This window comes from Amantichitinum ursilacus, assembly GCF_001294205.1.
Taxonomy (GTDB): domain Bacteria; phylum Pseudomonadota; class Gammaproteobacteria; order Burkholderiales; family Chitinibacteraceae; genus Amantichitinum; species Amantichitinum ursilacus.
Genome location: NZ_LAQT01000007.1, coordinates 227,575 through 285,245, shown reverse-complemented (window position 1 = coordinate 285,245; position 57,671 = coordinate 227,575). Strand labels below are relative to the sequence as shown.

Here is a 57,671-nt window from a genome sequence, read left to right as displayed (position 1 = left end):
CCCCGGCCGCAGCCAGATGCGCTTGTTCGTGCGCGCGCGTTTCCTTATCGATTTTGACCAGCTGATCGACTTCGGCTTGTTGCGATTTGCTCAGTGGATCGCCCGTGGGCGTTTTACCGGTGGTCGCGCTGCTGCCGTTGGCACTGGCCTTGTTGGTGTCGGATTGTGTCGAGCTGGTCGATTGGGTAGCGCTATTTGCGCCGGGCGGGGTTGAAGAGGCACTGCTTGTGGCGCTGCTTTGTTGCGCGCGCGCCGCCGCCACCGTGCTGGCTTGCTGCAGGCTGGTCATTTCGGACGGGTTGGCGGCGGCGGAAATCATGCTGCGATTTTAGTAAAAATTCACGCGTCTGAGTCGAGTTTGTCAGCGTGTTATCAGCTTTTGCGCTGCCGTGTGTCGTTTTGTAGCGATTGGCCGGCCGGTTTGGCGCGCTCTGACCGCGTTTCCGGCGTCAGACCTTAAGCAACATCTCGCGGCCGGGCAGCCAGCGGTCGAGGTGGGCAATGGCAACGGCGGGCTGGGTGGCCAGCAGGTGCTCGGCGGTTTCGCGCGCCACGTCCAGCAGATCGGCGTCTTTTTCCAGATCCGCAAAGCGCAGCATCGGCACGCCCGATTGCCGCACGCCTGCCAGCTCGCCGGGGCCACGCAACTCCATATCCTGGCGCGCAATTTCAAAGCCGTCGGTGTTCTCGTAAATAACGCGCAAGCGCGATTTGGCCAGCTCGCCCAGCGGCGTGCTGTACAGCAACACGCACAAAGACGCGTGCGCGCCCCGGCCCACGCGGCCACGCAACTGGTGCAATTGCGCCAGGCCCATGCGCTCGGCGTGTTCGATCACCATCAGGCTGGCGTTGGGCACATCCACGCCCACTTCAATCACAGTGGTGGCCACCAATACCTGGATTTCATTCTTGATAAAGCCATCCATCACGGCGGCTTTTTCATCGGGCTTCATGCGGCCATGGATCAGCCCCACCGCAATGCCATTTAATTCTTCAGTCAATTGCGCATGCGTATCGACGGCGGTCTGCAATTGCAGCGCTTCGGATTCCTCAATCAGCGGGCACACCCAATACACCTGGCGGCCTTCCTCCACCTTGGCGGCGATGCGCTCGGTGACTTCGTCGCGGCGCGCATCCGAAATCAGCTTGGTCACGATCGGCGTGCGGCCCGGCGGCAGTTCGTCGATGACGCTGACGTCCAGATCGGCATAAAAGCTCATCGCCAACGTGCGCGGAATCGGCGTGGCCGACATCATCAACTGATGCGGGCCATTGCCTTTTTCGCGCAATGCCAGCCGCTGCGCGACGCCAAAGCGATGCTGCTCATCAACGATGGCGAGGCCGAGGTTGGCAAATTCCACCTGGCTCTGAAACAACGCGTGCGTGCCGACAATCAACGGCGCGGTGCCTAGGGCGGCGTCTTCCAGCGCGGCGCGTTTGGCCTTGGCTTTAAGACTGCCCGCCAGCCACGCCACCCGGATATTCAGCGGCTCCAGCCACGTCGCCAGTTTGCGATAGTGCTGCTCGGCCAGAATTTCGGTCGGGGCCAGCAAGGCCACCTGGTAGCCGGCCTCAATGGCATGGCAGGCCGCCAACGCGGCGACGATGGTTTTGCCCGCGCCCACATCCCCTTGCAGCAAGCGCTGCATTGGGTGCGGTTGCGCCAGATCGTGTTCAATTTCGAGCAGCACGCGTTGCTGCGCACCGGTCAAGCCAAACGGCAAACTGGCCAACAATTTGCGCGCCAGTTCGCCTTTGGGTGCGATCTGCGGCGCGTTTTTTTCACGCCGCACCGCACGCGCCATGCGCAGGCTGAGCTGCTGCGCCAACAGTTCGTCAAACTTCAGCCGTTGCCACGCCGGGTGCGTGCGTTCGGTCAGCTGGATATTCGGGATGTCGGGCGTGGGGGCGTGCAGTAGTTTTACGCTGGGCGCAAACGCGGGCAGGTTTAACGGCTCAAGAATTTCGGGCGGCAGCGTATCGCGTAAGTCACTGGCGGCCAGCGCCTGGTGGATCAGCTTGGCAATCTGGTGCTGCGCCATCCCCGCAGTGGTGGGGTAAACCGGGCTAAGCGCTTCGCTAAGGCTATTGTTTTCGCCCACGGTCTTGATCTTGGGATGGACCATTTCGTCCCCCCAAAAGCCATGACGGATTTCGCCATACAAACGCACGCGGTTGCCCACGGTGAGTTGCTTGGCCTGGCTGGGATAAAAGTGGATCAGCCGCACAATCAACTTGCCGGTGTCATCGGCCACGCGCGCCACCAATTGGCGGCGCGGGCGGAATTGCACATCGCAACTCAGTACTTCGCCTTCCACCAAAGACGGCGCGCCAAACAGCGCGTCGCGCATCGACACCAGCTGCGTTTCGTCTTCATAACGCAGCGGCAGGTGCAACACCAGGTCGAACGGGCGCAGCAGGCCCAGTTTGGCCAGCCGCGAAGTTACCGCCGGAGTGAGTGTCGCAAAGTCCATATTGAGAACGGCCGTTCTATGTGGGCGCTAATGTACGGGCATTGCGCGCACGCTGCAAGCCGCGCGGCCCGCATTGGGCCACGGTTTGCAGCGCGCGGTTGGCCGCATCAGGGCTTGGCGGCCTGCTGTTTCTTCAGCAACTCCAGTCGTTTGGCTTCAACGGCTTTGCGGATTTCGGGCATCGCCGCCAGCGCAGCGCGCTCGCCTTCCATGATGGCTACGTTTTTCTGATCAAAATCGGTGGGGCCGATCTTGCCGACATTGGGGCGGATAATGACATCAGCGCGCGTCATTTCTTGCTGGCCCAAGGTCTGACCCATGATGGCGATGGATTGCGTAACGATATTGACCATGCCACCGGGCGCTTTGCCGTTGGCTTTGGCCGAGATGTCCACGGCCACTACAATGTCGGCGCCCAGTTCGCGCGCGGCATCCACCGGCACGGGGCTGACCACGCCGCCATCCACATAATGTTTGCCGTTAATGACCACGGGTTCGAACACGCCCGGAATGCTGCTGGATGCGCGCACGGCCTGGCCGGTATTGCCACGCACAAACACCGTGCGCTTGCCGGTTTCCAGCTCGGTGGCCACGGCTGCGAACGGCTTGTTCAATTTATCCAGCGGCCGGTTTTTAACCAGCTGGTTCACGTAATCCTGCAGCTTCTGGCCCTTGACCAGTCCACCCGACAGCAGGCTGACATCGCGGATTTGCGCTTCATCCAGCGCAAACGAGTTGGTCTGCAGTTCATACGGCCCCAGGCCACTGGCGTACAGGCTGCCCACCACGCTACCTGCGCTGGTGCCCGCCACGACGTCGGGTGTAAAGCCGCTGACTTCCAGCATCTTGATCACGCCGATATGGGCAAACCCTTTCGCCGCGCCGCCACCCAAGGCGAGGCCGATGCGCACCTTGATCGGCGGCGCCACAGTGGCTTGCGGGGGCGGGGTAACGGGCGCTTTCGGGGTGGTACACGCGGCCAGCAGCGCGGCCAGCAACACAAGCGCGCAGCGGCGGCGCGGAGCAAACAAGGTCATAACGAGTCCAGGGATTCAACAAAGGCACTTTGGCCGTCGCAGCGCCATTTAACGTCCAGCGTATACAGCCGGACGCCATAACGCCGCGCGGGGTCATCGGCATACGCGGGGCGCGGGTCTTGCGTCAACACGTCGACGATCAGTGCTCGTAATTCGGGATAACGGGTTTGATAGCGCTGGCATTGCTGCTCGGCCAGCTCACTAAAGACCACCTGCAAGCGCGCCGGTTCGCCCGACACAAAGCCACTGCGCGCATCCGGTTGGCTTTCGACGTACGGAATATACGGCTTGATATCGAGAATGGGCGTGCCGTCGACCAGATCAACGCCACTGAATGTCAGCACAACGCCCTCGTCGGTGCTGATTGAGCGCAATTGCACCAGCGACAAGCCCAGCGGATTGGGCCGGAACGGCGAGCGACAGGCAAACACGCCAATGCGCTGATTGCCACCCAGCCGCGGCGGGCGCACGGTCGGGCTCCACTGGCCCGCAGTCTGATGAAACACAAACGTCAGCCAGACATGACTGAATGCCTCCAGCCCGCGCACGGCTTCGGCGCGATCATAAGGCGGCAACAGCTTCAGCACGCCGGTGGCATGCGGGGCCAGTGTGGGTTGGCGCGGAATGCCAAACTTGTCGGCAAACGGCGTTTGCAGATAACCAATGGGCTGGAACGTAAAGCCAGTCGGGTCGGCGGCGGTCATCGGCGTTACGCGGTGGTCTGGTTGGCAATCACGGCGAGGAAATCATCGCCGTATTTCTCAAGCTTGCGATCCCCCACACCGGAGATGCGCGCCATTTCGTAATGATCGGCCGGGCGCAAGCGCACCATTTCTTTAAGTGTGGCGTCGCCAAAGATCACGTAAGCCGGCACGTTCTGCTCGTCGGCCAGTTCTTTGCGCCGCCGCCGCAGGGCGGCCCACAACATCTTGTCTTCGGGCTCAAGGAATTCGGTGCGGTCTTTTTCTTTGACGCGGAATTTTTCGGTACGCGCGCGCAACTGCAATTGCGCTTCGCCGCGCAAAAACGGCCGGGCCTGATCGGTGAGCGACAAACCACCAAAGCCATCGGCGCTGACTTGCAGCGCGCCTTGCGCCAGCAACTGGCGGTAAATGGCGCGCCAGGTGCTTTCGTCCACGTCTTTGCCGATGCCGAAAGTGGAAAGCTGATCGTGTTTCCAGTCCTGCACTTTGGCGTTGACCTTGCCTTGCAGCACGTCAATCAGATGGCCCACGCCAAAACGGTTGCCGGTGCGAAACACGCAAGACAGGGCTTTTTGCGCGGCCTCGGTCATATCGGTGAGCGCAGGCGGGTTCAGGCAGTTGTCACAATTGCCGCAAGGCTGGATTTGCTCGCCAAAATAACCCAGCAAGGTAACGCGACGGCACGTGGTGGTTTCGCACAAGCCCAGCATCGCGTCGAGTTTGCGCCGCTCCAGCTGCTTTTGTGTGTCGTCGCTGTTGCCTTGCTCGATCATGCCGGTAAGCATGATCACGTCATTAAGCCCGTACGCCATCCAGGCGCTGGCAGGCAAGCCATCGCGGCCGCCGCGGCCGGTTTCCTGATAATAATTTTCGATCGATTTGGGCAAATCCAGATGCGCCACAAAGCGTACGTCGGGCTTGTCGATGCCCATGCCAAACGCGATGGTCGCCACCATGACGATGCCTTCTTCACGCAAAAACAGCTGCTGGTGTTTGGTACGCGTGGCGGCATCCAGACCCGCGTGATAGGGCAGCGCGCGGATTTCTTTTTCGCGTAGCCAGTTGGCGGTGTCTTCCACCTTTTTGCGCGACATGCAGTACACGATGCCGGCATCGCCTTCGTGTTCGCGCCGCAAAAACGTCAGCAGCTGATCGCGCGCGTTTTTCTTTTCGACGATGGCGTAGCGCAGGTTAGGGCGGTCAAAACTGGTGACAAACTGGCGCGCGGTTTCCAGGCGCAAACGCGTGACGATTTCGCCGCGCGTGGCGTGGTCGGCCGTGGCGGTCAGCGCAATGCGCGGCACCCCCGGAAATTCATCGGCCAGCACCGACAGGCCCAGATATTCCGGGCGGAAATCATGGCCCCATTGCGAGACGCAATGCGCCTCATCAATGGCAAACAGCGAAATCTGCGCACGCGCCAGCAGGTTCTTGAACCACGAGGTGACCAGGCGCTCGGGCGCGACGTACAGCAGCTTCAGCTCGCCATTAACGAAGGCACGCTCCACGGCGCGGGCCTGTTCGTTATCCAGCGTCGAATTCAGAAAGGCTGCGGCCACGCCGAGTTCTTTGAGCGTATCCACCTGATCCTGCATCAGCGCAATCAGGGGCGAAACCACCACGGCGCAGCCGGGCCGGCACAGCGCGGGAATCTGATAACACAACGACTTGCCGCCCCCGGTGGGCATCAGCACCAGCGCATCGCCCCCATCGGTCAGATGCTGCACGATCTCGCCCTGCATGCCGCGGAACGCGCGGTAGCCAAAGACGTGTTCTAACTGTTCGAGGGGGGACATAAAGGGCGCATGAGGGGCACGGCGGGAAAGCGGTGATTGTACCTTGTGTTGGGGTGGGGCGGGGATCACGTCGGGCTATTGAAGGAGGGGGGCGCTGCGCGTGTGGATGGGTTGTTGTCTGGCTTTGCTGGACTCTGCCACTCTTAATGGCTTTAGCCTGCGGCGCAGGTTTTGATGTTCAGTTTGCGCTGAACAAACCCTTAACCGCTTAGCCTGCGGCGCATGTTTTGATACCCGGGGGTGCCCGGGAGCACGTCATTTTTCTTTGCTTCGCCAAAGAAGAAGTAACCAAAAGAAAGGCGACCCCACTCGCGAATCCTTCGCTCGCCAGGGGGCCCGTAGGTCAAAAGCCGCAACGGACCGTCTGTTACTTCGATGGCCCAGCTGCCGCTCCGCGGAACTTCGGTCGGACGGAGCCCCAAAAAACGGGTCTCCTTCCCCTCCCTCGACAGGTAATGGCTGCTGTCTGCCTGGCTTGCTGCCTCGTTGCTGCGCAACATCGGGTGGGCGTGGTTGCGACGGGTGACAATGAACATCCGCATCGCTTGCTTAACGCATTTATTCCGCATGGCCACCGCCGTCTAATTTGTCACCGTTCCCGCTACGAACCGCAAACCTCTCATAGGGTGGGTCAAGACCCACCACCCAAAGTGGTAAACAAGAACAACAGCGCCGAATCACACGCATGTTTGCCTCCTCACGGAGGCATGCAAAACGTAGGGTGCGTTACCCCGTCGGGGCAACGCACATTTTGGTTATGCCACCGAGGTGATCAAGTGCGTGAAATCCGGAAGGCGGCAAGGAATGACGGGCATGGCGTAATCGGGAAATGTGCGTTGTCCCCGCCAGCCAGGACAAGACCCCTTCGGGGTTCGAGCGGTCGTGAATTGGCGACTGATTGGAGTGATCGTTCTTGCGGGTGGCTTTGGGTGGTGGGTCTTGACCCACCGCATGAGACGTTGGTGGTTCGTGGCGAGAGCGGTGACAAGTTAGACGGCGGTGGCCGTGCGGGGTGGGTGCGTTAAGCGGGCGGTGCGGATGTTCATTGTTACCCGTCGCCACCACGCCCACCCGATGTTGCGGAGCAACGAGGCAGCAAGCCAGGCGGACAGCAGGCATTACCTGTCGAGGGAGGGGAAGGAGACCGGTAGTTCGGGCTCCGTCCGACCGAAGTTCCGCGGAGCGGCAGCTGAGAAATTGAAGTCCCAGACGGTCCGTTTCGGCTTTTGACCTGCGGGCCCCCTGGCGAGCGAAGGATTCGCGAGTGGGGTCGCCTTTCTTTTGGTTACTTTTTCTTTGGCGAAGCAAAGTTGCACGATAAGTCTTCACTGAAAACCAACGTGCTCCCGGGCACCCCCGGGTATCAAAACATGCGCCGCAGGCTAAGCGGTTAAAAGTCTATTCGGCACCAACCAAACATCAAACATACCCCCGTAGGCTCGAGCAGCTAAGGCTGCTCGGCGCAGGCCGAACTTGCGCTGTGGGCCAGGCGTCTCAACAGCCCTTCGTGCCAATCCGAACATCAAAACAAGCGCCGCAAGCCAACGCCTTCAAGCCCTTGCAAGCAAATGCGTTCAGGCCCCGCAACCCCGACACGCCACCCGCGCCGCAGGCTGAGCCCCCTCAATACCCCGCATCCACCAACATCTGCCGCGTCAGCAAAAATACAAACCCATCGCCGCTGCTGGTATCCAGCCACACAAACGGCAGCTCCGGATACGCTTCTTCCAGCACATCGCGGTTGTGGCCAATTTCCACCACCATCACGCCATGCGAGGTCAGCATCGTGGTGCCGGCTTCGATAATGCGGCGGGTCACGTCCAGGCCGTCTTCGCCGCTGCCCAGCGCCATTTCCGGCTCGTGCGTATATTCATGCGGCAGTTCTTCCATCGAATGCGCATCCACATACGGCGGGTTGGAGATAATCAGGTCGTAGGTTTCGCCCGCCAGTTCGGTAAACAGGTCGGAGTCGATCAGATGAATACGCGCGCCCAGGTCGTATTCCAGCACGTTGATTTCGGCCACATCCAGCGCGTCGGACGACAGATCGACCGCATCGATTTCCGCATCCGGAAAATAATCCGCCATCAAAATGGCCAGGCAGCCGCTGCCGGTACACAAATCCAGCGCACGATGCACCAGCTCGGGGTGCTCGATCCACGGTTCCAGCGCGTCTTCGCGCAGCAGTTCGGCGATAAACGAACGCGGCACGATGGTGCGTTCGTCCACGTAAAAACGGTATTCGCCCAGAAATGCTTCTTTAGTTAGATACGCGGCCGGGATGCGTTCTTCGGCGCGGCGCTGGATCACCGTCATTACTTTGTCGATTTCGGAAGGCAGCAAGCTGGCGTCCAGAAACGGCTCCAGCCGGTCGCGCGGCAGGCCCAGCGTGGCCAGCATCAAATACACCGCCTCGTCATAGGCGTTGTCGGTGCCGTGGCCGTAAAACAGTTTGGCGTCGTCAAAACGGGTGACGGCAAAGCGCAGGCAATCGCGCAGGGTGCGGAAATGGGTGCGGGCAACGTCGTACATGAGGGCCAACCTTCTGAAACCGTGAATGCCCGATAGTGTAGCAGGCTCGTCAAGCCCCTCAGGTTGCGCAAGTGTGGCAAAACCCGGGCGGCGGCGGCCAGGGTATCGTGATCCACTTAACGACTTTGCCAGAGGCTCTCGTCATGCTCGTACCACTAACCGTACAACACCATGGCCGCAGTCTGATCGGCAGCGCCGACCTGCCCGCCCGCCCCGCGCGTGAAGGCATCTTGTTGCTGCATGGCTTTACCGGCTCGCGCATCGAATACACCTATTTGTTTGTGCATCTGGCGCGGCTGCTGAATGCGCGCGGTATTGCGGTGTTCCGCTTTGACTTTGCCGGTTGCGGCGAAAGCGAGGGTGACTTTGCTGATTTGTCGATTGCCGACCAGGCGGAGCAAGCCGGCGCGATGCTTGATTGCGTCCAGGCCGACTATCCCGACCTGCGCTGGCATATTTTGGGCTTTAGCATGGGCGCGCTGGCGGCGACGCTGGCGGCCGCGCGCCGGTCTGAGCTGGCGTCGCTGCTGCTGCTGCTGGCCCCGGCGGGAAATATGGGCGGAAATCTCAAACCGTTGGCCTTGCAGCCGTCTGTAGCCGGTGGTTATGACTATCTGGGGCTGACGATCAGCGAGGCGTTGTTACAAGAGGCCGAGGCGTTTGATCTGGGCACGGCGGCCAGCCAGTTGCATCTGCCCACGCTGGTGTTGCATGGCGCAGACGATGTGGTGGTGCCCGCGCGGATCGGCGAGACGGTGGCGGCGCAGATTCCGGGCGGACGTTTTCAGGGCTTTGCGCAGGCTGATCACGTCTTCGCCCGGATTGCACATCGGCAGCAGCTGGCTACTGCCATCGCGGATTGGGTGGAGCAGCGCGCTTAAGCCGCACCTGCCATGAGTGCGCGCACTTCGGCCGTGGTGGGGGCATAAGCGCCGTGCTGGCGGCAGACCGTGGCGGCGGCGGCGCAGGCAAAGTCCAGATGCGCCTGCAAGCCTGCCTCGGGTTGCGTCAATACCGAACACATCCAGCCGCCCATGCTGGCGTCGCCCGCGCCCACGGTGTCGGCGACGTCCACCGCAAAGACAGGCCGATGCAGCGTTTCAGTCGGCGTCATTAGCGTCATACCGGCGCCACCTTGGGTGAGCAGGATATCGGCGGCGGGTGCCCAGCCACGCAAAATCGCGATGCCTTGTTCCAGCGTGGTGCCGGGGAACAGATGCGTCAGATCTTCATCCGACACCTTGATGAAATCGGCCAGCTCGCTCATGCGTTGCAGCGTGGCGGCATAAGCCGGGTCGGCCATGATCTTGCGATAGTTGGGATCAAAACAGATGCGTTTGCCTGCGGCCTTGATTTCGCCCGCCAACGCCACCAGCCGGCTGGCCAGCGGTTCGCGCACCAGGCTGATACAACCGAAGTGGGCAATCTGCACATCATCCATCCAGCCCGCCGGCAGTTTGGTGTGATCAAAATGCAGGTCGGCGCTGTCGTCGCCAATAAAGAAATATTGCGGCGGGTTTTTGGACGGCACCATGGCCAGGAAAGGCGCTTTATCCACGCGTTGCAAAAAGCGCTCGTCCAGACCCGCCTCCAGCGCCAGGCGCGCCAGATCGTTGCCAAAGTTGTCGGTGCTGACCGCGCCCGCGTAACCGGTCGGCAGCCCCAGCTTTGACGCTACGCGCGCCACGCTCCAGCAAGATCCGCCCGGCACCGCGCGCCACAAGCCGTCGCCTTCGGCAATAAAGTCAGTCAGGGCTTCGCCAAATACGACAAATTGCGGGTTCATGGTACGCGGTCATCCATAGCAGTTGAGTTGCAGGATTATGCAGTGAACACGTGTGCAAATGCATCGGGATTTCAATGTATCCCCTCGCGCAGGCATCACCGCACCGTGGCGGCTTATTGCGTAACCACCACTTGCAGATTATGGCTGCCCGTAATGCGTTCCGCTGCCGCCAGCGCCGCTTTGCGATCGGCAAATGGTCCGAGTTTGACGCGATGCAGATTGCCGGCGGATTGCACGGTGACGGTGGCGCCTTCGCCGTTCAGATCACGCGCCATATGGTCGCGGAAATTCTCGGCATTGGTTAGCGAGCCAAATGCGCCCAGTTGCAGATACACACCGCCGCCGCTGGCCACTGAAACCGGCACGCGTTCGGGTTTGGCCTCCGCCACCGGCGCGGCGGCCGGTGCGGCGGCCGTTACGCCTGCGCTGCTGGCGGGCAGGGTGGCGACGGGCGCATCGGCGGGCATCGGGTTGGCGGCGGCTTGCGCCACATTCACCGGCGGCGGGATCTCGCCCGGCGCCAGGCTTTCCACCACCACTTCGGCGCTGCCATTCATGGCGTAACCCAGGCGGCAGGCGGCCAGGAAAGACAGATCCATCACACGGCCGCGCTTGAACGGACCACGATCATTCACCCGCACAATCACGCTACGGCCGTTCTTGACGTTGGTGACGCGCGCATAGCTGGGCAGCGGCAGAATCGGCGAGGCGGCGGTCATGGTAAACATGTCGTAGACCTCGCCGGTGGAGGTCTTCTGGCCGTTGAATTTGCGGCCATACCATGACGCCATGCCTTGCTGGTTCAGCTTGCCTGCGGTGCGCAGCGGTGTGAAATTCTGGCCCAGCACCGTATAGGGGTTGTTGGCGAAGCGGTGCAGTGGTTCGGCTTTGGGCGTGGGCTCGGGCACAAAATCCAGCCATTCCGGCAGCGTTTCTTGCGGGCCGTCATCAAGATAGAAATTGCCGGTGCCTTTGGCCCCCGCCGTATATGCGCAATGGTACGGCGACGGCGTGGTGGCCAGTTGGGCCGGTGGCTGATTCAGTCCCTGCGTGGGCGCGCCGGAGGGAGTGGGCGTGGTGGGTGTGGCCGGGGCGGGCTGGCGGGGTGCGCTACCGCAAGCCACCAGCAGCGTGGTCAGTGCGACGGTGGCGCAGCGGCGCCAGGTGATCATCTCAGTCCATTTCTTCGCCACGCCTAACCGCCTCTTTAATCAGTTCTTCATCAGTTTGCGATCTTTCTGCACGCTCATCAGAATGCCGAACGCCGCCATCAGGGACACCATCGAGGTGCCGCCATAAGACACCAGCGGCAGCGGCACGCCCACCACCGGCAGAATGCCCGACACCATGCCCATATTGACGAAGGCATAGGTAAAGAAAGTCAGCGTTAATGCGCCTGCCAGCAAGCGGCCAAACAAGGTGGAACCATTGCTGGCGATATGCAAGCCGCGGCCAATCAGCATCAGATATAACAACAGCAAAACAATATTGCCGGCCAGGCCAAATTCTTCGCCAAATACGGCAAAAATAAAGTCAGTGGTGCGTTCCGGAATAAAGTCGAGGTGAGTCTGCGTGCCATTCAGCCAGCCTTTACCAAATGGCCCGCCCGAGCCAATGGCAATGGTGCCCTGAATAATGTGATAGCCCGCGCCCAAAGGGTCCTGCATCGGGTCGAGCATGGTGGCCACGCGTTGGCATTGGTATTCGCGCAAGATATGAATACACAAATTCCAGTGCGTCACCACATAGGCCAGGCCACCGCCGGCCAATACCAATGCGCCAATCAGATACCACGATAATCCGGCAAAAAACATCACATAAAAACCGGAAGACGCAATCAGTAATGCGGTGCCCAGATCGGGCTGTTTCAGAATCAGCCCCATTGGAATAACCAGCAAAATCATCGCCACCAGAAAATGCTTCCAGTTAAGCGTGGCTTCGTAATGATGGAAATACCAGGCCAGCATCATTGGCAAGCCCAGTTTCATTAATTCGGAAGGCTGGATGGTGACGCCGATATTCAGCCAACGCCGCGCGCCATGGCTGACCGAGCCAAATAGCGCCACGCAAATCAATAGCACCACGCCGACCAGATAGATCGGCAGCGCCAGCCGCATCAATACTTGCTGCGGCATATTGGCCATCACCCACAGCACGCACAACGCCACACCCATAAAGGTGAACTTGTCATTGAGCTTGCCCATGTCCTGATTGGAGGCCGAATACAGCACAATCGAAGACAGGATGAATAACAACACCAGAAAAACCAGCAGCCATGGATCAATTGGCCGCACAAAGCGATCCCAGAGCACTTTAATCACTGTCGCTGCTCTCCACCTCAGAAGCCGGTTGGTTCGGCTGTTTGCCGGTCAGGTAATAATCGAGCACCTGCCGCGCAATCGGCGCCGCCGCTGCCGCGCCCCAACCACCGTTTTCTACCAATACCGCCAAGGCAATTTTCGGGTCTTCGGCCGGGGCATAAGCAATAAACCAGGCGTGATCGCGCAAATGCGCTTTGGTACCGCTTTCGCTGTATTTGGCGCCCTTCAGGCTATACACCTGCGCCGTACCGGTTTTGCCCGCCGCCGTATAAGCCGCGCCTGCAAACGCTTTCGCGCCCGTGCCTTCTTTAATTACGCCGGCCATCGCACGTTTGACGATGTCGACGTTGGATTGCTTCCAGTTCATGATTTTTTCGGGCGTCGGCTCAACCACGGTACGCGCGCCGGTTTTGCCATCGACCAGATACGCCACCATATGCGGACGATATTCCCGGCCGTCATTGGCCAGCGTGGCTGTCGCATGCGCCATCTGCAGCGGTGTATAGGCGTTGTAGCCCTGGCCAATACCAATCGAAATGGTCTCGCCCGCAAACCACTTTTGTTGTGCCGGATTACGGAAGCGTTTCTTTTTCCATTCCTGCGACGGCAATACGCCTGGCTGTTCGCCATTGATATCCACGCCGGTGGGTTTGCCGAAATCCATGCTGCCCATAAAGCGCGAAATGGCGTCGATGCCCATTACATTGGCCAGCGAGTAGTAATACACATCGCAAGACACCACGATGGAACGATACATATCCACCATGCCGTGGCCGCCCACCTTGTCGTCATGGAAGGTATGGCCGCCAAAATTGAATACGCCAGTATCGGCAATCGCTTGATTGGGCGACCGGAAATTACCTTCCAGCGCGCCTAATGCCATAAATGGCTTGAAGGTAGAGCCGGGCGGATAAGTGCCGCGCAATGCACGGTTATTCAGCGGTTTATCCGGGCTGGTGTTCAAATCATTCCAGCTTTGCGGATCAATGCCATCCACAAACAGATTGGGATCAAAGCCTGGCTTGGAAACAAAAGCCAATACACCGCCATTTTTTGGATCGATGGCGACCAATGCGCCTTTGCGATCACCAAATGCATTTTCGGCAATCTGCTGCAATTTGATATCGACGGACAGAATCAGATTTTTGCCCGGCTGGGGTGGCGTGCGGCGCAAAGTGCGAATCGCGCGGCCACCCGCATCAATTTCGACCTCTTCAAAGCCGGTGGTGCCGTGCAAATACTGTTCGTAGCTTTCTTCAATGCCCACTTTACCGATATGGTCGGTGCCACGGTAATTGGCCAGTTCGCCTTTATCGTCCAGATCATCCAGATCTTTTTCGTTAATCCGGCCGATATAACCAATCAAATGCGAAGCCACTTCGCCTTGTGGATATTGGCGGAACAAGCGCGCTTTGACTTCAACGCCGGGGAACTGATAACTGTTAGCGGCAAATTTGGCCACTTCTTCATCGGTTAACCGGGTTTTAATCGGCAGCGATTCAAAGTCCTTGGTATCTTCCATCAGCTTTTTAAAGCGACGGCGATCCTTGGGCGTAATCTCGATAATCTTGTTCAGCCGATCAATACAGTCTTCCAGCACCCCCACGCGCGATGGCGTAATTTCCAGCGTATAGGCCGAAAAGTTATGCGCCAGCACCACGCCATTGCGGTCATAGATAATGCCGCGCGGTGGCGCGATGGGCACCAGCGAAATGCGGTTCTGCTCGGCCAGGGTCTGGTACTTGTCGTGCTGCATCACCTGCAGCCAGCTAAAGCGCGTGGCCAACAGGCCAAACAGCACCAGCACCAGCAAAGCGGCTGCGACGATGCGGATCTGAAACGCGTAGCGCTCGGACTGTTGATTTTTAAGCTCGTTGCGACTCATAGCGCTTCAGATTTCGGCTTGCGCTGGTACATCAGCAACAGGTTGGAAAGCGGCGTCCAGATGATGGCGGCCAGTACGCTGCCGGCAAAATAGCCCCAGCCTACAAACGACGCGCCCAGCAGCAGACGGATGATGACCATCAGCGCCTGCGACAGCCACAACATGCCCAGCGTCACCAGCGCCTGCTGCCAGAACGGGAAAACATTCAGCAGCCGTTGGCGCGACAGCGTCAGATACGCGATCACGGCATAGGCAAACGCATGCTGGCCCAGCACGTTGCCGTCGCCCACATCCATCAGCACGCCCAGCATAAAGGCCACGCCCACACCCACGCGGCGCGGCTGGTTGAGCGTCCAGTACACGATAAACAGGGCAACAAAGTCAGGCGTGAAGTTGGCGACTTCGGCTTGCCACGGCAGCAGGTTGATCACCAGCGCGACAATAAAAGTAAAAGTGATAAACGCGCCCCCGACGGGACGCAGCAGCTGGCTGGATACCGGCATTAACGGCCTCGTTTCTTTTTGTCTGGGGTGGGCGTTGGGGTAACAGGGTAGGGCGGCAGCACGCGCGCGGTGTTCAGCACCAGCAAAAAGCGATGCTGGTCCACATCCGCCAGCGGCGCACACACGATGCGGGCAAACGCACTGCTGGCTGAGCGATCAATGCGCAGCACGCGCGCCACCGCCAGACCCGCCGGATAAATACCATCAATGCCCGACGTTACCAGGCGGTCGCCTTCCTTGATGTCGACATTGGGCGCCATATTGCGCACTTCCAACGGTTGATTGCGGCCCATGCCATAGATAACGGTGCGCAGCTGGTTACGTTCCACCATCACCGGCACCATCTGGTCGCGGTCGGTAATCATGCGGACTTCGGAGGTCAGCGGCTGGATGCGGATAATCTGGCCCACCACGCCCACCGTATCGATCACAGCCTGGCCCGGCGCAATACCGGCGCGCTCGCCACGATCGACGATCAGGCGCGCGGTAAAGGGGTCACGGCCGTTGTAGAGGATTTCGACCAGTTGCGAGGGCGAGCCAAACGAGGCCTGGCGCTCGTCCAGTTGGCGCAGGCGCAGGTTTTCGGCTTCCAGCGCCTTCATCTTCATCGCTTGCGCCTGGGCCACCAGTTGCGCGTCGTTAAGGCGACGGTTTTCGGCCAGCAGTTCGGCCTGGCGGCTGAAGAATTGCGTCGTGGTGCGGGCGATCTCGAACGGTTCGGTGGCCAGCCATTGCAGCGGGTACAGCACCACCGAGACTTTCTCGCGTACGCGATCAAGCATCTTGAAATGCGCGTCGCCGACGATCATCGCCAGCGAGATCACTGAAAATATCAAAAGCCGCGTGAGCGGCTTGGGGCCTTGTCTGAAAAAGGCGGGTTGCGTCGCTTGCATGGTTCACCTGTGGCTGTGGCCGCCGCCGCGTGGTAATCCGGTCGACCGGACCGGATGGCGTAGACCAGGTTGCGCCCTGCCTGATTGCACCGCGGCCGCACCACCACAAAGGGCGGAGCGGCCGGGGCAGGGGCACGCATCGGTCTGGCGCTTGCGCGCTCAGGGCCGGAGCCGGCAATCAGTCGTTGGTGAAAATCGCCACGCCGCCCTTGTCCAGCTTCTCGAGCGCTTTGCCGGAACCGCGCACGACGCAGGTCAGCGGGTCTTCGGCCACGATGACGGGCAGGCCGGTTTCTTCCATCAGCAGACGGTCCAGATCGCGCAGCAACGCGCCGCCACCGGTCAGCACCATGCCTTTTTCGGCAATATCGGCGCCCAGTTCCGGCGGGGTTTGTTCCAGCGCTTGTTTGACTGCGGACACGATCTGGTTCAGCGGTTCGGTCAGTGCTTCCAGGATTTCGTTGGAAGAAATGGTAAACGAACGCGGAATGCCTTCGGCCAGGTTGCGGCCTTTGACTTCCATCTCGCGCACTTCAGCGCCCGGAAATGCCGAGCCAATGCGCTTCTTGATTTCTTCGGCGGTGGTTTCACCAATCAACATGCCGTAGTTACGACGGATGTAGTTGATGATCGATTCGTCAAACTTGTCGCCGCCCACGCGTACGCTGCTGGCGTAAACAATACCGCCCAGCGAGATCACGCCCACTTCGGTGGTGCCGCCACCGATATCCACCACCATCGAGCCGGTGGCTTCTTCTACCGGCAGATCGGCGCCAATGGCCGCGGCCATCGGTTCTTCGATCAGCTCAACCTTGCGCGCGCCCGCGCCCAGTGCGGATTCCTTGATGGCGCGGCGTTCCACCTGGGTGGAACCGCAGGGTACGCAAATCACGATACGCGGAGGGCTGCTGAACAAACGGCTGGGGTTCACCTTTTTGATGAACTGCTTGAGCATCTGTTCGGTGATGGTGAAATCGGCAATCACGCCGTCTTTCATCGGGCGGATGGCGGTAATGCTGCCGGGCGTGCGGCCCAGCATTTTTTTGGCTTCGGCGCCGACGGCCAGAATGGTTTTTTTGCCGGAGGGGCCGCCTTCTTGTTGAATGGCGACCACCGAAGGTTCGTCCAGCACAATTCCTTTGCCTTGCATGTAGATCAGGGTGTTGGCAGTGCCAAGGTCGATGGCAATGTCGTTGGCAAAATAGCCGGAGAGAAGACCAAACATCGTGTACTCACAGTCGGATTCGGGTTTCGACAAAACAACACAGGCGTTGCATGAGCCTGTGCCGCGAAATGGATGATGCAAATCCGCAATCTGGTCCTGTAGAAACACCGCAGAAGCCCAGTGGGACTGGCATGGCGTACAAGGCCCGCCGGGCCCGCCGTGGCGGCGGCTGGCATCGGGTGCGGATGCTGGCCACGCTTCGGCGAATCAAGGGCGGTATGATACCCTATCCCGTTGATGTTAATGAAGGCAAAACCATGTCCCTTTCGCTTGATGATGTGAAGCGCATCGCGCGCCTCGCGCGCATCGCCGTCACCGATGAGGAAGTGGCGGCCAGCCAGGCCCAGTTGAACGGGCTGTTCGGCCTCATCGAAGAGATGCAATCCATTGATACCAAAGGTATCGAGCCCATGGCGCACGTCAGCGCCAGCCAGTTGCGCCTGCGTGAAGACGCGGCCACTGCGCCCGACCGTCGCGACGCTTTTCAGGCCGTGGCCCCGGCCGTGCAGGACGGTCTTTATCTGGTGCCCAAGGTGATCGAATGAGCGTGCAACGCGTACAAGCGCATTTTGAAGAAGCAGCCCAGGTGCTGGCCAAAGTACTGGCCGACCATGCGCTGTTAAGTTCCATCGACGCCGCCGCCGATCTGCTGGCCGACGCCTTCCGTTCGGGCCACAAGGCGCTGTCATGTGGCAATGGCGGTTCGCACTGCGACGCCATGCACTTTGCCGAAGAGCTGTCCGGCCGCTACCGCGGCGATCGTCCTGCCTTGCCTGCAATGGCGGTGTCCGACCCGTCGCACATTACCTGCGTGGCCAATGATTACGGCTTCAACGAGATCTTTGCGCGCGCTGTGGCGGCGTTTGGCCAGCCGGGCGATGTGCTGGTGGGCATTACCACCAGCGGCAATTCGGCCAATGTAATCCGTGCGGTGGAAGAGGCACGCAAACGCAATATGCGTGTGATTCTGTTGATGGGCAAAGACGGCGGCAAGCTTAAAGACGCCGCCGATGTCGAGATCATCGTGCCGCATTTCGGCTATGCCGACCGCACGCAAGAAATCCATATCAAGATCATTCATACCCTGATCGACCTGATCGAACGTGGCCTTGGCTACGTCGATGAGAAGGAATGACCGGCATGTTCGAAAAAAGCATCAAGCAATTGTCCGCCGGGTTGGCGGCAGGTGAGTTTTCGGCCGTAGAACTGGCCACCGAATTTCTGCAACGCGCCAAGGCCCTCAATGGCCAGCTCAATGCGTTTATCACGCTCAACGAAGATCTGACACTGGCGCAGGCGCGGGCGGCTGATGCCACGCGTGCCGCAGGTCATGCAGGCGCGCTGACCGGCGTGCCGCTGGCGCATAAAGATATCTTTTGCCAGGAAGGCTGGCGCACCACGTGTGGCTCGAAGATGCTCGAAAACTTTGTGTCGCCGTACTCGGCGCACGTGGTCGAGAACATCGCGCGCGCCGGCATGGTCACGCTGGGCCGGACCAATATGGACGAGTTCGCCATGGGTTCGTCCAACGAGAACAGCTATTTTGGCGCGGTTAAAAACCCGTGGGACGTTAACGCGGTGCCCGGCGGGTCTTCGGGCGGTTCGGCCGCTGCGGTAGCCGCACGGCTGGCTCCGGTGGCAACGGCCACCGATACCGGCGGTTCGATTCGCCAGCCCGCCGCGTTTTGCGGCGTCACCGGCATCAAGCCTACCTATGGCGTGGTTAGCCGCTTTGGCATGATCGCGTATGCCAGCTCGCTGGATCAGGGCGGCCCCATCGGCAAAAGCGCGGAAGACTGTGCGCTGCTGCTGAACGTAATGGCAGGCTTTGATGAGCGCGACGCCACCAGCGTGGAACGCGCTACCGAAGATTACACGCGTGATCTGGCGCAACCGCTGTCCGGCCTGCGCATTGGTCTGCCCAAAGAATATTTTGCGGAAGGCCTCGATGCCGAAGTGGCGCGCGCGATTGACGCCGCCATTGCGGAATACAAAAAGCTGGGTGCGACCATCGTCGAGATTTCGCTGCCCAACACGCGCATGGCCATCCCGTCTTATTACGTGATTGCGCCGGCCGAAGCGTCGAGCAACCTCAGCCGCTTTGATGGCGTGCGCTACGGTCATCGCGCCGCGCAATACGACGGCCTGACCGAGATGTACGAAAAGACGCGCGCGGAAGGTTTCGGTTGGGAAGTCAAACGCCGCATTCTGACGGGCACCTATGTGCTCAGCCACGGTTATTACGACGCGTACTACCTGCAAGCGCAGCGTGTACGCCAGTTGCTGGCCAATGACTTTGCCGCGGGCCTGGCGCAATGCGATGTGATCGCGGCGCCGGTTGCGCCGACAGCGGCGTGGAATATCGGCGAAAAAACCGATGATCCGCTGGCGATGTACCTGGCTGATATCTACACGCTGGGCGTTAACCTGGCGGGCTTGCCGGGCCTGAGCCATCCGATCGGTTTTGCCGGCAACGGCCGTCCGATCGGCATGCAGTTGATCGGCAATTATTTTGCCGAAGCCCGACTGCTGAACGCCGCGCATCAGTACCAGCAAGTCACCGACTGGCACACCCGCGCACCGGTGCTGTAACGCATGATTGGTGAGCCGCAGATCGCACTGCTGGAAAGCCTGGCGCAAAGCGCCTGGCCCGCGCTCAAGACGTTGATGATCGATGGTTGGTGGCTGCGTATGGCCGAGGGCTATACCAAGCGCGCCAACTCGGTGACGCCCTTGAACGACGGCATCATGGACCTGGATCACAAGCTGGGCATTTGCGAGCGCACCTACGCCATGCACGACTTGCCGACCATCTTCAAGGTGACTTCGGCGCACGAAGAACTGGATGCCGAACTGGCACTGCGCGGCTACGAAAAGCTCGATTTATCCAGCGTACAGATGGTGGAGCTGGCCAGTTTTCTGCATTTCTACGATACGGACGTGCGCTTGTATGGCGGCCCGACCGAAGAATGGCTGAATGCGTTCTGCCGCTTTGGCAAAGTCAGCTACAGCAAAAAGCCGCTAATTGAAGACATGTTTGCCAGCATGCCCGGCCCAGCCGCGTTTGCGTTGCTGAAAGAAGGCCGCACAGTGGTGGCGGTGGGGATGGCGGTGGCCATCATGGACCACCTGGTGCTGTTTGATATCTGCACCCACCCCGAGCATCGGCGCAAAGGCTATGCCCGGCGCGTGGTCAGCACCTTGCTGCGCTGGGGCCAGGAAGGCGGCACCGTGCTGGCGCTGTTACAGGTGGTGGCCGACAACGAGCCCGCCATCCAGTTGTACGAAGATTTCGGATTCACCGAGCAATATCGCTATTGGTATCGCCGCAGAAACGTAAAGCTCTAAGCCATCTGCGGCGTTCACAGAAGAGAGACTGACCATGAAATGGGAAGTGGTAATCGGGCTGGAAGTACATACCCAGCTCACGACGAAGTCGAAGATTTTTTCGCCCGCCAGCACCGCGTTTGGCGCAGCGCCCAATACGCAAACGGCCGTGGTGGATATCGCCTTGCCGGGCGCGTTGCCGGTGATGAACAAATCGGTGGTGGACAAAGCCATCCAGTTTGGCCTGGCCATCGGCGCCAATGTGCGTCGCCGCTCGGTCTTTGCGCGCAAAAATTACTTCTACCCCGATCTGCCCAAGGGCTATCAGATCAGCCAGTTTGAGCTGCCGGTGGTGGAGGGCGGCGCCATTACCATCAACGTCGATGGGGTGGAAAAAACCATCAATCTGACGCGCGCGCATCTGGAAGAAGATGCCGGCAAATCGGTGCACGAAGGCATGGTCGGCATGACCGGCATCGACCTGAACCGCGCCGGTACGCCGCTGCTGGAGATTGTGTCCGAGCCCGAAATGCGCTCCGCCGCCGAAGCCGTGGCCTATGCCAAGGCGCTGTATTCGCTGGTGACGTGGATCGGCATTTGCGACGGCAATATGCAGGAAGGCAGCTTCCGTTGCGACGTCAACGTGTCGGTGCGTCCGGAAGGCCAGAAAGAATTTGGTACGCGCCGCGAAATCAAGAACCTGAACAGCTTCCGCTTTATTGAACAAGCGGTGAAATCGGAAGTGCGCTGGCAGATCGAAACAATCGAAGACGGCGGCACCATCCAGCAAGCCACCGTGCTGTTCGATCCGGACACTGGCGAGACCCGCATGATGCGCAGTAAGGAAGACGCGCACGATTACCGCTATTTTCCGGACCCCGATCTGCCACCGCTGGTGATCAGCGAAGAGTGGATCGAGCGCGTGCGCAGCGAACTGCCCGAGCTGCCGGCCGCGATGAAAACGCGCTTCGAGAGCCAGTACAGCATTCCGGCTTATGACGCCGGTACGCTGACCGCCAGCAAGGCATTGGCGGCGTATTTTGAAGCCACCGTTGCCGCAGGCGCCGATGCCAAGCTCAGCGCCAACTGGATTATGGGTGATGTGTCGGCCACGCTGAACCGCGAAGAAAAAGACATCAGCGAGTGCCCGGTTTCCGCCGCCGCGCTGGCGTCGCTGATCAAGCGTGTGCAGGACAACACCATCAACAACAAGACGGCCAAGGACGTGCTGCGCAAGATGTGGGAAACCGGCGATGCCGCCGATACCATCATCGAACGCGACGGCCTGAAGCAGGAAACCGATACCGGCGCGATCGAAGCGATTATCGACGGCGTGCTGGCCGCCAATGCGGGCATGGTTGAGGAATTCCGTGCCGGTAAAGAAAAAGCCTTCAACGCGCTGGTGGGCCAGTGCATGAAGGCCAGCAAGGGCAAAGCCAACCCGGCCGTGGTTAACGAGATCCTCAAGCAAAAGCTGGCCTGAACAAACATAGGGTGGGTCACGACCCACCCTATGTATTTACAGCGAGTTCACAAACTCGATCAGTTGCGCGCGGTCGGCGGCGGGCAGTTTCTTGAAGCGGTCGCGCGCCGCCGTGCCCTGGCCGCCGTGCCACAGAATCGCCTCTTCAATCGTGCGGGCACGCCCATCGTGCAGATAGCGCACATTCGGATCGATCGACGCCTGCAAGCCAATCCCCCACAGCGGCGCGGTGCGCCATTCCTGATTGCTGGCCACGCCTTCGGCATAACTATCCGCCAGCGCCGCGCCCATATCGTGCAGCAACAAATCGGAATACGGCCGGATGGTTTGATTGCGCAGTTCGGCAAAGCGATGGTTAGTGCCGGTGGTTAATGTGGCCGCATGGCACGCGGTACAACGCGCTGCGGCAAACAGATCGGCGCCGCGCGCAACGCGTGCCTGGGTGGCGTTCTCGGCGTTGATCTGCTGTTGCGTCAGCGGCGAATTCAGCTTGGCCTGGTCCACCAGCGTCGTGGCGCTGATGCCCAACGGCGCTTCGCCGGCAAAGTGACGTTGCGCGGGTACCGCCAGCAGGCTGGTATACCGCACCAGCAAATCCAGATCGCTGTCGCTGACTTTGGGCGCGCTGACATCGGCGGCGCGGCAAGCGCTACCGTTATCAGCCAGTCCGCAATAACGCGTCGGCAATATCGAGGTGGTAACGCCCATATCGGCATTCAGTGCCGCCGCCGTCTGTTGCAACACCGTGGCCGAGCTACCGCGCCAGCCAAAGCGGCCGACGCGTTTGGTGGCCGGGTTCAGCGGGTCGGCCACAATCTGCAGCTTGCCCACCGCGCCGTCCGCGTCGCTCTGGCTGGCTTTGGCCAGCGCCACCAGTTCGGTTTCCGGCACTGCTTCCAGCAAGCCCATGCCCGCCAGATGCGGCGCGGCGCGCACCGAGAAACGCGTGGGCAATGGCAGCGGCTGGCCGCTGGTATCGCTCAGCGTGTAATGCGGTTGTTGCAGCGTATATGCGGTGCCATCGGGATAACTGCCGCTGGTCTGCGTGTAGCTGTCGATTTTCAGAATTGCCTGGCGGCCATCAAACGATTTGCCGTTTTCGGTTACCGTGCCCATCGATAGTCGCGGGCCAAAGCGGCTGTCGACGATGTTTTTGCCGTTGCCGTCCACCGAACCCGTCATCACCACCATATTGCTGAGCGGCGTATTCAATGCGGGCGAGCTTTTGCCGTTGGCGGTATGGCAGGCAATGCACGAAGACTGCTGGAACATCGGCCCGGCTTTGCCCGCCTGCGCGGTGAAATCCGGATTGCCGGTTTCGCTGTGTTTGCCGGTCAAAAACGAGGTATGGAACAAGCGTCGCCCCTCAATCCACGGCTGTACATTGATGCCCGCGATATTGGTGCCCGCTTGCTGCAAGCTCATGTCGGGCTGGCCCGAGGTGTCTTCTTGCAGCGTCATGCTGCCCCCGCTCAGCGCTGTGGCCGGCAGCACCTGGGTGTCCCACGGGATGGCGCCGGTGCTGGGCCCGCGATACCACGGCTGTACGCCTTGCGTGCCCACCTTGTACACCAGCACGTCGGAGTAATAGTTAAAGCGGCCCATGATCTGGTCATTACCGGACAAGAAAATGCCCAGCTCGAACTCCACCAGGTCGCCGGGTTTCAGCGCACGGCCTTTGACGGCATTGCGGTCAATCTGCTTGACCAGCACAAACTCGCCCGGCTTGGGCGGCACGTTCAGGTCTTGATTGATGTTGTTGCCAGTCGGGTCTTGTCCCAGCGCGTTGTAGTTGGCGATCGGCGTTTTGCTGATCACGCCACCGGGCAGCAGCTTCATGCCGCCGTTATCGGCGTACAGGGCGACGGCGGTCGGGCCGGGATCATCGCCATCGCGCCGGCCGATATAGCCTTCGCGGAAATTGGTGCCATACAGCCACCATTGCGGCTGCATCACGATGGTCAGCACCCGGCTGGTCGGATCAGTGGGCGAGACGTTTTCGTAAATAGTCAGTTGATGCGTGCGGCGCTCAAAGTAATGCGCGGCAAACAGGCCATACAGATCGCCACTGCCGGGCGGATCGCTTTGTTCACGCGCATGGCGGTCGCGCGTGCGGCCCCCGATCTGCGTCACCAGCGTGCCATCGGCCAGCGTGTATTGCGTGGCCGGTTGCTGTTCATCAAATGACAGCGGGGTAAAGCTGTCGCCGCTGGCGGTGGGCGAGGGCACAGGCGTGGCCGTCGGTGTCGGTGTGGGCGCTGCGGTCGGATTGACCTGCGCGCTGGAATCGCCCCCGCCGCCACCGCCGCCACAGGCCGCCAATGCCAATGCAGAAAGTATGAGCAGCCCAGTTAATCGTTTTGCTTTTGTTGTCATAGCCCCGTCCGGTGTCTGTTTCAGCCGCTGCGTGATGGTCGCGCGGCCGTATTGATCTGATCGGTAAAACAAATCCGGGGCGAGAATTGCACCGCTGCGCCAGGCGGCACAAGCGCGTTTGATACAGAGCGGTACTGAAGGCAGAAAAGCGCAGACAGACGTCGCAAAAAGGCACAAAAAAAGCGTTTGAAACGGGCTGACCTTTTTGCGCCTGTGTGCCGCAAAACGTCAGTATTGGCGCGGGTTTGCGCGCTGTTACGCCAACGGGCAACAGCGCGCAATACGCCGAAATAATCAGCGCAAAAGCCGTCGGGTTAGCGGCAGGCCAAAGGCAGTTTCAAGCTGTCGCGCAGGGGGCGCAAGGTGGCGGGAGAATCGACCAGCACGGCATCCATGCCCAGGCACGTGGCGGCCTTCAGATCATCGACATTGTTAACCGCAATTGCGGTCAGATAGACCTTGCCCTGCTGGCGGAAGCACTGCACGGCGGCGGGCGTCCACAAGCGCGCATTAACGCTGCTGCGGCCCTCGCCCAGCGTAAAGGTCTCTACCAGATCGACCTTGCGGGAGATTTCAAACGCGGCGCGCGTGCCCACCACCGGCGCGTTGCATTGCGCGGCCAGGTCCACCTGCGCCAGCCGCAACCGCGTGGCATCGCGGCTCTCATACAATTGCGCCTGCCGATAGGGCGCGAATGCCTGTTGATAGGCGGCTTCGGTGGAATACAAGGTCACGCGCTGCCATGCGCGTGCGCCATCGAGTACATGCGCCACCGCGGCTGCTTGCGGTGCGGCCGGTAGGGCTTTCATATCGAGCACCACCGGTATCGCTGGCGGGATGGCATTAAGGGCATCAATCAGGGTGGGAATGGGCAAGCTGCGTTCGCGCCATGGATAGCTGAAGCCGCCCGCCCCATCTGCCTGCTTGAATTGCCAACCGGCGTTCAGTTGCTGCAGTTCGGCCAGCGTGTGGTCAGCGACTTTGCCCTGGCCGTTGGTTAAGGCGCTCAGATCAGCCGGGCGATACAACACCGGCACGCCATCGCGGCTGAGTTGCACGGTCAGCCAGAGGGCTTCTGCGCCATTGGATAAAGCGGTGGCGATAGCGGGCAAGGTGTTTTCCGGTGCGTCGCCGGTACCGCCACGATGGGCCATCAAGGTGGGCCAATGCCGGGCTGGCGTGGGCCGCGAAATATCTTCAGAAACCCCGACGCAGCCACCGAGCGCGAGCGTCGTTACACAAAGCAGAAGCAGATTGGTCTGGCAGCGCATATTCGTGTCCCCCACAAAAGTCGGGCCTTAGCTTAGGCGGGGTGGCGAAGGGGGAGAAATGGCAATATGCCGTCGCACCAGCGGGCGGTGTTTACAAGAAAACCGGGTGGTGGATTTCGTATTCATAGGGCGGGACTTGGCGTCCCCGTCTCGACCCACCACCCAAAGCCAATAAGAAGAATGAGCACGCTGCCAGGTTCTTCTCATCGGCTTGAACGGTGGGACTAGACGGGAACACCAGGTCCCACCCCATGCATCGCGGCATCTCAAGCGGTATAGACGACCTTGCCTTTAACCAGCGTGTATTTAACCTTGCCGCGCACTTCGCGCCCGTTAAACGGCGTGTTCTTGCCTTGGCTCTTCAGCGCGGCGGGGGTCACCATCCAGTAGTCGTCCAGATCTACCAGCGCCAGGTCGGCGCGGCAGCCGGGGCGCAGGCTGGCTTCAAAGCCCAGCATGGCAGCCGGGGCGGTGGTGATGCGCGCCAGCGCCAGATGCAGCGGCACCTTGTGCGCATCGGCCCAGCTTAAAGTCAGCGGCAACAACAGTTCCAGACCGGTCGCGCCCGCTTCGGCTTCGGCAAACGGCACCAGCTTGGCATCGTCGTCCACCGGCGTGTGGTCAGAGCAGATGGCATCGATGGTGCCATCCAGCAGCGCGGTGTGAATGGCCTCGCGGTCACGCACGCTACGCAGCGGCGGATCAAAGCGGAACAGGCTGTCGAAATAGCCAATATCGATATCAGCCAGATGCAGATGGTTGATCGAGATATCGCACGTCAGCGGCAAGCCGTCGCTCTTGGCCTGGCGCACCAGCGCCAGCCCGGCCGCGCTGGACACCAGGCGCAGATGCACGCGCGCGCCCGTCACCCGCATCAGCTCGGTAATGGTATTGATGGCCACGGTTTCGGCAATCACCGGAATACCGGTCAGGCCCAGGCGCGAGGCATATTCGCCATCGTGCGCTACGCCATCGCCCGCCAGCGTGGGTTCTTGCGCGCGCAGGCGCAGTTCGATATCGAATGTGGCCGCGTATTGCATGGCGCGGTACAGCACTTGCAGATTCACGATCGGGTGATTTGCCTGGCTAAACGCCACGCAACCAGCGTCGCGCAATTCGGCCAGCTCGGTCAGGTCTTCGCCGTTTAAACCTTTGGTTAGCGCGCCCACCGGATACACGCGCGCCAGGTCCAGATTGCGTGCGCGCTGGCGCAGCATGGTTACCAGCCCCGGTTCGTCCAGCGGCGGATCAGTGTCGGGCGGGCACACCACGCTGGTCACGCCCCCGGCGACTGCGGCGGCCATCTCGGACGCCAGCGTGGCTTTATATTCAAAGCCGGGCTCGCGCAGGCGCGCCGACAAATCAACCAGCCCAGGCATCACCAGCAAACCGGTGGCGTCGATTTCGCGCTCGGCCACAAAGCCCGCTGGCGCTTCATTAATGGCGACGATATTGCCGTCGGCCAGGTAGAGATCGCCGGTCTGGTCCAGCCCATGCGCCGGGCAGAGCAGCCGGCCGTTGCGGATTACGGTAGGTTTCATGCGGCATAACCTTTGTTGTGCGCCACGGCGCGGGCCTGGTTTTCGGCCACCAGCGCCATCACCGCCATGCGCACGGCAATGCCGAACGTCACTTGCGGCAGAATCACGGCCTGGTGGCCATCGGCCACGGCCGAATCAATTTCGACGCCACGGTTCATCGGCCCCGGATGCATCACGATGGCGTCGGGTCTGGCCAGCGCCAGTTTGTCGGCGGTCAGGCCGTAGTATTTAAAGAATTCTTGCGTGGACGGCAGATACGCGCCGCTCATGCGTTCGTTTTGCAGGCGCAACATCGCCACCACATCCACGTCTTTCAGGCCGGCGGCCATATCGTGATAAACGTGCACGCCCAATTGTTCAACGCCCACCGGCAACAGCGTTTTGGGTGCGATGACGCGGATTTCGGGGCAGCCCAGCGTGCTGAGCGCATGAATCTGCGAACGCGCCACGCGTGAATGCAGAATATCGCCGACGATGGCCACGCGCAGGCCGGTAAAGTCGCCCTTGAAGTGGCGGATGGTATACATGTCCAGCAGCGCTTGCGTCGGGTGGGCATGACGGCCGTCACCGGCGTTGACGACGGCAATGCCCGGTTTGACGTGCTGCGAAATCAGATGTGCCGCGCCCGATTGCGCATGCCGCACCACAAACAAATCCGCGCCCATCGCTTCCAGATTGTGGATGGTGTCGAGCAGCGTTTCACCCTTGGCGGTGGACGACGCGTTGATATTGAGGTTGATCACGTCGGCGCTGAGGCGCTTGGCGGCAATCTCAAACGTGGTGCGGGTGCGGGTTGAATTTTCAAAAAACAGGTTGAACACCGATTTGCCGGGCAGCACCGGAAATTTCTTGTGGCCCTGTTCCATCTCGGTCACGTATTCGGCGGCGCGGTCCAGAATCTGTTCCAGCACCGCGCGCGGCAAGCCTTCGGTGCTCAACAGATGGATTAGCGCCTTGTTGGCATCCAGTTGCGGATTTTTCATTACGGGTTTCCAGCGGAGTATTACAAATCGGGGAGGGGCGCGGCCGGGCAGGGCTGGCTCAGTCGGGCGGCGCGGCCATGATGGCGCCGTCAAACCAGCCTTGCAGAATCTGCATGGCGGCCACCTGGTCCAGCGCGGTTTTCTGCTTGCGCCCGCGCACGCCGGTTTCATCCAGCGCATTGCTGGCGGCGGCCGAGCTGAGGCGCTCATCCACATAATCGACGGGCAGATTAAAGCGGCCGTACAAACGCTGGCCAAACTTGCGCGCCAGCTTGCTCATCGCGGTGGGCTCGCCGTCCAGCGACAGCGGCATGCCCACCACCAGCTGTTGCGGTTGCCACTCGGCGATCAATGCGGTGATGCGGGCAAAGCGGGTGTCGTTATCCACTGCGGCAATGGTGCAAACCGGGTGCGGGATGCCCAGCTCGGTGCTGCCCACGGCCACGCCGATGCGCGCCTCGCCAAAATCAAACGCCAGCAAAGTACTCATGCGGCACCTGCCACGCTGCAACAACAGGGCGGATACAAACACCCCCCTGACCAGCAGGGGGGCAATGTGGCGGTATGACACAGATGTGGCTCAGGCATGGCCCGCTTCTTTCGACAACATGGCCATATCAATGCCCATCAGCGCCAAGGCGGCTTCGTAACGGCCTTCGGGCGGCAGGCTAAAGATGATATCCGGGTCGGCATCGACCGAAATCCACGCATTTTGCGCGATTTCGTTTTCCAGCTGGCCCGCTTCCCATCCGGCGTAGCCCAGCGTGACAAACAAATGCTCGGGGCCAGCGCCTTCGCCCACAGCCAGCAGGATGTCTTTGGAGGTGGTCAGGCCGATTTCTTCGCTGACGGCCAGCGTGGATTGCCATTCACCCAGCGGCTGGTGCAGCACAAAGCCGCGGTCGGTTTGCACCGGGCCGCCAAAATGCACTGGCAAATCAATCACATCCGGTCGGTGCAACTCAACGTCGATCTGCTCGAACAACGCCGACAGCGCCATGCCCAGCGGGCGGTTAACAATCACACCCATGGCGCCGCGTTCGTTGTGATCGCAGATATAAGCCAGGGTGCGTTCGAAGATCGGGTCTACCAGATTCGGCATTGCGATCAGAAATTGTCGCGTCAGATTCATATCCATGGGTCCAATTATTGCACAAGCACTGCGGTGCGCGGTTAACTCAACCGGGGCGTTCCCTTCGTATACTGAACGTCCTTCGATGACCCAGATTCACAATGGCTAATACTTCAGTAAAGCAGAAAGCGTTGTTCTGGTTTCGGCGTGACCTGCGCGTGCACGACAACGCCGGGCTGTATCACGCGCTCAAATCCGGCGCCGATGTGCTGCCGGTGTTTGTTTTCGACCGCGATATTCTCGACGGTTTGCCACAGTCCGACCGGCGGGTGGCGTTTATTCATGCCAGTGTGCACGCCTTGCAGGCCGAACTGCGCGCGGCGGGCGGCGACCTGATCACAGTACACGATCATGCTGCCGCTGCCATCGTCAGGCTGGCGCGCCAACATGACGTTTGTGCGGTTTATACCAACCACGATTACGAACCGGCCGCCCAGGCGCGCGACGCTACGGTTCGACACACTCTGCAACAAGCTGGCGTCGAATTGCTGACGTTCAAGGATCAGGTGATCTTTGAGCGCGACGAAGTGCTGACGCAGGCGGGCGGCATGTTCAGTGTGTTTACGCCCTACAAGCGCGCGTGGATGCAGAAGCTGGATGCCTTCCATCTGAAAGCCTATCCGGTTAAAAAATATCTGGCCGCGCTGGCGCCGTTGCCGCCACAAACCATTCCCACACTGCAACATATGGGATTTGCCGCCGATGCGCTGGCGGGGCTGCGGATTACGCCAGGCATCGACGGCGGCGAGCAGTTGTTTGAAGATTTCAAGAACCGCATCAATCGCTATCACGAAACGCGTGATTTTCCAGCCGTCAAAGGCCCGTCCTATCTATCGGTGCATTTACGTTTTGGCACGGTGTCGATCCGCGAACTGGCCGCCTATGCGCAGCATCGAGGCGGCGAGGGCGCCAGTACCTGGCTGGGCGAACTGATCTGGCGCGACTTTTACGCGCAAATCCTGTGGCACCGGCCCGAAGTAGCGCAGCAAGCGTTCAAGCCCGAATACGTGCATTTGCCGTTTCCCAACCCGCAGGATTTGTTTGAGGCCTGGTGCGAAGGCCGCACCGGTTATCCATTGGTGGATGCCGCCATGCGCCAGCTTAACCAGACCGGCTATATGCATAACCGCCTGCGCATGGTGACAGCCAGCTTTCTGGTCAAAGACCTGTTGGTGGACTGGCGCTGGGGTGAGCGCTACTTTGCCGACAAGCTGATCGACTTTGATCTGGCGTCCAACAACGGCGGCTGGCAATGGGCGGCCAGCACGGGGTGTGATGCGCAACCGTACTTTCGCATTTTCAACCCGGTCACCCAGTCAGAAAAATTCGATGCTGAGGGCAAATTCATCCTGCGTTACTGCCCCGAGCTGACAGGTTTAAGCGGCAAAGCGTTGCATGCGCCGTGGCTGGCCAAGCCCGGCGTGCTGGCCAGCGCCGGTATCCGACTGGGTCACGACTATCCGGAACCCGTGGTAGACCACGGCGTGCAACGCGATCTGGCCCTCGCGCTCTTCAAAAAGGCCAGGCCCGGTTGACAGCGGTATGGCGCGACCGCGTTTATGCACCTATCTTTTATAGGTTGCGCAATCGTGTAGATATTCCGTAAGCCGCCAGCCCCATAAACGCGAAACCGCAGGACTGACTGATGCCGGTGTTGCCTCGCCCCCGCCTGACACTGACACGCCGCGCGCTCACCCGCATGGGGCAGCGTGTGGCCGTGGTTATCGTGTTGGTGACGCTGGGCAGCTATTGGCATCTGTATAACAGCCTGGAACACATGCTGATCAGCGGGCTGGGCAATTACGCCGAGGCGCGCGCCAATCACGAATCGCAAGATTTTTTGTTGGCGCAAACGCAGACCCGCATGATGGCCGACGAATATCTGCGCCGGCTCAAAGCCATGGGCCAGACAGACCCGAAAGCCGAATTCGACGCCCGTTTTGCCGCCTCACCCGACGGCCTGATCCGGGTACGACCCGAAATCAGCGACTTTAAACACAAGGCCACGCTGTATATCCGGAACGATGTGCCGATCACGCCGGATTTACGTCGTCGCGTTCTGACCGGCTTTCAGTTGCTCAGCGAATGGGGCCCGCTGACCACCAACCGGTTTCTCGACAGCTTTATGAACATGCCCGAGCAGTTGTCGATCAATTACGCGCCGTTTGTGGACTGGAGCCTGAGCGCCACGCCCAGAACCGACATCTTTCAGTATGAAACCGTGTGGCGGTCCGCGCCCAAGGCCAATCCGTCGCGCAAGTCGTTCTGGACCTCGGTGTATTTTGACGAGGGCGCGCGCAAATGGATGATTTCGCATGTCTCGCTGGCGGATCTGGATGGCCGCTGGGTGGGTAGCCTCGGCCAGGATATCGCCATCGACGATCTGGTGCGGCGCACGCAAAACCAGCATCTGCCCGGCACGTGGAATCTGATTGTGCGCAGCGACGGCCAGTTGATTGCGCACCCGACGCTGGCCAAAGAAATCGCCAAGGCAGGTGGCAATCTGGATGTGCGCCAGTTGCATGACAAAACGCTGGAGAACATCGTCCACGCCGCGCTTGGCGTTCCCAATGGCAATGGCGCTGCCACCACGCCGCGCGGTGATTATCTGGTGGCGGTATCCACCATCGCCGGGCCGCAATGGAAACTGGTGGTGGTGTATCCGGGCAGCTTGCTGGCGCGGATTGCGCGCGGCAACGCCAGCTATGTATTGCTGCTGGGTGCGGGTTCGCTGGTGCTCGAACTGTTGATTATGTGGCTGGTGCTCCAGCGCCACGTGGCGGAGCCGCTGCAGGAAATGGTGATTGCCTCCGAACGCATTCGCGATGGCGACTATGCCGTCGACCTGAAAAGCGCGCGGCTGGACGACGAGCTGGGTGAACTGGCGCGCAGCATCGCCGGCATGGCCGAACGTGTGGGTGAGCGCGATCGCCAGTTGCAGCACGCCGCCAAGCAACTGGCGCGCGAAGCCGATATGGCAGGTCAGACCGCCGCGCGGCTGGCGGCGCTGTCGCAAATCCTGCCAGACCCTGTGTTTTTGATTGATCAGGAAGGCACGGTGCGCGAGGCATTTGGCAAAACCTCGGCCCTGTTTGAGGGCGCGCCGGCAGGGCAAAGCATCTTTGCCACCTTGCCCGACGACTATCACGAGCTGGCGCGCAACGCCTTGCAAGACGCATTAATGCGTGGCGCGCCGCACCGGCTGGTGTACCCGGTATCCACGCCGCCGCCGTCACGCTGGTTTGAGGCGCGCCTGATGCCGCTGCCCAGCTCGTCGTCGTATCACTGGAGCGTGCTGTGGCTGGTGCGCGATATCACCGAGCTGAAGCAGGCGGCCGAAGAAACCCGACTGGCGCGCGACCATCTGCAAGACATCGTCGCGGCGCAAACGGCCGATTTGCGCGCGGCGCGGGACAAAGCCGATGCCGCCAATCGCGCCAAGACCCAGTTCGTCTCGAATATCTCGCACGAATTACGCACGCCGATGCACGCCATCCTCAGCTTTGCCCGCATTGGCATCGAAAAAGCCGCGCAGGCCGAGCCCGACAAACTACGCCGCTATTTTGAAAACATCGCCAAATCGGGCGAGCGCATGCTGGCGACGGTGAATGACCTGCTGGATATCGCCAAGCTGGAAGCGGGCAAGATGGATTATCACTTTGTGGATAGCCAGCTTTGCCACATCGTCAACACCGTGGTGGAAGAACTGGAACCGTTGGCGGCGCGGCGGCATGTGGCAATGACCGTGCGCGGCTGCGACAGTGACACCGTGCATTGCGACAGCTTTCGCATTGCGCAGGTGATCCGCAATCTGCTATCCAATTCGCTCAAGTTCAGCCCGTCGCCCGGCGAAATCCGCGTGCTGATGCAGAGCGATGGCGCAATGCTGCATGTGGGCGTGTGCAATGACGGCCCGGCCATTCCCGATGACGAACTGGCGCGCATTTTCGAGAGCTTTGTGCAAGGCACCGCGACGTCGCCTGCGGGCGGGTCAGGGCTGGGGCTGGCGATCTGCCGCGAAATCATCACCGCGCACGGCGGCGTCATCCACGCCAGCAATCTGGACACGGGCGGCGTGTGCTTTAACTTCACCCTGCCGATCAACAGAGCGATGTAGAAACGGGCCTGGTTTGCAAAACCAGCCCGCGCCGTCGCGAGATGTTTGTAGGGTGCGTTACCCCAAAGGGGCAACGCACATTCGGGGCCAAAGCCCCGGCCCCATGCGGGGCCATCCGGCGTCCAGGGCAGACGCAAAATGTGCGTTGCCCCCTGCAGGGGTAACGCACCCTACGTTCGATGCGCGTCCATAAAAAACACCGCCGCTATCTCTAGCTGACGGTGTTTTTATAACGGGCCGATCAGGCGTGCGGATTATTAACCGCCGCTGCCGCCCGTGCCGCCCGGTGCGGTGGTGCCGCCGGTGGCATCGCCACCGGTGCCGCGGTCGGTTTTGGTGCCGCCCTTATCCTTGCCCTGGCTGTGATTGCTCGCCTTTTTCTTGGTGGCGTCAGTCGTGGCCTTCGGTTGGGTGGAATCGTCCGGCTTGACGTGTTTGGTCATATTGTCGGTGTTGGTGTCCGGCACGGGCGTGGTGCTGTCCGCCGCCATGGCCAGGGAACCGCCAGCGCTCAGCGCTGCGGCCAGAAGCAGGGTTACGATGGGTTTCATCAGAGTCTCTCCGTTGTTGGTTTAATGGTGTGATCCCATCTTCGGCCGTGCCCGTGTTCATCAACATCAGTCAGCCACGGCAACGCGCGTCAGCCAAACGCGCCCGGGCCTATTGCCGCTTGCGACGGACAATGCCCGCAGACAATGCAAGACGACGCTTACCCAGCCCGCAGGCTTTGCCCGGCGCTTTGCATTACAATGGCCCCCTTCGCGAAACTGTTTTTCTCTGGCTATCCGCACATGACACTGCTGCAACTGCTTACCCAACGCGCCGCCGCCGCCTTTGCCAAAGCCGGTGCGCCCGATGCCGCCCCGCTGGTGCAGGCCGCATCCAAGGCTGAATTTGGCGATTATCAAATCAACGGCGTGATGGGCGCGGCCAAAGCGCTCAAAACCAATCCGCGTGAATTGGCTACGCGTGTGCTGGCCGATCTGGAACTGGATGGCATCGCCAGCAAGCTCGAAATCGCCGGCCCCGGCTTTATCAATGTCACGCTCAGTGATGAATTTCTGGCCAGCCGCGTGCTGCAGCAACAAGACGACGTGCGTCTGGGCGCAGGCACGCCGCACGCCGAGACCGTGGTCATCGATATCTCGTCGCCCAACCTGGCCAAAGAAATGCACGTGGGCCATTTGCGCTCCACCATCATTGGCGATGCACTGGCGCGCGTATTTGAATTTATTGGGCACAACGTCATCCGCCAGAACCACGTCGGCGACTGGGGCACGCAGTTCGGTATGCTGACGGCCTATCTGTTTGAGCAAGAATCCACACAACCGGCCGAGCTGGCGCTGCACGATCTGGAAGAGTTCTATCGCGCCGCCAAAGCGCGCTTTGACGCCGACGCCGCCTTTGCCGATACCGCACGCGATTACGTGGTGCGCTTGCAAGCTGGCGACACGCGCGTGCTGGCGCTGTGGGAACGCTTTCGCGAAATCTCGCTGGCGCATTGCCACGCCGTGTATGCCCAACTGGGCGTCAAGCTGACGCCCGATGATGTGATGGGCGAATCGGCCTATAACGACGATCTGCCTAAAGTGGTGGCCGACCTCAAAGCCAAGGGGCTGCTGGTGGAAAGCCAGGGCGCGCAGGTGGTGTTCCTCGAAGAATTCCGCAACAAAGAAGGCGAGCCCGCAGCCTATATCGTGCAAAAGCAAGACGGTGGCTATCTGTACAGCACCACCGATCTGGCCTGCGCGCGTTATCGCGACCACACGCTGCATGCCGATCGCGTGCTGTATGTGGTGGATGCGCGCCAGGGTCTGCACTTCCAGCAGGTGTTTGCCGTCTCGCGCAAGGCCGGTTTTGTGCGGCCAGAACTGGTGCTGGAACACGTGGCCTTTGGCACGATGATGGGCAAGGACAACAAGCCGTTCAAAACGCGGACCGGTGGCACCGTCAAACTGGTGGAATTGCTCGACGAAGCCGAAGTGCGCGCGTTTGATCTGGTGACCAGCAAGAACCCCGATATGCCGGAAGCCACGCGCCGCGAGATCGCCAAGGCCGTGGGCATCGGCGCGGTTAAATACGCCGATCTGGCCAAGCATCGCACCAGCGACTATGTGTTTGACTGGGACAGCATGCTGAGCTTTGAAGGCAACACCGCGCCGTATCTGCAATATGCCTATACGCGTGTCGCCAGCATCTTCCGTCAGGCTGGCGCCGTGGATGAACACGCGCCGCTGGTGCTGGTGGAACCCGCCGAACACGCGCTGGCGCTGGCGCTGGCGCAACTGCCCGATCTGCTGCAACAAGTGGCGGCGGAAACTGCGCCGCATTTCTTGTGCGCCTATCTGTATGGCCTGGCGCAGAAGTTCTCGCGCTTCTACGATGCCTGCCCGGTGCTGAAGGCCGACGACGCGGCCACGCGCGCCAGCCGTCTGCGTCTGTGCGCGGCCACGGCCAATACGCTGAAGACCGGCTTGAGTCTGCTGGGCATCGCGGTACTCGAAGAAATGTAAGTCATGCCGGGGCGCGCCGCCGATGCGACGGCGCGCCCCGCGTCGCCCCCACGCACGGGCTTCCTTGCTACAATCGCGGATTCCAAATACCAGATTGCAGCGCCCCAATATGCGTACCTCCCAGCTGTTCCTGAATACCCTTAAAGAAGCCCCCTCCGAAGCGGAGCTGATTTCGCACAAGCTGATGGTGCGTGCCGGGCTGATCAAAAAGCTTGGCTCCGGTTTGTATACCTGGATGCCATTGGGTCTGCGCGTGCTGCGCAAGATCGAAACCATCGTGCGCGACGAGATGAACAAGGCCGGTGCGCAAGAAATGCTGATGCCCACCATCCAGCCCGCCGAGCTGTGGCAGGAATCGGGCCGCTGGGCCGTGTTTGGCCCGCAAATGCTCAAGATCAAAGATCGGCATGACCGCGATTTCTGTTATGGCCCCACGCACGAAGAAGTCATTACCGACATCGCGCGTTCCGAACTGCGTTCGTACAAGCAATTGCCGCAAAACTGGTATCAGATTCAGGCCAAGTTCCGCGACGAAATCCGCCCGCGTTTTGGCGTGATGCGCGCGCGCGAATTTGTGATGAAAGATTCGTACTCGTTTGATGCTGACTTTGCCGGTCTGGAAGTGGCGTACGGCAAGATGTACACCGCGTATTCCAATGTCTGCACGCGTCTGGGCCTCAAGTTCCGCGCCGTTGCGGCCGACACCGGCGCGATTGGCGGTTCCGGCAGCCACGAATTCCAGGTGCTGGCGGATGCCGGTGAAGATCTGCTGGCCTACAACCCCGATTCGGACTACGCCGCCAACGTCGAGCTGGCGCCGGCTTTTGCCCCGGAAACCCCGCGCGCCGCTCCGGCTGAGCAAATGCGTGATGTGGATACCCCCAAGCAAACCACCTGCGAAGCCGTGGCGCAGTTGCTGGGCATCGGCATCGATCGCACTGTCAAACTGATCGCGCTGGTGGGCGGCGAAGGCCAGTTCATCGTTGCGCTATTGCGTGGCGATCATTCGCTCAATGAAGTGAAACTGGGCAAAGTGGCAGGCGTGGGCGAATTCCGCTTTGCCACCGAAGAAGAAATCCGCGCGCGCTTTAACTGCCCGCCGGGCTTCCTTGGCCCGGTCGGTATCGCCAGCGATATCACGGTGATTGCCGATCTGACCGTCAATGCGATGAGTGATTTTGTGGTGGGCGCCAACAAGCCCAAGTTCCACCTGGCGGGCGTCAACTTTGGTCGCGATCTGCCGGAACCGACCGTAGTGGCCGATATCCGCAACGTGGTGGTGGGCGACAAGGCGCCGGATGGCAAAGGCACGCTGGACATCTGCCGTGGTATCGAAGTCGGCCATATCTTCCAGTTGCGCACCAAGTATTCCGCCGCGCTCAATGCCACTTATGTGGCCGAAGACGGCAGCCAGAAGCACTTTGAAATGGGCTGCTACGGCATTGGCGTATCACGCATTGTGGCGGCCGCCATCGAGCAGAACCATGATGAGCGCGGCATTATCTTCAGCGCGGCCATGGCGCCGTTCGAAGTTGCCGTGGTGGCAGTGGGCTACCATCGTTCCGAAGCGGTTAAAGCCGCGGCCGATGCGCTGTACAACGCGCTGATCGCAGCCGGTGTCGATGCGCTGCTGGACGACCGCAACGAGCGTCCGGGCTCGATGTTTGCCGATATGGAACTGCTGGGCATTCCGCACCGCGTTACCATCGGCGACAAGGGCCTGGCGGAGGGCGCGGTGGAGTACGTAGCGCGCGCGGGCGGCGAGATGCAGAAAGTCGGCGTGGCCGATGCGGCGGCGTTTGTGCGCCAACGCCTGGCGGCCTGAGCGTTTATTGATTAGTAGTCGCTAAAGGGGCGGCGGCCTGCCGTCGCCCTGGAACCCCCATGAACAATCCGTACTTTGATGCACCGCTGGTGCTGGTCGATCTGGAAACCACAGGCGCAACGCCAGCCACCGATCGCATTACCGAAGTCGGACTGGTGCAGATCGACGCCGACGGCATCCGCAGCTGGCAAAGTCTGGTCAACCCGCAGCGGTCCATCCCCCCGTTTATTCAGCAACTGACCGGCATTAACGACGCCATGGTGGCCGATGCGCCCACCTTTGCCGAACTGGCGCCCACCTTGTCGCAAAAGCTGGAAGGCCGCGTGTTTGTCGCGCACAACGCGCGCTTTGACTACGGTTTTTTAAAGCAGGAATTCAAGCGGCTCGGGCTGCGCTTTAACGCGCGCGTGCTGTGTACGGTCAAACTGTCGCGCAAGCTTTATCCGCATGAACACAAACACAGTCTGGATACGCTGGTGGCGCGTCACGGCTTGAGCGTGCCCGGCGAGCGTCACCGCGCGCTCACCGACGCGCTGTTGCTGCAGCAGTTTCTGGATGCCGCCCAGCGTGATCATCCCGTCACCGCTATCCACGCCGCGATTCAGGATCTGACGCGCCAACCGGTGGTGCCGCCCGGCGTTGACCCCGCCATCGTGGACGATCTGCCGGAAAACCATGGTGTGTATGTGTTTTACGGCGACGGTGATGAACCGCTGTTTATCGGCCGCAGCAGCAATGTGCGCAAGCGCGTGCTGACGCATTTCTCGGTTGATCTTAAGGATCGCAAAAAGGCGCGCGAAGCGCAGATGTTGGGGCTGCTCAAGCGCGTGGATTGGGCGGAGACTTCGGGCGAGTTTGGCTCGTTGCTGCACGAAGCCAGCCTGCTGCGCACTTTGTCACCGCAATACAGCCCGCGGCTGCGTAAAACGCGCGAGCTGGTAGCGTGGCGCTTGATGCCGCAGCCCGATGCGCCGCTCGAAATTGCCCTGGTGCCGCTGGAAAATCTGGCCGAAGCTGGGCCAGATGAATTCTGGTTTGGCCCGTTCCGCAGCGAGCGCGAGGCGAAGACGGCGTTAACCCGGCTGGCCGACGCGCATAATCTGTGCCGCACCTTGTTGGGTTTCGAAACGGTCGCGCCGTGCAGCAGTCATCTGGCGCAGAAATGCCGTGGCGGCTGCGTGGGCAAAGAGCCGGTCGGATTGCATAACGCGCGCGTTTTGGCGGCGTTATCGAAGCTGAAAATGCCCGCGTGGCCGTATGCCGGGCCGGTGGCGCTGGCTGAAGGGCAGGGCGATGCGGCGGTGCTGCATGTGCTGGAAAACTGGAATTATCTGGGCTCAGCGCGCGATGACGAACAACTGGCAGACTTGTTGTCCGCGCCACGCCCGGCGTTTGATCTGGATATGTTCAAACTGATCCAGGCCGAACTGAAACGTGGCCGCTTGATCATCAAAAAACTCACGTAGTGTGCGTTACCCCTGGGCTTTTCGGGGGCTTGTCCTCGCTTGCGGGGGCTTGTCCTCGCTTGCGGGGGCTTGTCCTCGCTTGCGGGGGCAACGCACATTTTGGGGCCGACGGCCCTGTTTGGGGCCGACGGCCCTGTTTCGGGCCAGCCAGCGTCCACGGCATAGCCGAATGCACGTTGCCCCCCAAACAAACCCCTCCGCCGTGACACATCACGGAGACGCTTGCCGGTGCTGTTTGTTACGCCTGCGCCAGCGCCTGTCGCGCGCTGGCTTCATCGGTCACCAGTCCGCTGAGGGCGCGGCCGCGCAATGCCGCATTCAGCGCGGTATATTTGGCCCGGCCGCCCCCAAAGCCGATCACCGGCTGCGCGGCGGACATCGGCAGGCGCAAGCTGGTTACGCGGTGCGCCAGCGGCGAATCCAGCGCCTGGCCATTGTGATCGAGCACGTGGCCGATCATCTCGCCCGCCGCGCCGCGCCCCATCAATTGCGAAATATCATCCGCGCTTAAAAACCCGTCTTCCTGCAGAGGGCAGCCCGGTCCGATTGAACCGATGCCCAGGAACGTGACATCGGCATGCGCCGACAGCTCGCTCACCACGCGATATACGCGGTGGCTACACCATTGGCGGCAGTCTTCGGCGCTATCGGCAATCAGCGGCGCGGGCAGCATAAAGTATTTGCTGCGCGTTTTTTCGGCGGTGCGCAAAGCCACGTCGTAGCGGTTGGACGCGCCATCGCTGGCAATCGCGCCCACCATCGACACAATGCGATGCTGCGGCCGCTCGATTTCGCTGAGTTCATCAATCACCGCTTTCAACGTCCGGCCCGAACCCAGATTCACCACCAGCGGTTTTTCTGATTGCAAAAACTGGTCCATCACCTGCGCGCCCGCCACGGCTAGCATGCGGCGCAGCACGTCGCCTTCGGCATGGCCGCCAGGCACCACCCGGCACAGGCTCAGGCCAAAGCGCGCCTTCATCGCCTCGGCCAGCGCCAGACAGTCGCTCACATCGTGATCAATGCGTACGCGCACCAGACCTTCTTCTACCGCGTACGCCACCAGCCGCTGCGCCATCTGTCGGCTGATGCCGAGATGCTCTGCGATTTCATGTTGCGTGTTGTTGGCCACGTAATACATCCACGCAGCCCGCGCAGCCTGGTCCAGTTTTTCTTGTTGTCTCGACATGATTTTCCTGTAAAGCCCCGTCGTGCTTGAGTTTGCTCGCCGTATCACTGCGGCGGATTGTAACCGCGCTGCGGGCAATTGCGCCTGTTTTACCACCGCGCGGCAGCAAAAGACAGCGCGGTATGTTGCAGTGCAAATGCTCATCGTCTGAGCAAATGCTTGACAAGGATCAAACAGATCGCGAATATTTGCCCGCGTAGTAAATAAATGCTCACTACGTAAATAGTGCCACAGATTATGTCTGTGGTGCGCAAGCGGTGCCTGTCTTGCGTGTTGTGCCGCACAGGCCCGCCGATTCGCTCACTGATCGTGCAGTACCCAACGCAATAACAAAGGCCGCGCCTTTGCGTGGCTGTACCAGCCGGTTTAGCTCTGCACCGGCCACTCAACGAAAAGTATGGAGAGATCAACGTGAACAAGACCCTGACTACCGCAATCGCTGCCGCGTTTGTTGGACTGGCTGGTGTAGCCAGCGCCGCCACCGTCACCATTGCAACCATCAATAACCCGGACATGATCGAGCTGCAAAAGCTCTCCAAGACGTTCGAGCAGGCCAACCCTGACATCCAGTTGCGCTGGGTAACGCTGGAAGAAAACGTACTACGTCAACGTGTTACTACAGATATCGCCACCGGCTCGGGCCAGTTTGACCTGATGACCATCGGCGCCTACGAGGCCCCGATCTGGGCCGCCAAAAACTGGCTGACCCCGCTGGATATGCCGGCCAACTATGACGTCAATGACGTGATCAAGACCGTGCGTGACGGCCTGTCGCTGAAGGGCAAGCTGTATGCCGTGCCGTTCTATGCCGAAAGCTCGATGACCTATTACCGCAAAGACCTGTTCGACGCCAAGGGTCTGAAGATGCCGGAACAACCCACCTGGACGGATATCCAGGGCTTTGCTGAAAAGCTGACTGACAAGGCGGCTGGCGTTTACGGCATCTGCTTGCGCGGCCAGGCCGGTTGGGGCGAGAACATGGCGCTGGTGGGCACCATGGTCAATACTTATGGCGGCCGCTGGTTTGATCAAAGCTGGAAGCCGACCATCGATACGCCGGAATGGAAGAAAGCCGTAACCACTTACGTCGACATCCTCGGCAAATATGGCCCTCCGGGCGCCAGCGCCAATGGCTTTAACGAAAACCTGGTGCTGTTTGGTAGCGGCAAGTGTGCCATGTGGGTCGATGCCACGGTCGCCGCCGGCATGTTGTACAACGGCAAGGAATCCAAGGTCGCCGACAAGGTGGCGTTTGCCGCTGCGCCGCAAGGCACTTCGCCGAAGGGCGCGCACTGGTTGTGGATGTGGTCGCTGGCTGTGCCGAAGTCGTCCAAGAACCAGGCCGCTGCGCAGAAATTTGCTGCATGGGCCACCTCGAAGGAATACATCGCGCTGGTCGCCAAAGACAAAGGCTGGGCTTCGGTGCCGTCCGGTACGCGTGAATCCACTTACGCCAATCCGGAATATCAAAAAGCCGCGCCGTTTGCCAGCTTTGTGCTGAGCGCCATCAACACCGCCAACCCGACTGACGCCACCGTGCAGAAAGTGCCGTACATCGGCGTGCAGTTCGCCACCATCCCCGAGTTCCAGTCCATCGGCACCGTGGTGGGCCAGAACGTGGCAGGCGCGCTGACCGGCAAGCTGACCATCGACCAGGCGCTGAAAAACTCGCAAGCCTCCACCGAGCGCGCCATGAAACAAGCGGGTTACCTCAAGTAATCCTCGCTGGTACGTCGTCACCGGAAACCGCGCTGCCAGGCGGTTTCCGGTGGTCCCCTGACTGACCCGCACAGGTGTCCTAATGACTCAACAAGTTCTCAACGCGACTGTCGCGCCGCTGCCACCCGGTGAAACGCTCACCCCGGCCGCCCAACCGCGCAGCAAATTGCCGCTGGCCAGCCTGATGCTGACGCCGTCTGTAGCGGTGCTGTTTTTGTGGATGCTGGTGCCGCTGCTGATGACGCTGTATTTCTCGGCCATCCGCTACAACCTGCTCAACCCCGACCAGACCGGTTTTGTCGGCATCGACAACTACCGCTATCTGCTTGAAGACCCGGCGTTCTGGCCCGCGGTCGGCCACACCCTTACGCTGATTGGATCGGTGCTGGGTATTTCCGTGGTCGGCGGCCTGTTGCTGGGCGTGCTGTTTGATCAACCGTTTGCAGGGCGGGGTATCGCGCGACTCCTCGTTATCGCGCCCTTTTTTGTAATGCCCACGGTCAGCGCGCTGATCTGGAAAAACATGATCCTGCACCCGGTGTATGGCCTCTGGGCCAACATCTTCCGCGCCATCGGCCTGCAGCCGATTGACTGGCTGGCGCAGTACCCGATGTGGTCGGTGATCGTGATTGTGTCGTGGCAATGGTTGCCGTTTGCGTTTCTGATTTTGCTGACCGCATTGCAATCGCTGGACCAGGAACAGAAAGAAGCCGCGCAACTGGATGGCGCCGGCCCGATCCGCATTTTTGTCTACATCACGCTGCCGCACCTTTCGCGCGCCATCGCCGTGGTGGTGATGATCGAAACCATCTTCTTGCTGTCGATTTTTGCCGAAATCTTTACTTCCACCGCCGGCGGCCCCGGCACCGAAACCACCACGCTGACGTGGCTGATTTATTCGATTGGCTTGCAACAGTTTGATATCGGCATCGCTTCGGCCGGTGGCGTGATCGCGGTGGTGCTGGCCAATGTGGTGTCGTTCTTCCTCGTGCGCATGCTGTCGAAGAACCTGAAAGGGGAGTACGAAAAATGAACGAAAAAGCCCCATGGTGGGTGGGCATCCTGGGTTGGGGGACGGCGTTTGTCATCTTCCTGCCCATCCTGATCATCGCCATTACCGCCTTCAAGACCGAACAGGACGCGTATTCGCTGTCACTGCTGTTCAAGCCCACCTTGCAAAGCTTTAACGAGGTGTTTGAACGCAGCCATTACCTCGGCTTTGTCAGCAACTCGGTGTATGTGTCGCTGGGTTCCACCATCGCCTCGCTGGCGCTGGCGGTGCCGGCCGCGTATTCGCTGGCGTTTTTCCCTGGCAAGCGCGCGCAGAAGATCCTGCTGTGGATGTTGTCCACCAAGATGATGCCGGCTGTGGGCGTGCTGATCCCGATCTACCTGCTGGCAAAAACCACGCTGCTGCTGGATAGCATCACCGGGCTGATCATTATCTATACGTTGATCAATCTGCCGATTGCGGTGTGGATGGCGTTTACCTACTTCAACGAAGTGCCTAAAGAAATCCTCGAAGCCGCGCGCATCGATGGCGCGAATGCGTGGCAGGAAATGCTGCATCTGCTGCTGCCCACCGCGCTGCCGGGCCTGGCGTCCACCGCGCTGCTGCTGGTGATCTTTTCGTGGAACGAGGCCTTCTGGAGCCTGAATCTGTCCAGCGTTAACGCCGCGCCGCTGACTGTATTTATTGCGTCGTACAGCAATCCGGAAGGTTTGTTCTGGGCCAAATTGTCCGCGGCTTCGCTGCTGGCCATCGCGCCGATTCTGGTACTGGGCTGGCTGGCGCAAAAACAACTGGTGCGCGGCATGACCTTCGGGGCCGTCAAATGACAGGGATTACCCATGTCATCTGCGATTGCGACGGCGTCTTGCTGGACAGCGAAAGCGTGGCGCTGGCGGCCATCATTGACGGACTGGATGGCCGCGCCCCGCGCACGGTGCTGGATGCGTTTTTGCGGCCGCGACTGGGCATGACCTTGCCGGCAATTGCCGCCGACATGGCCACCGAACTGGATTTGCGCCTGAGCATGACCGAAACGCTGGAACTGGAAGCCCAGGTGGAAGCGCGTTGTATTGCCGAAGCCCAAGCCATCCCCGGCGTGCTGCAAGCGTTAAGCGCCTTGCAACGGCCGTTGGCGGTGGCCAGCAACAGCAGCCGTCCGCGCGTGGAGGCGGGGCTTGGTTCGGCCGGCTTACGGGATCTGTTTGGCGGCCAGGTATATACGCCCGATGTGGCGCTGCGGCCTAAACCCGCACCTGATTTATATCGCGCCGCCTGCGCGGGTCTGGGCGGTCAGGCGGCCAGCACGCTGGTGCTGGAAGACAGCGTGGCTGGCGTGACCGCAGCGCGTGCCGCGGGGTTGTCGGTATTGGGGTTTGTCGGCGCGCGCCACGGCGAAATCGGGGCCAGCCGGCGTTTGCTGGCGGCCGGCGCGCATGCGGTGTTTGACGATATGCGCGAATTGCCCGAACGCGTGACGCAATGGGCCGTGCGTTAAGGCGACCGGCATGGCGACTAAATCCATCTGAACGCCGGTTTGGTCGCTGTATGGAATGAAGGGTTGATGGCTAGATAAGCCGGCGCGTGGCGCCTGGCCGCTAGCGGTCAATGTATCGATAGGCACACGAGATAAAACGCAGTTCTTTTTTATCCCCGTTATCCGGCGCGATCTGTGCGCGCTGGCACTCAAGGAAGAAAGCAATGGCTGGACTGACTCTGCGTAACATTCAAAAGCGCTATGACGAAGTGGAAGTCATGCGCGATATCAACCTCGATATCGAAGACGGCGAATTTGTGGTGTTTGTCGGCCCGTCGGGCTGCGGCAAATCCACCTTGCTGCGCATGATTGCGGGCCTTGAAGAAATCACCGCGGGTGAACTCAAGATTGGCGAAGCGCGTATGAACGAAGTGCCCGCGGCCAAACGCGGCATTGCGATGGTGTTCCAGAGCTACGCGCTGTACCCGCATATGACGCTGTACGCAAACATGGCGTTTGGTCTGAAGCTGGCGGGCAAATCCAAAGAAGAAATCGACGTGGCTGTGCAAAAGGCGGCCAAAATCCTGCACATCGACCACTTGCTCGACCGCAAACCGCGCGCCTTGTCGGGCGGCCAGCGCCAGCGGGTGGCCATTGGCCGCGCCATTACGCGTGAGCCCAAGGTGTTTTTGTTTGACGAGCCGCTGTCCAACCTGGACGCCGCGCTGCGCGTCAAAATGCGTCTGGAATTCAGCCGCCTGCACGATCAGCTCAAGACCACGATGATCTACGTGACGCACGATCAAGTGGAAGCCATGACGCTGGCCGACAAGATTGTGGTGCTGTCGGCGGGCCGCATCGAACAAGTGGGCTCGCCGCACACGCTGTACCACCATCCGGCCAACCGCTTTGTAGCGGGCTTTATTGGCTCGCCCAAGATGAACTTCTTTGATGGCCAGATCAGCGCCATTGCTGATGGCCTGGTGCATGTCAGCCTGGTGGGGGGCGGGTCGCAGGCTGCAGCGGTGGAATCGTCCACGCTGAAAGTGGGCGACACCGTCACGCTGGGCGTGCGCCCCGAACATCTGCACGTGACCAGCGGCGGCGCTTTCTCGGCCCGCGTCACCGCACAAGAATCGCTGGGCGACTTTGCTTATGTCTACGCCGACTGCCCCGCCGCGCCGGAAGGCCTGATCTTGCGCGTGCCGGAAGAACAGGAATACGCGCATGGCGCGCAGATTGCACTGAGCGCCGACCCCGAGCGTTGCCATCTGTTTGACGGCAATGGCCAGGCGGCGCGCCGGATCAAACTGCTGCAGGCGGCGTAATACGCTGAACCCAGCAGCCACCTGACCGCTTCATTTTTAACTCGTAACCGGTATGCCGGATGGCCAGGCTGACGTCTTCCCGACGTCGGCAGGGGCCCGGCTTGCCGTCACAAACATCGCTCAAGGAGAACCAGCATGAATCACTCGCAAGCCACCTGGCTGCATATCGGCGCCGGATCTTTTCACCGCGCGCATCAGGCCTGGTATCTGCATCGTTTGCTGCAAAGTGGCGACCATAGCTGGACGCTGGCGCTGGGCAATATCCGCGACGACATGACGCCGCTGCTGCAAGCGCTGCAACGCCAGAATGGCGAATACACGCTGGAAACCGTCGACCCGGCGGGCGTGCGTGAATACGAGCGCATCAAATCGGTAAGCCGCATTGTGGATTGGGATGCCGATCTGGCGGCGCTAACGGCGGCGGGCGCGGAAGCGTCGACCCGCATCATCTCGTTTACCGTGACGGAAGCCGGGTATTACCTTGACCATCATTTCAAGCTGGACCAGTCCAATCCGGACCTGGCGGCGGATCTGAAAGGCGATAGCAAACGCACCATCTACGGCGCGATCACCGCCATTCTGAAAGCGCGCCAGGCCAATGACGCCGGCGCCGTGACGCTACTTAACTGCGATAACTTGCGCCATAACGGCGAGCGTTTCCGCGATGGCTTGCTGCAGTTTCTGGAATTGCGTGGCGAAACCCCATTGCGTGACTGGGCCGCCACCCACACCGCCAGCCCCAATTGCATGGTCGACCGCATTACCCCGCGCCCGGTGCCCGCAGTGGCCGAGCGCGTGCTGGCCAGCACCGGCGTTAAAGACGAAGCCGCCGTGATGGGCGAGAGCTTTATCCAGTGGGTGATTGAAGATCACTTTATTGCGGGCCGCCCGGCGCTGGAAAACGTCGGCGTCGAGATGGTCGAGTCCGTCCTGCCGTATGAGGAAGCCAAGATCCGTATCCTCAACGCCACGCATAGTTGCATCGCTTGGGCCGGCACGCTGACCGGACTCAACTATATTCATGAAGGCACCGTGGTGCCGGCGATCCGGCAAATGGCGTATGACTATGTCACCGAAGACGTGATCCCGTGCCTGAGCCCCAGCCCGCTGGACCTGGGCAAGTACCGCGATGTGGTGCTCGACCGCTTTAGCAACCCGCATATTCAGGACAGCAACCAGCGCGTGGCCGCCGATGGCTTCAGCAAGTTGCCGGGCTTTATTGCGCCCACCATCAACGAGTGTTTTGCGCGCGGTAAGACGCCGCATGCCACGGCGATGCTGCCAGCCTTGTTCTTCCGCTTTCTGCAGCGCTGGGCAGCGGGCCAGTTGCCGTATCAGTATCAGGACGGCATTCTGGATGAAGCCGCCACGCGCGCCATGCTGGCCGATGCCGATCCGGTAAAACGCTTTGCCGCCGATCCGATGCTATGGGGCAAGGGCGCGGGCACGCCAGAACTGGAAAACGTGCTGCGCGAAGCGCTGGGCAAAGTCGACGCCTGGCTGGCCGCGGCATAAACACCACAAGGACATCTCGCAATGTATCTGGGCATCGATCTGGGCACGTCTGAAGTCAAGGTTGTGCTGCTCGACAACCGCAATCATCTGGTGGCCACCGCAGGCACTGCGTTAACGGTCAGCCGGCCGCACCCACGCTGGTCCGAACAAGACCCGGCGATGTGGTGGAGCGCCACGCAACAGGCCATCGAACAATTGCGTGCGGGCCACCCTGCGCAATTTGCCGAAGTGCGCGCGATTGGTTTAAGCGGCCAGATGCATGGCGCGGTGGTGCTGGATGCCTCGGACCGCGTCTTGCGCCCGGCGATTTTGTGGAATGACATGCGCAGCGCGGACGAATGCGCCGAGCTGACCGAACGCGCGCCTGATCTGCATGCCATTGCCGGCAATCTGGCGATGCCCGGTTTTACCGCGCCCAAGCTGCTGTGGCTGCAAAAGCACGAGCCCAATGTCTTTAAAGCCATCCGCATGGTGCTGTTGCCCAAAGACTGGCTGCGTTTGCAACTGACGGGTGAAAAAGCCAGCGAACCGTCCGACGCCGCCGGCACCTTGTGGCTGGATGTGGCCAAACGCGACTGGTCGGATGAGCTGCTGGCCGCCACCGGCCTTAACCGCAGCCATATGCCGCGCCTGGTGGAAGGCGATGCGGTGTCGGGCACCTTGTTGCCTGCGTTGGCGCAGCAATGGGGCTTGTCGCCCAATGTGGTGGTGGCGGGGGGCGGCGGCGACAATGCCGCCAGCGCGGTCGGCATCGGCGCGACGGTGCCGGGCGATGGCTTTATTTCGCTGGGCACATCGGGCGTGATGTTTGTGGTTAACGATCAATTCCGGCCCAATCCGGCCAGCGCCGTCCATGCGTTTTGCCATGCGCTGCCCGGCCGCTGGCATCAGATGAGTGTGGTGCTGTCGGCGGCCAGTTGCTTGCGTTGGCTATGCAAGTTAACCAGCACCGATGAGGCGACGCTGCTGCCCGAGGTGGCCGCGCTGTCCGCCACCATGCTGGATCAGTCGCCGGTGTTTCTGCCTTATCTATCGGGCGAGCGCACCCCACATAACGACCCGTATGCACAAGGGGTTTTCCATGGCATGACGCTGGCGACTGACCGCGCCATGCTCGGTTATGCCGTGCTCGAAGGCGTGGCGTTTGCGCTGAAAGACGGTCTGGACGCGCTGAGTGCGGCGGGCACGCAAGTCGATACGCTGTCCTTGATGGGCGGCGGCGCGCGTAGTCCGTACTGGGCGCAACTGATTGCCGATGTGCTGAACACGCGCATCGTGACGCATCAGGGCGGCGAATCGGGCGGGGCGCTGGGCGCGGCGCGATTGGGCTGGTTGTGTAGCGGCGGCGACGAGGCGGAGATTTGTCGCAAGCCACCGGTACGCGCCGAATATTTGCCGCAGAGCGCGCGCGCCGATGTGCTGGCGCATCGGCTGGATTTTTATCGCACCATCTATAAGCAGCGACCATTGGCCCATCTGGTGCAAGGATAGGTGGCGTCTATGCGGGGGTGGCGGCGGCTTGTAGAATCGTCGGCACCGCCCGCTGGAATCCACCATGAATACAGAGCAATTTCTTGATTACGCCGCCGAACGTTGCCGCGAGCATGGCACGCGGCTGACGCCGATCCGGCGTCAGGTATTGCAGCGCGTGGCGGACCAGCCCGGTTATTGCAAAGCCTATGACTTGCTGGAGCAATTGCGGCCCGAGATTGCCTCGCTGACGCCGCCCACGATTTATCGTGCGCTCGAATTCCTCGAAACCGAAGGCTTGGTGCATCGGCTGGATGTAGTTAACGGCTATGTGGCCTGCCAACAGCATGACCACGGTGCGCAAACACTGTTTTTAATCTGCCCGTGCTGCGGCAAGGTGGCGGAAGCCAGATCGGAAGACAGTGGCTATTTCTTTCGCAAGCTGTTGGCGGATAACGGTTTTGGCGAAGCGCCACCGCATCTGGAAGTCAAAGCGCTGTGCGGCGCCTGCCAGAAACAAGGTGGCAGTTGCGCCGCCGAACACAGCCATATGCACCCGCATCATTCCTGAACCGGTCATCACAAAACGCGTGGCGAATTCATATTCCCACGCGTTTTGTCCATATGCGGCAGCGCGCGTCCATGCCAAGGTAAGCCCCCGCTGCAGTCGGCGTAGGGCGGTTGATACACAGCGTGCTGGAGTTATCGCTAATTATTAGTAATAATGAGCAGCACCCGCTCGCCGCGGGTTACACTGAGCACTCACGCCGCAAAGGAAATCCCCGGATGTTCAACCCCGCCGATCACCCACACCGCCGTTACAACCCCCTGGTTGGACGTTGGGTGCTGGTTTCGCCGCACCGCGCCCGTCGTCCCTGGCAAGGCCAGCAAGACGCGCCAGAACGCGCGATCCGTCCATCTCATGACGCCACCTGCTACTTATGCGCCGGTAATACGCGTGCCAATGGCGCGGTCAACCCGGCTTATACGCACACCTTTGTGTTTGCCAATGACTTTGCCGCGCTGCTGCAAGACACGCCCGCGCCGCCTGCCAACGACGACCCGCTATTCCAGGCCTCGCAGGCGCAGGGCGAAGCGCGCGTGATTTGTTTTTCGCCCGACCACGCCAAAACCCTGCCGGAACTGCCGCTGGATGCGCTTGAGCGCGTGGTGGATGTGTGGGTGGAACAAGTGGCCGAGCTGGGCCAGAAATATCGCTGGGTACAAGTATTTGAAAACAAGGGCGCGGTGATGGGATGTTCCAATCCACATCCGCATGGGCAGTTATGGGCCAGCAATTTTCTGCCGACCGAAGTCGAGGCTGAAGACGAACATCAGCGCGCCTATTACGCGCAGCACGGCCGTCCGATGCTGGTGGATTATGCCCAGCGCGAAGCCGATACCGAACGCGTGGTGGTCGATACCGAACACTGGATTGCCGTGGTGCCGTATTGGGCCGCGTGGCCGTTTGAAACCCTGTTGCTGCCCAAAGCGCATGTATCGCATCTGGACCAACTAAGCGCCGCGCAACGCGCCGACCTGGCCGTCGCCATCAAACAGCTGACGACGCGCTACGATAATCTGTTCCAGTGCTCGTTTCCGTATTCGATGGGCTGGCACGGCCGCGCCACGAATACCGATGAAGACCAGCCGCACTGGCAACTGCATGCGCACTTTTATCCGCCGTTGCTGCGTTCGGCCTCGGTGAAGAAATTTATGGTCGGCTATGAAATGATGGCCGAAACGCAACGCGATATCACACCCGAACAAGCCGCCGCGCAATTGCGCCAGGTGAGCGCCACTCAACACTATCTCGCTTCGGCGAACGAACCCGCAGCCAGTTAATGGCGGAGCAATAACGATGTCTGAACCTCAAGCCCGTGTCATTGCCCAGTTTTCCCAAGTGTTTGGCCAAGCGCCGCGCCACGTAATCCAGGCCCCCGGCCGCGTTAACCTGATCGGCGAACACACTGATTACAACGATGGCTTTGTGCTGCCGTGCGCGATCGATTTTCATACCGCGATTGCCTGCAGCCCGCGTGCCGATCGCACGGTGCGCGTGATCGCGGCGGACTATGCCGGCGAAGAAGATACCTTCAGCCTCGACGAACCCATCGTGCATCACCCCGCGCAACTGTGGTCGACCTATGTGCGCGGCGCGATCAAGGATTTGCTGGGCGCGGGCCATAGCTTTGATGGCCTTGATATGGTTATCAGCGGCAACATCCCCCAAGGCACGGGTTTGAGCTCGTCCGCGTCCTTGCTGGTGGCAGTGGGCCAGGCGGTGAAGACTGCGTGTGGTCTGGTGCTGACCGCGCAAGCCAATGCGCTGAACGCGCAACATGCCGAGAACGAATTTGTCGGCACCCGTTGCGGCATCATGGACCAGCTGATTTCGGCTTGCGGCCAGACTGGCCACGCGCTGCTGATCGATTGTCGTACCCTGGAAACGCTGCCGGTGGCCATGCCGGAAGCGCTGTCGGTGCTGATCATCAATTCGCGTATCCAGCGTGGTCTGGTGGGCAGTGAATACAACACCCGACGCGAACAATGCGAAGCGGCCGCCGCGCATTTCCACGTGGGCAAACTGCGCGACGTGACGTTGAACCAGTTGCTGGCCGAAGAAAGCAAGCTGGACCCGGTGGTTTTCCGCCGCGCGCGCCACATCATCACCGAGAACGCCCGCGTGCTGGAAGCCACCCAGGCGCTGACCAAGGGTGATATCCAGCGCATGGCCGTGCTGATGGAACAATCGCATAACTCCATGCGCGACGATTTCGAGATTACCGTGCCGCTGATTGATCAACTGGTGGAAATCGTGAAAGCCGCAGTGGGCGAGCAGGGCGGCGTACGCATGACCGGGGGCGGCTTTGGCGGCTGCGTGGTGGCGTTGCTGCCGCACGCGCTGGTCGATACCGCTGTGGCGGCGGTTGAAGCGCATTACCGTAATGCTGCTGGTGAAAAGGCGATTACGTATGTGTGCCATCCCAGCGCTGGCGCTGGCGTGATGCAGGGCGTCTGAAAGCATTAGGTGCGACTTGGCGTCCCCGTCTGGACCCACCCGATAAAGTGGCCAAAGAGAGACGCGGATGTCGGCGTTTGTTGATGGCTTTAAATGGTGGGTCTAGTCCCACCCTATAAGTTCGCATTCTTAAGCCGTGTCGCTTGGTCAGAGGCACGGCTTTTGTTTTGCTAGCCAAGCGCATCGGCATTTATTGCAAACTTTGCAATCACGCAACAGCTTTGCTGTAACCCCACTGAAATGTGGTCTGCGCCACCTGATGCACTCTAACCCTGACGTCTTCACTGTCTACGTGTTTTCTTGCAGACAGATCAAAGCCTTACGCTGTGGCGTGGCGTCGTAGGCCGATTCTCACTGCGCGCTCCGCAGAGCGGGTAAGTCACACCGTTTGTGCTTAAGCACGTCAGAGCTATCCCAAAACGAATATAAGCGGATTATCATGCTCGCAGCCTGAAACCTTGACCGGAATCAGAGCACCGTTTTTTGTATGGTGATACGCGGTCCCCGCAGAGGGAGCCCGTACTCAAACGCTGAGCCGTTAACCGGCCGCACTATAAACAGGGAAGCTCTCATGAGTCTGTTATCGCTACTCGATAAGCAACACAGCGTTGCCAAACCGGGTTTCAACCGTTGGTTGATTCCGCCGGCCGCACTCGCAATCCATCTGTGCATCGGCCAGGCCTATGCATTCTCGGTGTTTAACGCGCCGCTGAACAAAGCCTTTGGCTGGAGTATTCCGGACCTGGGCTGGATCTTCTCGCTGGCAATCGTGTTCCTGGGCCTGTCGGCTGCCTTTGGCGGCAAGTGGCTGGAACGCGTGGGCCCGCGCGCCACGATGTTTACCTCCGCACTGTGCTTTGGCGGCGGCTTTCTGATTTCAGCGCTGGGCATCAAGCTGCAGCAACTGTGGCTGCTGTATGCAGGCTACGGCGTGCTGGGTGGTATTGGCCTGGGCCTGGGTTATGTGTCGCCGGTGTCGACGCTGATCAAGTGGTTCCCGGATCGTCGCGGTATGGCAACCGGCATGGCCATCATGGGCTTTGGCGGTGGCGCCATGATCGGCGCGCCGCTGGCCGTGTCGCTGATGGACCATTTCAAGAGCACCGATACCCCGGGTATCGCCGAAACCTTCGTCGTGATGGGCGTGATCTATACGCTGTACATGCTGGTGGGTGCGTTTACCGTGCGTTTGCCGGCTGCGGGCTGGAAACCGGAAGGCTTTGTCGAAAAAGTCTCCACCGACAAGCTGGCGTCGACCGAATACGTGCACGTGGACGTGGCACACAAGACCCCGCAATTCTGGCTGCTGTGGGCGGTGCTGTGCCTGAACGTGACCGCAGGGATCGGTGTGCTGGGCCAGGCGTCGTTGATGATCCAGGAAGTATTCAAAGGCTCCGTCACCCCGGCTGCGGCTGCGGGCTTCGTGGGCTTGCTGAGCCTGTTTAACATGGGCGGCCGCTTCTTCTGGTCGAGCGTGTCGGACGTGCTGGGTCGTAAAGGCACTTACCTGGTGTTCCTGCTGCTGGGCGCGGTGCTGTACGCACTGGTGCCGACCGTAGGCACCGGCAGCGTTGCGCTGTTTGTTGCGCTGTATGCCGTCATCCTGTCGATGTACGGCGGCGGCTTCGCCACTATCCCGGCCTATCTGTCGGACAAGTTTGGCACGCGCTATGTCGGCGCCATCCACGGCCGTCTGCTTACCGCATGGTCGGTGGCCGGTGTCGCTGGCCCGGTGATCGTGAACTACATGCGTGAAAACCAGATCGCCCACGGCGTGGCCAAGGCCGAAGCCTACAGCACCACCATGTACGTGATGGCTGGCCTGCTGATTGTTGGCTTTATCTGCAACTCCCTCGTGAAGCCGGTGAACGCGCGCTTCCTGACCAAAGAGGCTTAAGCAACATGGACGACAAAGTCAAAGGCATCATCCTCTGGATCGCCGTCCTCGCACCGCTGGTGTGGGGCGTGTTCCAGACCGTCAAAAAGACCCTGGCGCTGTTCAGCTAAACCCTGAGCGACCGCCATATCAAGACGCCCGGCACTTTGTGTCGGGCGTTTTTGTTTCGGGCACGTTCATCATTTGAGCGTGGCCCATCCGCATAGTGGGTTAATTCGAAAACGGATTCACGATATCAAGGCCAGCTTGCTGAAAATGGCGGACATTGCGTGTAACCATGGTCAAGCCATGCGCAATCGCTGTTGCAGCAATCAGTTTATCCACCGGATCTTGCTGATGCGGCACCCTCAAATGGCCCCATAACTGCGCCACCTCGGCATCGACTGGCAACACGCGGTTTTGATATTCAAACAGTACCTCAGCAAACCAGTTTTCCAATCCGTCCGCCTGCGGCAGATCACCGCGATGCCGCAGTTTTTCGATGCCGTACCTGATTTCACCCAGACTGATGGCCGAGATCTGGGGTTGATCGCCTTCTTCCTCGCAGCGCAAGGCAAAGCGCTGAACGCCTGGATCTGCAGAGGGGCCCTTACGCTGCTCGCATAACACATTGGTATCAATCAGATAGGCCATCGCGCACATCTCTGCCGCCGCCATTATCACGCGCGAAATCTTCGTCCAGACCTACATTGGGCATAGCAAACAGAACGTCAATAAAGGGCCGGGGCGGCCCATGTCGATTTGCATACGCTTGTTTGCAAGCCTCAAAATCAAATGGTCCCGCATCTGGGTCCGGATACGAAAACGCCCGCCGCGCACTTGCCATACGCTTGCGCACGTCACGCGCTTTCTGTGCCCTTGGGTCGATCACGTCAGTCATACACACTCCTTTTGCAAACCACGGCAAATTCGCCAATGCGTGCTTTTTTCAGCACCCGGCCAGCATAAGGAATGCTCGAAAAACAAAGGATAAGAAAACTCGCTAAATAAAATGCCCTGGAACAATGGCGCCATGGTGGCAGGAGGCAGAGGCGACAGCGCCTCGCCTCCGCAAGCCACAAAAGAAAACAGCCCCAGGCAAGCCATGGTTGTTAAACCGAAGCCGCGTCGGGGCTGTTGCAAGGTAGGCAGGTTGAATACTGCCGGAGCGGAACAAGCGCAGTGGGCGTGGGTGCTCATCAGCATCGTGAGCACCGCGGGAATTCAGGATGGCTGCCTTGCGCCATCCCCCCGCTTAAGAGTGGATGTGGCCGTCCTTATCGATCACGGTCAGATCCACAAACGACGAAGCCTCATGATCCGATCCCGAAAATTTCACACGGAACCCGCCCAGGTCATAGTCGCTCAGCCCTTCCAGTGACGAAATCAGCTTCTCGCGCGTCAGTCCTTTACCGGCGCGCTTCAGGCCTTCCACCAGCACGCGTGCGCCGATGTAGCCTTCCAGGCTGGGGTAATCCACGTCCTTGATGCCTTCTGCGGTCATTACCTTGATGTAATCAATAGTGACCGGCAGCACCGGGTTATACGGCGAGGGCATCACTTGCGACACGATCAGGCCACTGCCGTCGTTTTTCAGTTCGGCGATCAGCGCTTCGGTACCGACAAAGCTGACGTTATAGAACGGGCCAATCGAGTTTTTGGCGCGTGCGGCAGTGATAAAGGCGGCGCTCGATTTGTAGGCGGTAACCATGAACACGGCGTTGGCCGGTTTCTTGACGATCAGTTCGTTGATGGCATTCGCGACGTCCACGGTGTTACGTTTTACCGTGGCAGTGGCATTGATGGTGATGCCGAATTTGGGCGCGGCGTCCTGCATGGCTTTCAGGCCTGCCTGACCGTAGGCGTCATCCTGATAGAACACGTTGACCGTTTTCATGCCGATCTTGCTCATGGCCGAAGCCACCCGTGCGGCTTCGTCGGCATAGCCAGCGCGCACGTTAAACACTTCCTTGATCACCGGCGTACGCAAGCTGGCGGCGCCGGTATAGGGCGCTACAAACGGAATATGTGCTTCTTTGATCGCGGGCAAAGACGCATTGGAGGTCGGCGTACCCACGTAGCCAAACAAGGCAAATGCATTCTGTTTGCCGATCAGCTCTTTGGTATTGGCGGCAGCGCGATCAGGCTCATAACCATCGTCCAGCGCCACCAGTTTGATCTTGCGGCCATTTACACCGCCATGCTGGTTTACGTAGTCGAAATAGGCTTTGGCGCCGCGATTGACGCCCTGGCCCAGTTTGGCGGCGGGGCCGGAAAGGGCAGCGGACTGGCCAATGATGATTTCGCTATCGGTTACACCGGTTTCGGCGTGGGCGTTCAGGGCAAGGGCTGCCAGACACGCAATCCAAAGGGCACGCATGGGGACTCTCTTGGTCAATGTGGATCAAAGTGGCGCGAAGGTCGCCATGTTTTCGTTAACACGGCGACGGGCCACGTTGGATAAGGGCCAACGCGGTCGAATTCTCAGTTCATTATCAAATAATGATATCAGTCAGTTTTGACATCGGGGTGACCGCGTGTGCCAGCGCAACGGCACTTCGTCAGTCTAGCCAACCCAGACGGGGCTTGCCGCGCAGCGGATCGGACTGACCGGATGGTCAATGATTGAGGTCGCGGCGTAAGAATGGCGCGCATTGTATCGGCTTTAATCAAAAATTGCCCAGCGATACTTACGCGATCGGCGCGTCGACCCGGTGGGCGGTGAGCTGCGTTACATCTGCCACAGCACCACCGCGTTACCGGCCACCACGCAGCCTACGATCAGCCACGCCAGCACGCTTAGCCACGTGGCATTCACCTGCGCGCCCATCAACTGCTTGTTACTGGTAAAGCGCACCAGCGGAGCAATTGCAAACGGCAACTGGAGCGACAATGCCACCTGACTGAGGATCAGCAAGCGGCCCAAGGCTTGTTCGCCAAAAAATAGCACCGCTAACAACGCGGGCACGATGGCGATCAAGCGCGTCAGCACGCGGCGCAAAGCGGCCGACACCTGCCAGCCCAGAAACCCTTGCATGATGGTCTGGCCCGCCAGCGTGGCGGTCAGCGTGGCGCTCTGGCCCGCCGCCAACAGCGCCACGCCAAACAGGATGGGCGCCAGCGCGCTGCCGAGCAAAGGCTGCAGCAGACGATGCGCGTCTTCCAGCGTCGCGATGTGAGTGATGCCGTTTTCATGAAACGCGCTGGCGGCCAGGATCAGCATCGAAGCGTTAACCGCAAACGCCAGCATCAGCGCCAGGATCAGATCCCACGTCACAAAACCCAGCCGGGTGGCGCGGCCGCGCGCATTTTCGCTTTTGGGGCCACGCACGATGGAGGAATGCAGATACAGGTTATGCGGCATGACGGTCGCGCCGACGATGCCCACGGCCAGCAACATGCCAGTGCTGGTGCCTAGCGGCGTCAATGACGGTACTGCGCCGCCTGCCACTGCCAACCAGTCGGGCCGCGCCAGAATCAGCTCGCCCAGAAAGGCAAACGCGACGGTGCCGACCAGCACATACACCAGTTTTTCCAGCCGCTTCATATCGCGCTGCGTCAGCCACAACACCAGCAGCGCATCGGCCACGGTCAATACCACGCCGTATAGCACGGGCAGCCCAAACAGCAGGTTCAATGCGATGGCGCTACCGATTACTTCGGCCAGATCGCAGGCGCAAATCGCCAGCTCGCAGCCTATCCAGTTAATCAGATTAACCGCGCGCGAGCTGCGCATGCGGCACAGTTGCGCCAGATCGTGCCCCGTCACCACGCCCAGCTTGGCCGATAGATATTGCATGAACAGCGCGGCGATATTGGCCGCCAGCACCACCCACAGCAGCGAGTAACCCAGCGCCGAGCCCGCAGCCATATCGG

General features: G+C 60.5%; 46 protein-coding genes and 1 pseudogene (2 of these 47 only partly in view). 22 read left to right on the top strand and 25 right to left on the bottom strand.

Features of this window, described 5'->3' with window-relative positions; all coding sequences use genetic code 11:
• The 6 genes from WG78_RS09880 to prmB form a co-directional block, all read right to left on the bottom strand.
• Positions 1-319, bottom strand: partial view of a putative metalloprotease CJM1_0395 family protein gene (locus WG78_RS09880; RefSeq protein WP_053937644.1) — the 5' end (the start) only. 323 nt of this gene lie to the left of the window's left edge; 319 of the gene's 642 nt are visible here — the first part of the coding sequence; it begins with the start codon at positions 317-319; its stop codon lies off the left edge, out of view.
• A 130-nt stretch (positions 320-449) separates the two neighbouring features.
• Positions 450-2,474, bottom strand: coding sequence for an ATP-dependent DNA helicase RecG (gene recG, locus WG78_RS09875; protein ID WP_053937643.1), 2,025 nt, complete (start codon positions 2,472-2,474; stop codon positions 450-452).
• A gap of 107 nt (positions 2,475-2,581) precedes the next feature.
• Entirely contained in the window at positions 2,582-3,511 is a 930-nt protein-coding gene (locus WG78_RS09870; protein WP_053937642.1) for a patatin-like phospholipase family protein, read from the bottom strand.
• Positions 3,508-4,215 (bottom strand): tRNA (N6-threonylcarbamoyladenosine(37)-N6)-methyltransferase TrmO, encoded by a 708-nt coding sequence (tsaA, locus tag WG78_RS09865; protein WP_053937641.1) that lies wholly within the window; start codon positions 4,213-4,215, stop codon positions 3,508-3,510. Before tsaA ends, WG78_RS09870 begins: the two co-directional genes overlap by 4 nt.
• A 5-nt stretch (positions 4,216-4,220) precedes the next feature.
• Positions 4,221-6,011, bottom strand: coding sequence for a DNA helicase RecQ (gene recQ, locus WG78_RS09860; RefSeq protein ID WP_053937640.1), 1,791 nt, complete (start codon positions 6,009-6,011; stop codon positions 4,221-4,223).
• A 1,623-nt stretch (positions 6,012-7,634) separates the two neighbouring features.
• The gene (prmB, locus tag WG78_RS09850; RefSeq protein WP_053937638.1) at positions 7,635-8,543 is read right to left on the bottom strand and encodes a 50S ribosomal protein L3 N(5)-glutamine methyltransferase; all 909 of its coding nucleotides are present in this window, start codon (positions 8,541-8,543) and stop codon (positions 7,635-7,637) included.
• A 143-nt stretch (positions 8,544-8,686) separates the two neighbouring features.
• Here prmB and WG78_RS09845 point away from each other — a divergent pair, with 143 nt between their 5' ends.
• Complete coding sequence (locus tag WG78_RS09845; RefSeq protein ID WP_053937637.1) at positions 8,687-9,424, top strand: alpha/beta hydrolase; 738 nt, start codon at positions 8,687-8,689, stop codon at positions 9,422-9,424.
• Here the strand turns inward: WG78_RS09845 and WG78_RS09840 are convergent.
• The 7 genes from WG78_RS09840 to WG78_RS09810 all read right to left on the bottom strand — a co-directional run bounded on the left by WG78_RS09840 (position 9,421) and on the right by WG78_RS09810 (position 17,156).
• The gene (locus WG78_RS09840; RefSeq protein ID WP_053937636.1) at positions 9,421-10,329 is read right to left on the bottom strand and encodes a carbohydrate kinase family protein; all 909 of its coding nucleotides are present in this window, start codon (positions 10,327-10,329) and stop codon (positions 9,421-9,423) included. The two genes, WG78_RS09845 and WG78_RS09840, sit on opposite strands and share 4 nt — an antisense overlap.
• Before the next feature lie 113 nt (positions 10,330-10,442).
• Complete coding sequence (locus WG78_RS09835) at positions 10,443-11,501, bottom strand: septal ring lytic transglycosylase RlpA family protein (RefSeq protein WP_053937635.1); 1,059 nt, start codon at positions 11,499-11,501, stop codon at positions 10,443-10,445.
• Between the two features lie 39 nt (positions 11,502-11,540).
• Positions 11,541-12,650, bottom strand: a complete 1,110-nt coding sequence (rodA, locus tag WG78_RS09830; RefSeq protein ID WP_053937634.1) for a rod shape-determining protein RodA — start codon at positions 12,648-12,650, stop codon at positions 11,541-11,543.
• Entirely contained in the window at positions 12,643-14,535 is a 1,893-nt protein-coding gene (gene mrdA / locus WG78_RS09825) for a penicillin-binding protein 2 (RefSeq protein ID WP_053937633.1), read from the bottom strand. The genes rodA and mrdA overlap by 8 nt, the downstream gene beginning before the upstream one ends.
• Positions 14,532-15,038 (bottom strand): rod shape-determining protein MreD, encoded by a 507-nt coding sequence (gene mreD / locus WG78_RS09820; RefSeq protein WP_053937632.1) that lies wholly within the window; start codon positions 15,036-15,038, stop codon positions 14,532-14,534. Before mreD ends, mrdA begins: the two co-directional genes overlap by 4 nt.
• Positions 15,038-15,931 carry a rod shape-determining protein MreC gene (gene mreC, locus WG78_RS09815; protein ID WP_053937631.1) on the bottom strand — a complete coding sequence of 298 codons (894 nt, stop codon included), beginning with the start codon at positions 15,929-15,931 and terminating at the stop codon, positions 15,038-15,040. The genes mreD and mreC overlap by 1 nt, the downstream gene beginning before the upstream one ends.
• A 178-nt stretch (positions 15,932-16,109) precedes the next feature.
• Entirely contained in the window at positions 16,110-17,156 is a 1,047-nt protein-coding gene (locus WG78_RS09810) for a rod shape-determining protein (protein ID WP_053937630.1), read from the bottom strand.
• A gap of 50 nt (positions 17,157-17,206) precedes the next feature.
• On the opposite strand from WG78_RS09810, the gene gatC reads away from it, so the two are divergent.
• From gatC to gatB, 5 genes are read left to right on the top strand one after another with little or no spacing between them, the layout of a single operon-like run.
• The gene (gatC, locus tag WG78_RS23375; protein ID WP_373278979.1) at positions 17,207-17,701 is read left to right on the top strand and encodes an Asp-tRNA(Asn)/Glu-tRNA(Gln) amidotransferase subunit GatC; all 495 of its coding nucleotides are present in this window, start codon (positions 17,207-17,209) and stop codon (positions 17,699-17,701) included.
• Positions 17,698-18,291, top strand: a complete 594-nt coding sequence (gene lpcA / locus WG78_RS09800; protein WP_053937629.1) for a D-sedoheptulose 7-phosphate isomerase — start codon at positions 17,698-17,700, stop codon at positions 18,289-18,291. The genes gatC and lpcA overlap by 4 nt, the downstream gene beginning before the upstream one ends.
• A gap of 5 nt (positions 18,292-18,296) precedes the next feature.
• Positions 18,297-19,748 carry an Asp-tRNA(Asn)/Glu-tRNA(Gln) amidotransferase subunit GatA gene (gatA, locus tag WG78_RS09795; protein ID WP_053937693.1) on the top strand — a complete coding sequence of 484 codons (1,452 nt, stop codon included), beginning with the start codon at positions 18,297-18,299 and terminating at the stop codon, positions 19,746-19,748.
• Positions 19,749-19,751: 3 nt separating this feature from the next.
• Positions 19,752-20,504: a GNAT family N-acetyltransferase gene (locus WG78_RS09790; RefSeq protein WP_053937628.1), complete on the top strand. Its 753-nt coding sequence runs from the start codon at positions 19,752-19,754 to the stop codon at positions 20,502-20,504.
• Between the two features lie 34 nt (positions 20,505-20,538).
• Positions 20,539-21,966, top strand: a complete 1,428-nt coding sequence (gatB, locus tag WG78_RS09785; RefSeq protein WP_053937627.1) for an Asp-tRNA(Asn)/Glu-tRNA(Gln) amidotransferase subunit GatB — start codon at positions 20,539-20,541, stop codon at positions 21,964-21,966.
• Between the two features lie 36 nt (positions 21,967-22,002).
• On the opposite strand, the gene WG78_RS23245 is transcribed toward gatB, so the two are convergent.
• The 6 genes from WG78_RS23245 to WG78_RS09755 all read right to left on the bottom strand — a co-directional run bounded on the left by WG78_RS23245 (position 22,003) and on the right by WG78_RS09755 (position 29,269).
• Positions 22,003-24,342, bottom strand: coding sequence for a di-heme oxidoredictase family protein (locus WG78_RS23245; protein ID WP_083458891.1), 2,340 nt, complete (start codon positions 24,340-24,342; stop codon positions 22,003-22,005).
• Between the two features lie 314 nt (positions 24,343-24,656).
• Positions 24,657-25,496 (bottom strand): glycerophosphodiester phosphodiesterase family protein, encoded by an 840-nt coding sequence (locus WG78_RS09775; RefSeq protein WP_201782409.1) that lies wholly within the window; start codon positions 25,494-25,496, stop codon positions 24,657-24,659.
• A 383-nt stretch (positions 25,497-25,879) separates the two neighbouring features.
• Positions 25,880-27,154 (bottom strand): dihydroorotase, encoded by a 1,275-nt coding sequence (locus tag WG78_RS09770; protein WP_053937624.1) that lies wholly within the window; start codon positions 27,152-27,154, stop codon positions 25,880-25,882.
• On the bottom strand, positions 27,151-28,137 hold the full coding sequence (locus WG78_RS09765) for an aspartate carbamoyltransferase catalytic subunit (RefSeq protein WP_053937623.1): 987 nt from the start codon (positions 28,135-28,137) through the stop codon (positions 27,151-27,153). Before WG78_RS09765 ends, WG78_RS09770 begins: the two co-directional genes overlap by 4 nt.
• A gap of 58 nt (positions 28,138-28,195) precedes the next feature.
• Entirely contained in the window at positions 28,196-28,627 is a 432-nt protein-coding gene (gene ruvX / locus WG78_RS09760) for a Holliday junction resolvase RuvX (protein ID WP_053937622.1), read from the bottom strand.
• Between the two features lie 90 nt (positions 28,628-28,717).
• Complete coding sequence (locus WG78_RS09755) at positions 28,718-29,269, bottom strand: YqgE/AlgH family protein (protein WP_373278978.1); 552 nt, start codon at positions 29,267-29,269, stop codon at positions 28,718-28,720.
• A 101-nt stretch (positions 29,270-29,370) separates the two neighbouring features.
• On the opposite strand from WG78_RS09755, the gene WG78_RS09750 reads away from it, so the two are divergent.
• Both WG78_RS09750 and WG78_RS09745 read left to right on the top strand, forming a co-directional pair.
• A complete protein-coding gene (locus WG78_RS09750; protein WP_053937620.1) occupies positions 29,371-30,804 on the top strand; it encodes a cryptochrome/photolyase family protein in 1,434 nt (477 codons plus the stop codon).
• A 110-nt stretch (positions 30,805-30,914) separates the two neighbouring features.
• Complete coding sequence (locus tag WG78_RS09745) at positions 30,915-33,386, top strand: ATP-binding protein (RefSeq protein ID WP_083458890.1); 2,472 nt, start codon at positions 30,915-30,917, stop codon at positions 33,384-33,386.
• 257 nt (positions 33,387-33,643) lie between these two features.
• Here WG78_RS09745 and WG78_RS09740 read toward each other — a convergent pair whose 3' ends face one another.
• Positions 33,644-33,937: a hypothetical protein gene (locus WG78_RS09740; protein WP_053937618.1), complete on the bottom strand. Its 294-nt coding sequence runs from the start codon at positions 33,935-33,937 to the stop codon at positions 33,644-33,646.
• 240 nt (positions 33,938-34,177) lie between these two features.
• On the opposite strand from WG78_RS09740, the gene argS reads away from it, so the two are divergent.
• The 3 genes from argS to WG78_RS09725 all read left to right on the top strand — a co-directional run bounded on the left by argS (position 34,178) and on the right by WG78_RS09725 (position 39,190).
• A complete protein-coding gene (argS, locus tag WG78_RS09735; RefSeq protein WP_053937692.1) occupies positions 34,178-35,899 on the top strand; it encodes an arginine--tRNA ligase in 1,722 nt (573 codons plus the stop codon).
• Positions 35,900-36,008: 109 nt separating this feature from the next.
• Complete coding sequence (locus WG78_RS09730; protein WP_053937617.1) at positions 36,009-37,724, top strand: proline--tRNA ligase; 1,716 nt, start codon at positions 36,009-36,011, stop codon at positions 37,722-37,724.
• A gap of 59 nt (positions 37,725-37,783) precedes the next feature.
• Positions 37,784-39,190, top strand: a complete 1,407-nt coding sequence (locus WG78_RS09725) for an exonuclease domain-containing protein (protein WP_053937616.1) — start codon at positions 37,784-37,786, stop codon at positions 39,188-39,190.
• A 238-nt stretch (positions 39,191-39,428) separates the two neighbouring features.
• Here the strand turns inward: WG78_RS09725 and WG78_RS09720 are convergent, their stop codons facing one another.
• Positions 39,429-40,379 (bottom strand): sugar-binding transcriptional regulator, encoded by a 951-nt coding sequence (locus WG78_RS09720; protein WP_053937615.1) that lies wholly within the window; start codon positions 40,377-40,379, stop codon positions 39,429-39,431.
• 411 nt (positions 40,380-40,790) lie between these two features.
• Between WG78_RS09720 and WG78_RS09715 the strand changes: the two genes are divergently transcribed.
• The 11 genes and pseudogenes from WG78_RS09715 (at position 40,791) to WG78_RS09665 (ending at position 53,926) form a co-directional block, all read left to right on the top strand.
• A complete protein-coding gene (locus WG78_RS09715; protein ID WP_053937614.1) occupies positions 40,791-42,098 on the top strand; it encodes an ABC transporter substrate-binding protein in 1,308 nt (435 codons plus the stop codon).
• 82 nt (positions 42,099-42,180) lie between these two features.
• Positions 42,181-43,131 carry a carbohydrate ABC transporter permease gene (locus tag WG78_RS09710; RefSeq protein ID WP_053937613.1) on the top strand — a complete coding sequence of 317 codons (951 nt, stop codon included), beginning with the start codon at positions 42,181-42,183 and terminating at the stop codon, positions 43,129-43,131.
• Positions 43,128-43,937, top strand: a complete 810-nt coding sequence (locus tag WG78_RS09705; RefSeq protein WP_053937612.1) for a carbohydrate ABC transporter permease — start codon at positions 43,128-43,130, stop codon at positions 43,935-43,937. Before WG78_RS09710 ends, WG78_RS09705 begins: the two co-directional genes overlap by 4 nt.
• Positions 43,934-44,605 (top strand): HAD family hydrolase, encoded by a 672-nt coding sequence (locus WG78_RS09700; RefSeq protein WP_083458889.1) that lies wholly within the window; start codon positions 43,934-43,936, stop codon positions 44,603-44,605. The genes WG78_RS09705 and WG78_RS09700 overlap by 4 nt, the downstream gene beginning before the upstream one ends.
• Before the next feature lie 203 nt (positions 44,606-44,808).
• The gene (locus WG78_RS09695; protein WP_053937610.1) at positions 44,809-45,912 is read left to right on the top strand and encodes an ABC transporter ATP-binding protein; all 1,104 of its coding nucleotides are present in this window, start codon (positions 44,809-44,811) and stop codon (positions 45,910-45,912) included.
• Between the two features lie 135 nt (positions 45,913-46,047).
• A complete protein-coding gene (dalD, locus tag WG78_RS09690) occupies positions 46,048-47,427 on the top strand; it encodes a D-arabinitol 4-dehydrogenase (RefSeq protein ID WP_053937609.1) in 1,380 nt (459 codons plus the stop codon).
• 21 nt (positions 47,428-47,448) lie between these two features.
• Entirely contained in the window at positions 47,449-48,918 is a 1,470-nt protein-coding gene (gene xylB, locus WG78_RS09685; protein ID WP_053937608.1) for a xylulokinase, read from the top strand.
• Positions 48,919-48,982: 64 nt separating this feature from the next.
• Positions 48,983-49,468 carry a Fur family transcriptional regulator gene (locus WG78_RS09680; protein WP_053937607.1) on the top strand — a complete coding sequence of 162 codons (486 nt, stop codon included), beginning with the start codon at positions 48,983-48,985 and terminating at the stop codon, positions 49,466-49,468.
• Between the two features lie 215 nt (positions 49,469-49,683).
• Complete coding sequence (locus WG78_RS09675; protein ID WP_053937606.1) at positions 49,684-50,742, top strand: UDP-glucose--hexose-1-phosphate uridylyltransferase; 1,059 nt, start codon at positions 49,684-49,686, stop codon at positions 50,740-50,742.
• Between the two features lie 16 nt (positions 50,743-50,758).
• Positions 50,759-51,919 carry a galactokinase gene (gene galK, locus WG78_RS09670; RefSeq protein ID WP_053937605.1) on the top strand — a complete coding sequence of 387 codons (1,161 nt, stop codon included), beginning with the start codon at positions 50,759-50,761 and terminating at the stop codon, positions 51,917-51,919.
• A gap of 571 nt (positions 51,920-52,490) precedes the next feature.
• Positions 52,491-53,926, top strand: a pseudogene (locus WG78_RS09665) (L-lactate MFS transporter).
• Between the two features lie 100 nt (positions 53,927-54,026).
• On the opposite strand, the gene WG78_RS09660 reads toward WG78_RS09665, so the two are convergent.
• The 4 genes from WG78_RS09660 to WG78_RS09650 all read right to left on the bottom strand — a co-directional run.
• Positions 54,027-54,449 (bottom strand): type II toxin-antitoxin system VapC family toxin, encoded by a 423-nt coding sequence (locus WG78_RS09660; protein WP_053937603.1) that lies wholly within the window; start codon positions 54,447-54,449, stop codon positions 54,027-54,029.
• Positions 54,433-54,696 (bottom strand): alpha/beta hydrolase family protein, encoded by a 264-nt coding sequence (locus tag WG78_RS22400; RefSeq protein ID WP_152969139.1) that lies wholly within the window; start codon positions 54,694-54,696, stop codon positions 54,433-54,435. The genes WG78_RS09660 and WG78_RS22400 overlap by 17 nt, the downstream gene beginning before the upstream one ends.
• Before the next feature lie 354 nt (positions 54,697-55,050).
• Positions 55,051-56,175: an ABC transporter substrate-binding protein gene (locus WG78_RS09655; protein WP_053937602.1), complete on the bottom strand. Its 1,125-nt coding sequence runs from the start codon at positions 56,173-56,175 to the stop codon at positions 55,051-55,053.
• 351 nt (positions 56,176-56,526) lie between these two features.
• Positions 56,527-57,671, bottom strand: the 3' portion of a protein-coding gene (locus WG78_RS09650) for an Nramp family divalent metal transporter (RefSeq protein WP_053937601.1). 130 nt of this gene lie beyond the right edge of the window; only the last 1,145 of its 1,275 coding nucleotides appear in the window; its start codon lies off the right edge, out of view; the stop codon is at positions 56,527-56,529.

Excerpts from the sequence above, each read along its gene's own strand:
- ruvX (WP_053937622.1), bottom strand. The coding sequence starts at position 28,627 with ATGAGTACTTTGCTGGCGTTTGATTTTGGCGAGGCGCGCATCGGCGTG.
- WG78_RS22400 (WP_152969139.1), bottom strand. The coding sequence starts at position 54,696 with ATGACTGACGTGATCGACCCAAGGGCACAGAAAGCGCGTGACGTGCGC.
- WG78_RS23245 (WP_083458891.1), bottom strand. The coding sequence starts at position 24,342 with ATGACAACAAAAGCAAAACGATTAACTGGGCTGCTCATACTTTCTGCA.
- tsaA (WP_053937641.1), bottom strand. The coding sequence starts at position 4,215 with ATGACCGCCGCCGACCCGACTGGCTTTACGTTCCAGCCCATTGGTTAT.
- WG78_RS09730 (WP_053937617.1), top strand. The coding sequence starts at position 36,009 with ATGCGTACCTCCCAGCTGTTCCTGAATACCCTTAAAGAAGCCCCCTCC.
- WG78_RS09845 (WP_053937637.1), top strand. The coding sequence starts at position 8,687 with ATGCTCGTACCACTAACCGTACAACACCATGGCCGCAGTCTGATCGGC.
- WG78_RS09745 (WP_083458890.1), top strand. The coding sequence starts at position 30,915 with ATGCCGGTGTTGCCTCGCCCCCGCCTGACACTGACACGCCGCGCGCTC.
- WG78_RS09835 (WP_053937635.1), bottom strand. The coding sequence starts at position 11,501 with ATGATCACCTGGCGCCGCTGCGCCACCGTCGCACTGACCACGCTGCTG.
- WG78_RS09680 (WP_053937607.1), top strand. The coding sequence starts at position 48,983 with ATGAATACAGAGCAATTTCTTGATTACGCCGCCGAACGTTGCCGCGAG.
- WG78_RS09725 (WP_053937616.1), top strand. The coding sequence starts at position 37,784 with ATGAACAATCCGTACTTTGATGCACCGCTGGTGCTGGTCGATCTGGAA.
- dalD (WP_053937609.1), top strand. The coding sequence starts at position 46,048 with ATGAATCACTCGCAAGCCACCTGGCTGCATATCGGCGCCGGATCTTTT.
- WG78_RS09695 (WP_053937610.1), top strand. The coding sequence starts at position 44,809 with ATGGCTGGACTGACTCTGCGTAACATTCAAAAGCGCTATGACGAAGTG.
- WG78_RS09720 (WP_053937615.1), bottom strand. The coding sequence starts at position 40,379 with ATGTCGAGACAACAAGAAAAACTGGACCAGGCTGCGCGGGCTGCGTGG.
- WG78_RS09810 (WP_053937630.1), bottom strand. The coding sequence starts at position 17,156 with ATGTTTGGTCTTCTCTCCGGCTATTTTGCCAACGACATTGCCATCGAC.
- mreC (WP_053937631.1), bottom strand. The coding sequence starts at position 15,931 with ATGCAAGCGACGCAACCCGCCTTTTTCAGACAAGGCCCCAAGCCGCTC.
- WG78_RS09870 (WP_053937642.1), bottom strand. The coding sequence starts at position 3,511 with ATGACCTTGTTTGCTCCGCGCCGCCGCTGCGCGCTTGTGTTGCTGGCC.
- gatC (WP_373278979.1), top strand. The coding sequence starts at position 17,207 with ATGAGCCTGTGCCGCGAAATGGATGATGCAAATCCGCAATCTGGTCCT.
- galK (WP_053937605.1), top strand. The coding sequence starts at position 50,759 with ATGTCTGAACCTCAAGCCCGTGTCATTGCCCAGTTTTCCCAAGTGTTT.
- WG78_RS09765 (WP_053937623.1), bottom strand. The coding sequence starts at position 28,137 with ATGAAAAATCCGCAACTGGATGCCAACAAGGCGCTAATCCATCTGTTG.
- WG78_RS09660 (WP_053937603.1), bottom strand. The coding sequence starts at position 54,449 with ATGGCCTATCTGATTGATACCAATGTGTTATGCGAGCAGCGTAAGGGC.
- lpcA (WP_053937629.1), top strand. The coding sequence starts at position 17,698 with ATGAGCGTGCAACGCGTACAAGCGCATTTTGAAGAAGCAGCCCAGGTG.
- mrdA (WP_053937633.1), bottom strand. The coding sequence starts at position 14,535 with ATGAGTCGCAACGAGCTTAAAAATCAACAGTCCGAGCGCTACGCGTTT.
- WG78_RS09675 (WP_053937606.1), top strand. The coding sequence starts at position 49,684 with ATGTTCAACCCCGCCGATCACCCACACCGCCGTTACAACCCCCTGGTT.
- WG78_RS09840 (WP_053937636.1), bottom strand. The coding sequence starts at position 10,329 with ATGAACCCGCAATTTGTCGTATTTGGCGAAGCCCTGACTGACTTTATT.
- WG78_RS09790 (WP_053937628.1), top strand. The coding sequence starts at position 19,752 with ATGATTGGTGAGCCGCAGATCGCACTGCTGGAAAGCCTGGCGCAAAGC.
- recG (WP_053937643.1), bottom strand. The coding sequence starts at position 2,474 with ATGGACTTTGCGACACTCACTCCGGCGGTAACTTCGCGGCTGGCCAAA.
- gatB (WP_053937627.1), top strand. The coding sequence starts at position 20,539 with ATGAAATGGGAAGTGGTAATCGGGCTGGAAGTACATACCCAGCTCACG.
- WG78_RS09655 (WP_053937602.1), bottom strand. The coding sequence starts at position 56,175 with ATGCGTGCCCTTTGGATTGCGTGTCTGGCAGCCCTTGCCCTGAACGCC.
- WG78_RS09755 (WP_373278978.1), bottom strand. The coding sequence starts at position 29,269 with ATGAATCTGACGCGACAATTTCTGATCGCAATGCCGAATCTGGTAGAC.
- WG78_RS09770 (WP_053937624.1), bottom strand. The coding sequence starts at position 27,154 with ATGAAACCTACCGTAATCCGCAACGGCCGGCTGCTCTGCCCGGCGCAT.
- mreD (WP_053937632.1), bottom strand. The coding sequence starts at position 15,038 with ATGCCGGTATCCAGCCAGCTGCTGCGTCCCGTCGGGGGCGCGTTTATC.
- WG78_RS09700 (WP_083458889.1), top strand. The coding sequence starts at position 43,934 with ATGACAGGGATTACCCATGTCATCTGCGATTGCGACGGCGTCTTGCTG.
- WG78_RS09705 (WP_053937612.1), top strand. The coding sequence starts at position 43,128 with ATGAACGAAAAAGCCCCATGGTGGGTGGGCATCCTGGGTTGGGGGACG.
- WG78_RS09775 (WP_201782409.1), bottom strand. The coding sequence starts at position 25,496 with ATGGCCCATCGTGGCGGTACCGGCGACGCACCGGAAAACACCTTGCCC.
- gatA (WP_053937693.1), top strand. The coding sequence starts at position 18,297 with ATGTTCGAAAAAAGCATCAAGCAATTGTCCGCCGGGTTGGCGGCAGGT.
- xylB (WP_053937608.1), top strand. The coding sequence starts at position 47,449 with ATGTATCTGGGCATCGATCTGGGCACGTCTGAAGTCAAGGTTGTGCTG.
- WG78_RS09710 (WP_053937613.1), top strand. The coding sequence starts at position 42,181 with ATGACTCAACAAGTTCTCAACGCGACTGTCGCGCCGCTGCCACCCGGT.
- recQ (WP_053937640.1), bottom strand. The coding sequence starts at position 6,011 with ATGTCCCCCCTCGAACAGTTAGAACACGTCTTTGGCTACCGCGCGTTC.
- WG78_RS09750 (WP_053937620.1), top strand. The coding sequence starts at position 29,371 with ATGGCTAATACTTCAGTAAAGCAGAAAGCGTTGTTCTGGTTTCGGCGT.
- prmB (WP_053937638.1), bottom strand. The coding sequence starts at position 8,543 with ATGTACGACGTTGCCCGCACCCATTTCCGCACCCTGCGCGATTGCCTG.
- argS (WP_053937692.1), top strand. The coding sequence starts at position 34,178 with ATGACACTGCTGCAACTGCTTACCCAACGCGCCGCCGCCGCCTTTGCC.
- WG78_RS09740 (WP_053937618.1), bottom strand. The coding sequence starts at position 33,937 with ATGAAACCCATCGTAACCCTGCTTCTGGCCGCAGCGCTGAGCGCTGGC.